This window comes from Staphylococcus lutrae, assembly GCF_002101335.1.
Taxonomy (GTDB): domain Bacteria; phylum Bacillota; class Bacilli; order Staphylococcales; family Staphylococcaceae; genus Staphylococcus; species Staphylococcus lutrae.
In genome coordinates this window covers 1,498,044-1,555,714 of sequence record NZ_CP020773.1, presented here as the reverse complement: position 1 = coordinate 1,555,714, position 57,671 = coordinate 1,498,044, and the positions used below count along the sequence as shown (strand labels likewise).

The following is a 57,671-nucleotide window of genomic DNA, read 5'->3' as shown; positions in this document are numbered from 1 at the left end:
TTACCACGGGCACCAGAGTCACTCATCATGAAAATTGGGTTTGTTTTATCAAGAGACTTCATCAACTTAGCTTGAATTCTGTCTTTTGCGTTTGTCCAAATTTCAATAACCGCATTGTAGCGCTCTTCTTCCGTCAATAAACCACGGTTGAATTGCTTTTGTACACGTTCAACTAATTTTTCAGATTCGTCTAGAATTTCTTGTTTATCTGGTAGTACCACGATATCCGCAACACCAACCGTAATACCTGCTTTTGAAGAATACTTGAATCCTAAATCTTTCATTAAGTCAAGCATCATCGACGTATCTGTAATGCTAAAGCGATTAAATACTTCAGCAATGATATTACCTAAGAACTTTTTGTTGAATGGTGGCACAAGCTCAGTATTTTCAAAATACGCAGCTAAGCCTCCTTCACCAAGTTCAGATGCATCGACAAAATATTTATCTGGTGTGCTCTTCTCTAAGTTAGTTGCTGTCGGTTCATTGATATACGAGAATGAATCCGGAATAATTTCATTAAAGATGACTTTACCAACAGATGTTGTTAAAATTTTACGGTTTTGTTCTTCTGTAAATGTTGGGTTGTTGAAAGATGAAGCTTGAACACCGATACGCGTGTGCAAGTGAACATGTCCATTCGCATAGGCTTTGATCACTTCATTTGTATCATTAAATAGCATACCTGTATTTACGGCATCTTTACGCTCTAATGTTAAGTAGTAGTTACCCAATACCATATCCTGTGATGGCGTCACGACTGGTTTACCATCTTTAGGGTTCAAAATGTTTTGTGCAGCTAGCATTAACATACGTGCTTCTGCTTGTGCTTCTTTTGATAAAGGTACGTGAACCGCCATTTGGTCACCGTCAAAGTCCGCGTTATAAGCCGTTGTTACAAGTGGATGTAATCGGATAGCACGCCCTTCCACTAGCGTAGGTTCAAATGCTTGGATACCTAATCTGTGAAGCGTTGGCGCACGGTTTAACAATACAGGATGTTCAATGATTACATCTTCCAGTACATCCCATACTTCGTCATCCATGCGTTCAATTTTAGTTTTCGCATTTTTGATATTTGTTGCGATTTCACGTTGAACCAATTCTTTCATCACAAATGGTTTAAACAATTCTAATGCCATTTCTTTAGGTAAACCACATTGATACATTTTCAAGTTTGGTCCTACAGCGATAACCGAGCGTCCAGAATAGTCTACACGTTTACCTAATAAGTTTTGACGGAAACGCCCTTGTTTCCCTTTCAACATATGTGACAATGATTTGAGTGGACGATTACCCGGACCTGTCACCGGACGACCTCTACGGCCATTATCAATCAATGCATCGACGGCTTCTTGCAACATACGTTTTTCGTTTTGCACGATAATACCAGGTGCGCCTAAGTCTAATAAACGTTTTAAACGATTATTACGGTTAATGACACGACGGTACAAATCATTCAAATCACTTGTTGCAAAACGTCCACCATCAAGCTGAACCATTGGACGAATTTCAGGTGGGATAATTGGAAGGACATCAAGAATCATCCAAGCCGGATTATTACCTGAGTTACGGAATGATTCCACCACTTCTAAACGTTTAATCGCACGTGTTAAACGTTGGCCTGTTGCCGACTCTAACTCATCACGCAACATTTTCAACTCTTCATCCAAATTGATTTCTTCTAATAAATCTTTAATCCCTTCAGCACCCATTTTGGCAGTGAATTGACCTGGGAATTTATCATAATAATCACGGAATTCTGCTTCTGAAAGTAACGTTTTCTTTTCTAAACCTGTTGGTCCTGGATCAACCACGACATAAGAAGCAAAGTAAATAACTTCCTCTAATGCACGTGGCGACATGTCTAACAAAAGTCCCATACGACTTGGAATCCCTTTGAAATACCAAATATGTGAAACAGGTGCTGCAAGCTCAATGTGCCCCATACGTTCACGACGTACTTTTGATTTTGTCACTTCTACACCACAACGGTCACAAATCATGCCTTTATAGCGTACACGTTTATACTTTCCACAACTACATTCCCAGTCTTTAGTCGGTCCAAAAATTCTTTCACAGAAAAGACCATCTTTTTCTGGTTTTAACGTACGATAGTTAATTGTTTCTGGCTTTTTAACCTCACCATATGACCAAGAACGAATTTTTTCAGGTGAAGCGAGTCCTATTTTCATGTAATGAAATTTATTTACATCAATCAAGGAGCCTACCTCCTTTAGTTTAAATTAACTGTGCTAGTTGATTGACTTACATTATACTCTTTAAAATGTTGAAGCATCGGATACGAACCGATAGCCAACCCCTCTCGTTAGCCTTCGATTCTTTTCTGAAATGATGTGAGGTGGGGGCCAGGACAAAAACGCCCTCGCCCTTCACTCATACCACCCATCATTCTCGATTATTCAGTCACTTCTTTTTGTGATTCTGGAACACTTGAAGGTTGAATATTAACTTTGCGATCTGGCATATCATCATCATCTAAATCGCGCATTTCAATTTCATTATCTTGTTCATCCATCACTTTAACATCGAGACCTAAACTTTGTAATTCTTTCATCAACACGCGGAATGATTCTGGAACGCTAGGTCTTGAGATGTTCTCACCTTTAACGATGGCTTCATAAGTTTTCACACGACCTACCGTGTCATCTGATTTGTATGTGAGAATCTCTTGTAATGTGTATGCTGCACCATATGCTTCAAGTGCCCATACCTCCATCTCACCAAATCTTTGACCACCAAACTGTGCTTTACCACCGAGTGGTTGTTGTGTCACTAATGAGTACGGTCCAGTTGAACGTGCGTGTAGTTTATCGTCTACCATGTGCGCAAGTTTCAACATGTACATCACACCCACTGAGATACGGTTGTCGAATGGTTCACCAGTACGGCCATCATAAAGTACGGTTTTACCGTCACGTGCCATACCTGCTTCTTCAATTGTTGACCATACATCTTCATCGCTGGCACCATCAAATACTGGTGACGCAACATGGATGCCTAAGTTTTTAGCGGCCATACCTAAATGAAGCTCGAGTACTTGTCCGATATTCATACGTGATGGTACACCAAGTGGGTTCAACATAATATCAATCGGTCGACCATCTGGTAAATATGGCATATCTTCTTCAGGTACAATTTTAGAGATGACACCTTTGTTACCGTGACGACCACACATTTTGTCTCCTACGTGGATTTTACGTTTTTGTACAATGTAAACACGGACTAATTGGTTTACACCTGGTGAAAGTGAATCATCACCGTCTTCACGATTGAACACTTTTACGTCAAGGACAATACCTCCCGCACCATGTGGAACACGTAATGACGTATCACGAACTTCACGTGCTTTTTCACCAAAAATAGCATGTAACAAACGCTCTTCAGCGGTTAATTCTGTTACACCTTTTGGCGTAACTTTACCTACTAAAATGTCACCATCTTTAACTTCTGCACCGACATAAACAATACCGCGATCGTCTAAGTTTTTCAGTGCATTTTCCGATACGTTTGGAATATCACGTGTGATTTCTTCCGGTCCAAGTTTCGTGTCACGCGCTTCAGATTCATACTCTTCAATATGAACAGAAGTGTAGACATCATCTTTGACAAGACGTTCACTCATGATAACGGCATCCTCATAGTTATAACCGTCCCAAGTCATGAATCCGACAACGACGTTACGTCCAAGTGCCATTTCACCCAGTTCCATAGATGGACCATCGGCTAGAATTTCACCTTTTTCTACGATATCACCCTTCGCAATAATCGGGCGTTGGTTGTAACATGTTCCTGAGTTCGAACGTTTGAATTTCGCTAACGGATAACGATCCAATACGCTTTCTACTTCTTCACCATTTTCTTCTACTAAACGACGCACCAAAATTTCACTCGACTGAACATGTTCTACACGTCCACGATGTTTAGAAATCACAGCTGCCCCTGAATCACGTGCCGCAACATGCTCCATTCCTGTTCCAACAAATGGAGATTCTGGGTTGAGCAATGGCACAGCTTGACGTTGCATGTTCGCACCCATTAAGGCACGGTTTGAGTCATCGTTTTCTAAGAACGGAATACATGCTGTCGCCGCAGAAACAACCTGCTTAGGTGAAACGTCCATGTAATCCATTTTTTCTTTGGCCATTGTTGTGTTATTACCCCGGAAACGACACACAATCTCATCGTCTAAGAAACGACCATTTTCATCGAGACGTGCATTCGCCTGAGCGACAACATAACTGTCTTCTTCATCAGCAGTTAAGTAATCGATTTGGTCTGTAATCGTATTTGTCTCAATATCTACTTTTCGGTACGGTGTCTCGATAAAACCAAACTCATTGACACGCGCATAACTTGATAATGAGTTGATCAAACCAATATTCGGACCCTCTGGTGTTTCAATTGGACACATACGCCCGTAGTGGGAGTAATGGACGTCACGCACTTCCATTTGTGCACGTTCACGCGTTAAACCACCTGGCCCTAAGGCAGATAGACGACGCTTATGTGTTAATTCAGCAAGTGGGTTCGCTTGGTCCATGAATTGTGATAATTGAGAACTACCAAAAAACTCTTTAATCGATGCAATGACTGGACGAATATTGATTAATTGTTGTGGTGTAATCGAATCTGTGTCTTGGATTGACATTCTTTCACGCACGACACGCTCCATTCTTGACAAACCAATGCGGAATTGGTTTTGTAACAACTCACCGACTGAGCGTAGACGACGATTACCAAGGTGGTCGATATCGTCTGTGTAACCAATACCATGCAATAAATTAAAGAAGTAAGACATAGACGCAACAATATCTGCCGGTGTAATACATTTCACTTCTGAATCTGGGAACGCATTACCAATCACTGTCGTTGTACGCGCTTCATCATCATTAGGGACATACACTTTAATGGATTGAATTTCCACTGGCTCATCAATAATGCTGTTTTGAAGTTCATAAACTTGTGTATTCGCATTTGTTTCGAGTACATCCATGATTTCGTCTAATTTACGACGATCCAGTACTGTGCCTTCTTCAGCAACAATTTCACCTGTATCCGTATTCACAATCGGTTCTGCTAGTTTCTGGTTGAATAGGCGGTGTTTCAAATGTAGTTTTTTGTTGGCTTTATATCGGCCTACACTTGCTAAATCGTAACGTTTAGGGTCAAAGAAACGAGAGTATAACAAGCTTTTCGCATTTTCTACAGTTGGTGGCTCACCTGGACGTAAGCGCTCGTAAATCTCCAATAACGCTTGTTCCGTATTTTCTGTACTATCTTTTTCCAATGTATTGCGTAAATACTCATTATCACCAATTAATTCGATAATTTCTTGATCTGTTGAGTAGCCTAATGCACGTAATAACACAGTTAATGGTAACTTTCTCGTTCTATCGATACGTACATAAACGACATCTTTCGCATCTGTTTCGTATTCCAACCAAGCACCACGGTTCGGAATAACGGTCGCATCATAGTTCACGCGTCCATTTTTATCTAATTTTTCATTAAAATAAACAGATGGTGAACGCACTAATTGTGATACGATAACACGCTCTGCCCCGTTAATAACGAAAGTACCTGTTTCCGTCATTAATGGGAAGTCTCCCATAAATACTTCTTGGTCTTTCACTTCTCCAGTTTCTTTAATGATCAAACGCACCTTCACGCGCAAAGGTGCTGCGTACGTTGCGTCACGGTTTTTAGATTCTTCTAAATCATATTTTGGTTCACCTAATCTATAATCTACAAACTCTAATGAAAGATTCCCCGTGAAGTCTTCAATTGGAGATATATCACGGAACATTTCTAACAAACCTTCTTTTAAGAACCAATCGTACGATTTCGTTTGAATTTCAATTAAGTTTGGTAACTCTAAAACTTCTGAAATTCTTGCGTAGTTTCTACGTTTACGATGTCTTCCATATTGGACAAATTGACCTGCCAAACAGATTCACCCCTCAAAAATTGTGTGAACACTTTTCAGTTCCCATCATGCAACAAGACAAAAAGAAAACGGTAGCACATGAAACGATGACACCATTTTCTATTCTATAAGTCTTATTTTGAAATGTTACAATGAAACTTTAACCGTAAAAGTACACACTTATTGAACATAATTATTTCATCTTACGACTATATCATAACTCAACGACAAAATCAACATTTAACACTCTTTAAAATGTGATAGCCTTTACTATTTTTGATCGACTCAACATTTCCGAAAACGTCAGACATTTTTTTCTTCGCAGAGGGCATACCTTGTTTCTTTTGTATGACAACATAAAGCATCCCTTGTTTTTCAAGCACATGATATGCATCACTGAGAATTTGATGAACGATTTGTTTACCCGCTCTAATCGGAGGATTTGTCAAGACGTATTGAAAAGTTTCGTCAGCAACTTGTGAGAGACCATCGCTTTCTTTGACCGTCACATTTGTGATTTGATTACGCTTCGCATTTTTCTCCACTAAGCTCAACGCTCGTCGGTTCACATCTACCATGGTCACGCAATCATGTGGTGCCACTTTCGCCAACATCAAACCGATTGGACCATAGCCGCAACCTACATCAAGAATCGTCTTCTTTTGACCTGGGGGATGTGCATTAAGAAATGTTTGAATTAACAAATCCGAGCCAAAATCCACTTGATCACGCGAAAAAACACCGGCGTCTGTAGTAAGATGAAGCTGATGCCGTTGATACTGGTATGTAATTTCTTTTTCATTCGTCCGGGCATCAGGTTGTACATCATAGTAATGACTCATCGGCGTTGCACCTCTTTATCGTTTAATATTCAAAAACCCGCTATTATGTAATAGCGGGTTTTTCACTTATCAATGAATTATTTCAATTCTACTGAAGCGCCAACTTCTTCTAATTGTTCTTTAAGTTTTTCAGCTTCTTCTTTAGGCATTGCTTCTTTGATGATGCTTGGTGCACCGTCAACTAATGCTTTCGCATCTTTTAAGCCTAAGCCAGTTGCTTCTTTAACTGCTTTAACAACTTTGATTTTTGATGATCCAGCTGAAGTTAATTCAACATCAAATTCAGTTTTTTCTGCTGCTGCGTCTCCACCTGCTGCACCTGCTACTGCTACTGGTGCTGCTGCAGTTACACCAAATTCTTCTTCAATTGCTTTTACTAAGTCGTTTAATTCTAAAACTGACATTTCTTTGATTGCTTCAATGATTTGCTCTTGATTAGCCATGTTTATATTCCTCCAATTTTTAATTTTAGTTTTAATTAATCAATTATTCTGCGTTTTCTTCTTTGTTTTCTCCAACAGCTTTAACTGCATAAGCGAAATTGCGAATTGGTGCTTGTAATACAGAAAGAAGCATTGATACAAGACCTTCGTGTGATGGTAATGAACCTACTGTCTTCACATCTTCAGCAGAAATCACATTACCTTCCATGATACCTGTCTTGATTTCTAAAGCTTCGTGTTCTTTAGCGAATCCAGCAATGACTTTTGCTGGCGCAACGACATCTTCAGTCGTAAATGCGACTGCCGTTGGGCCAGTAAAGAATTCATCCAAGCCTTCAATGCCAGCTTGTTCCGCTGCACGGCGTAACATTGTGTTTTTGTACACTTTGTACTGAACATTCGCTTCACGTAATTGCTTACGCAATTCTGTTACTTCTGCGACTGTTAAACCACGGTAGTCTACAACTACTGTAGAAACAGAACTTTTAAGTTGATCTGCGATAACGTCAACTTGTTGTTGTTTCGCTTCAATGATTCTTGACATCTTGACACCTCCATAGATAAGTTTTGGGTGCTTTTATAATTAAGTTACACTTAAATTAAAAAAGCACTTTTTACCCACGGCAAAAAGTGCTTGAAAGATTTAACGTTCAAGTCCATTTTAGCCTCGGTAGGATATAAGTTTAAGTCCTTGCTCAGAACTCCTACTGTCTTAGGTAAAATATTCAACAGAATTTAATATAAAGGTTTTCTCGTAATAAGTCAACCTTTTTATGAAATCATGTACTAAGTGATGAATACGCGCTTCGATCACTCAGTACGGATGAATGTGATTATTTGAAAGTCGCTGTGTCTACTTTGATACCAGGACCCATTGTTGTTGTAACCGCTACAGACTTAAAGTATGTTCCTTTAGCTGAAGCTGGTTTAGCTTTTGCTAACACGTCTTGTAAAGTGTTGAAGTTTTCAACTAATTTTTCTGTTTCAAAAGAAACTTTACCGATAGAAGCGTGAATGATACCTGCTTTTTCAGCACGATATTCTACTTTACCTGCTTTGATTTCTTCAACTGCTTTTTTAACGTCCATTGTTACAGTACCTGTTTTAGGGTTAGGCATTAAACCTTTAGGTCCTAATACGCGACCTAATTTACCTACTTCACCCATCATGTCTGGTGTTGCTACAACAACGTCAAAATCGAACCAACCTTGTTGGATTTTGTTAACGTACTCAGCGTCACCTACATAGTCAGCGCCAGCTGCTTCTGCTTCAGCGATTTTATCACCTTTAGCAAATACTAAAACGCGTTGTGTTTTACCAGTACCATTTGGTAATACAACTGCACCACGGATTTGTTGGTCGTTTTTACGCGTATCGATACCTAAACGGAATGCCACTTCAACTGAAGCGTCAAAGTTAACAACTGATGTTTCTTGAGCTAAACGAATCGCTTCTTCAACACTGTAAAATGCTTGGCGATCAACTTTTTTTAAAGCTTCTTGATACTTTTTACCTTTTTTAGCCATTTTTTGTCCTCCTTTAGTGGTTTTATCGGAATGTCCTCCCACGTTAACCTGCTTAATAGCAAGTTGAGCGCAGATAGCCCTCGCGTTCAATACACGATTCAAATGATTCATATCTCATTAATCAATGGCCTATCTGCGTTCGTTTTCGAAATTTATCGTATCATTTTATTGTTTTTTGAATGTTGACAATTACTCAACAACAATCCCCATACTACGTGCAGTACCTTCGATGATACGCATAGCTGCTTCTTCATCGGCAGCATTTAAGTCAGGCATTTTACTGTTAGCAATTTCACGTACTTGATCTTTAGTTACTGTTGCAACTTTGTTTTTGTTAGGCTCACCAGAACCTTTTTCAACGCCTGCTGCTTTTTTAAGCAATACAGCTGCAGGTGGTGTTTTAGTGATAAATGTAAATGAACGATCTTCATATACATAAATCTCAACTGGAATGATTAAACCTACCTGTTCTTGCGTACGTGCGTTAAATTCCTTTGTGAAAGCCATAATGTTCACACCGGCTTGACCTAATGCAGGACCAACTGGTGGTGCTGGGTTTGCTTTACCTGCTGGAATTTGTAACTTAACTACTTTTTCTACTTTTTTAGCCACGATGTGCACCTCCTTGATATCGTGATGTGGTCACAGGGCTCATTTTTGCCCTCCCACTCTTAAACATTTCGTGACGAAATGTAGCGCTTCGAATGCGCGACCACGTAATTATAACACTCCAGATAACATAATACAACACATTTTTTGTAACATTTTTCCCTGGAGGTTATAACTTCTCTATTTGATCAAACTCTACTTCGACAGGCGTCTCTCTGCCAAACATATCGACCAGTACTGTGAGCTTGAATTTATCTGCTTCAATCTCACTGACTTCACCCACTTGACTTGCAAATGGGCCAGAGGTAATACGGACTTGTTCTCCTAAATCCACTTCAACGTCGATTGTTTTCTCATTCATACCCATCTGCTTCAGAATAAAGCGCACTTCATCTGGCAATAACGGGTTTGGTTTTGAACCTGCACCTGCTGAACCTACAAAACCTGTCACACCTGGTGTGTTTCTTACAACATACCATGATTCGTCTGTCATGATGAGCTCAACGAGTACATAACCCGGAAACGTTTTTTTCATTTGTTTCTTCGCTTTACCATCTTTGACTTGTGTTTCTTCCTCTTCTGGAATCACCACTCTAAAGATTTGCTCCGTCATATTCATCGATTCGACACGTTTTTCCAAATTCTTTTTTACTTTATTTTCGTAACCAGAGTAGGTATGAACTGCATACCAACGTTTTGCACCTATCTCTTCAGACATGCTGACAACTCCCCATTCCTATTTTATCAATTCAATTAACTGTCCAATTCCGATGTCTAAGCCCCAGAAAAACAACAAGAAGAATAATACAGTCATGACAACAATGGTTGTATATTTAACAAGTTCCGATCCTGTTGGCCAACTCGTCTTTTCCATTTCGGATTTTACACCTTGGAAGAAGCTTTCTTTTTTCGGCATTATCAATTTCCCTCCAATTTATTTGGATTCTTTATGAAGTGTATGTGTGTTACATTTTGCACAGAACTTTTTCAATACTAAGCGTTCTGTAATGTTCGTCGATTTCGGTACATGATAATTTCGATTACCACATTTTTCACAATTTAACGGCACTTTTTTCAACGTTTCTCACCTTGCTTCTATAATACCAGTTTACTATACATAAGTTTGCATTCAATTGTCAAACGCCATTATGCGTCTAGTAAACATTTCATTTTTTGTCGAATTCTATAGATCGCGTTGTATACTTTTTTATCTCTAGTGGCTAACGCTTGAGCAATTTCCGCCGGTTTCCACTCTTGTATCAATCCTTCTAAAACACGCATTTCAAAAGCGCTTAATTGTTCTGATACTTGTTGTAGTAACGCTTCAATTTCATATCTATCATATCGTTGTTGCTGTTCCAACTGATTTTGATAGCGAAAGGCGTATCCTTGAACATAATCTTCAAATATTCGCTGATGCGTCAGTTTCCTACGACGATAATCGACTTTGCGACGATAAATGGTACGATTGATATAATGCTCGAATGGAATTCCTAGATAAAAGTGCTCACTCTGTAACTTCTGATAAATCGCAATCATCACGTCTTGAATTAAGTCTTCACAATCTGCCTGCGCCACACTGAAATCACCAAAGCTTTTTCGCGCTAACTGCTCAATGTACATCATTAACTGTGCCATGGCTTCCGGTTGTTGCTGTTGAGCGCGTTGAACCGTCTCAGCAAAAATCGTCTGTTGTTCGAGAGATAATGTCATACTGATTTCCTCACCTTCGACAAATTATCTCTAATCATATCTGTCAAAGGGGGAAATCAACAACATACTAAAAGACTAGTCTTGAGACTCACCACGTCTAAGTTTTTCAAATTCAGAGAGCAATTCTTCTGACAGTTGAATGCGTGTACGGGGCTTGTTTTCGTCAAAGCGATGTATCGACTTTACGACGGCATCTTTGTTTTCTTTTAAATGACGCCACATTTCTCGCGATGATAAACGATATGCACCTGTTCCGAATATCGCATGTTGCTCACTCATATCACTCGTTACTACGGTAATATGCGTCGTATGTTTATTGTAAATGTTATAAACATAGCGCTCTATAAAGCTGTCCGCCGTTTCATTTTCTTTCGTGAAGATGACTTTTACGCCGTGATACACATATTCTGTTTGAGGTGTACCACGATCATACGCATCGAACACACATACAATTTCACCCTTTGTCACGGCGCTGTAATTCGAAATTTCTATTAACAGTTTTTCTCGCGCCTCTTCCAAACTTTCTTTAGCAAGGCGACTGAGTTCTGGAGACTGACCTATCATGTTATATCCATCTATTATGACATAGTAGTCTTTCATATTTATTTGTCACCACCAATAGGGTGTCGTTTGCGAAATACTTCATACATCATCAAACTTGCAGCGACCGAAGCATTGAGACTGTTCACATGGCCGACCATCGGAATTTTAATGTAAAAGTCACATTTTTCTTTTACACGACGACTCATGCCTTGTCCTTCACTCCCAATCACGATGGCTAAAGGCATGTCTGCTTGCATCTCACGATAGTCTGTCGCATGATTCGCCTCAGTGCCCGCGACCCAATACCCTTTATCTTTGAGCACATCTATCGTTTGAGATAAGTTCGTCACGCGAATGACAGGCACGTGTTGAATCGCACCTGTTGACGCTTTTGCAACGGTTTGCGTCAATGCCACCGAGCGCCGTTTCGGAATGATAATGCCATCCACCCCCGTCGCGTCTGCCGTTCTCAAAATCGAACCTAAGTTATGTGGGTCTTCTAAACCATCTAGAATTAACACCGTTGATAAATGTTCCTGTTGTGCTTGTCGTATTAAAAAATGCTCTAAATCTTCATACTCATATGGTGCAACATATGCAGCTACCCCTTGATGTGGCGCACTTGAAATTTGATCTAATTTAGATTTTGGCACCTCTTGGACAACGAGTTTTGATGATTTCGCAAGTTTTAAAATATCTTCAATTTGCTGTTTCTTCATGCTATCTTGGATTAAAATTTTATTGATGCTGTGACCTGATATGACTGCTTCTCTCACTGCATGGCGACCCACAATAATTTCCGAGTCCATGGATTTCAACGCCTTTCTTCCACATATTCAACAATGGTTTTTAATAATGCTTCCAATCGTTCTGTTTGTTGATTTAGATATAAAAAACCGAGTACTGCTTCTAAACCCGAACTTTTCCGATACGTTTGGACATCTGTATTCTTCGCTTTCGTATAACTTTTGGCGTTGCGTCCACGCTTCACAATCATGTACTCTTCATCAGTAAACCAATCATTCTCTACTAAACGCATTAACGTTTCCGCCTGGCTTTTAGCAGAGACAAATCGTTTCGCCTCTTGATGGAGCCGATTCGGTTTGCTTTGAAGTTTTAAGATGATGTACGTTCGTACGTATTGGTCGAGTACCGCATCGCCGACATAGGCTAATGATAGTGGGTTGAGCAACGTAATATTGACCCTTTTATCCACGTTTATATCTCACACCTTGTGGCGTATCTTCTAATATAATGTTTTGTGCTTTCAACTGTGCTCTAATTTCATCTGCACGTGCATAATCTTTCGCTTTTCGCGCTTCATTTCGTGCCTCAATCAATTTTTCAATCTCTTCATCAAGTAGCATATCCCCTTGATTCGAAGTCAATGGCACCCCTAAAATGTCACTAAATGTCTCAAATACAGCTTTAAAACGCTGAATGACTTGTGTCGACGTATGGTCTTCTAACAAATACTTGTTCGCAAGCTTAACTAAATCGTACCACGCGGTAATCGCATTCGCTGTATTAAAATCATCATCCATGACTGTTTCAAACTGCGCTAAAATCTGCTCGATTTGCGTTAATATTGCCCCATCATCAGTTAAATTCGTCGCTACCGCTTCACGTGCATTCAAAGCGTCGTAGCTGTTACGAATACGCGCCAAGCCACTTTTAGCCGCTTCGACAAGCTCTAAATTATAATTGATTGGACTTCTGTAATGCACACTAATCATAAAAAAGCGTAAAACATCAGGATCGACTTCTTTGATAATATCGTGAACTAAGATAAAGTTCCCTAAAGACTTACTCATCTTTTCATTATCAATATTAATGAAGCCGTTATGCATCCAGTAATTTGCAAACGGTGCGTGATTATGTGCTTCTGATTGTGCAATTTCATTTTCATGATGTGGAAATTGTAAATCACTTCCACCCGCATGAATGTCAATTGTTGGCCCTAATTTTTCAAATGCCATAACTGAACATTCGATATGCCAACCCGGACGCCCTTCACCAAACGGGCTATCCCAACTAATCTCATTCGGCTTTGCTTTTTTCCAAAGCGTAAAGTCGAGCGCATCTTCCTTATTTTCACCTTGTTCAATCCGGGCGCCTACCTTTAAATCATCTAAAGATTGATGACTCAACTTACCGTAATCTTCAAACTTACGTGTTCTAAAGTAAACATCTCCACCACTCTCATAAGCAAAACCTTCATCCACTAGTTTTTGAATAAATTGAATAATTTCATCCATATGATCCATTACCCGTGGATTACATGTGGCTGGTTTTACATTTAATGCGGCAGTATCTTCATGAAACGCTTTGATATAACGGTCTGCAATTTCCGGAACAGTCTCACCCAACTCCTGCGCCCGTTTGATTAATTTGTCATCCACATCTGTAAAATTAGAGACATAGTTCACTTCATAACCTTTATATTCAAAGTAACGACGAACCACATCGTAATTGATTGCTGGGCGTGCATTCCCGATATGAATGTAATTATATACTGTCGGCCCACACACGTACATTTTTACTTTGCCTGGTTCAATTGGTTTAAACTTTTCCTTTTGACGCGTTAATGTATTATATAATGTAATCATCTTTAATCTCTCCATTTTTAGTTTGTTCAAGTTGTCGTTCAAGCTGCTTCAACTGTTCATAAATTGGATCTGGTAAATCGAGATGATCAAACGTTTTCCCAATTCGTTTTCCGTCTTGCTTAACAATCCGACCCGGTATACCCACCACCGTCGAGTAACTCGGCACATCGCTTAACACAACAGAATTCGCACCAATATTCACATTTGAATGCACTTTAATATTACCTAACACCTTAGAGCCCGCTGCAATTAAAACATTGTCCCCAATGTCCGGATGCCGTTTTCCTTTTTCCTTCCCAGTACCGCCCAGTGTCACACCTTGATAGATCGTCACATTATCGCCGATCGTACATGTTTCACCAATCACAACACCCATGCCGTGGTCAATAAATAAACGTCGTCCAATTTTAGCTCCCGGGTGGATTTCAATTCCAGTATAAAAGCGGGAAATTTGTGAAATCACACGTGCAAGTGTGTAACGTTTCTTCTTGTACAAACGGTGCGCAATCAAGTGACTCCACACCGCATGTAAACCTGCATATGTTGTAATGACTTCTAAAGTTGAGCGTGCTGCTGGATCTTGTTCAAATACCATTTTGACATCATCTATCATCCGTCGTATCACAATCATCCCTCCTTTTAATCACATGACATGCGTTTGATTGTTTCAAGCCCAAAGCATTTTGTCACAGCTTTCATACTCAGTAAGACCCTGTGCATGATGATTTAAAAAAACACCTCTAACATATTCAATGTCAGAGGTGCTCATACGCACGGTTCCACTCTTAATTAGTATATCGCCAATGGTTGATTGGACAAATATACTCACTCAATTCATCATTTAATTTTTTATCCTAAAGGTGCATTCAACAAATTTTGCGATGTACTTCCACCCACCGTACACTCTCTGATTACACGCCATTTGCTTACTTGTCCTTTATTCAATTCCACTTTTATAGTAGTCGATTTCTAATATGATATCAAGTTTAAAAACCGTTAATGCGCATTTTATAATAAGCTTTGGATACGGCCGAGGACTTTTTCTTTGCCTAGTACTTCCATCGTATTTGGCAATTCCGGACCGTGCATTTGTCCTGTGACCGCTACACGAATTGGCATGAACAATTGCTTTCCTTTGATCCCTGTCTCTTTTTGGACTTCTTTAATCGTCTTTTTAATTTCAGCCGCTTCAAAGTTTTCAAGTGTCGTCAATTTACTATGGAGGACTTGCATCAATTCTGGCACTTGTTCACCGTTAAGTACTTCTTGTGACGCCTCATCCAATTCTTTCTCATCGCGGAAGAACAACTCAGATAATGGTACAATTTCACCGGCATAGCTCATTTGTTCTTGATAGAGTGCAACCAATTTACGTCCCCAATCCAATTCAGACTCTGATGGTGACTCAGGAAGCAATCCTGCTTTAATCATGTGCGGTAATGTCATTTCAAACACTGTATCCGCATCTTTTTCTTTCATATATTGATTGTTAATCCACGCCAATTTTTGTTTATCGAAAAAGGCAGGCGATTTAGACAAACGTTTTTCAGTAAACATCTTGATCAATTCATCTTTAGAGAAAATTTCTTCTTCCCCTTCTGGAGACCAGCCTAACAAAGCGATAAAATTAAATAACGCTTCTGGTAAGTATCCTAAATCTCTATATTGCTCAATAAATTGTAAAATTTGACCGTCACGCTTGCTGAGCTTTTTGCGTTGCTCATTAACAATTAACGTCATATGTCCAAACTTCGGCGGTGTCCAACCAAACGCCTCATATATCATCAATTGTTTAGGTGTATTAGAAATGTGGTCGTCGCCACGGATAACGTCTGAGATTTCCATATAATGGTCGTCTACTGCCACCGCAAAATTATACGTCGGAATACCGTCTTTTTTTACGATAACCCAATCCCCAAAATTGTCTGATTCAAATGATACAGGCCCCTTGACCATATCATTGAACGTATACGTTTTATCTTGAGGAACACGGAAACGAATAGAAGGTTGTCGTCCTTCAGCCTCAAATTGTTGGCGCTCCGCCTCTGTCAAGTGCGCATGTTTGCCCCCATAACGTGGCATTTCACCACGTGCAATTTGTGCTTGACGTTCTGCTTCTAATTCATCTTCCGTCATATAACATTTGTAAGCTTTGTCTTCAGCTAATAACTGTTCAATTAATGGGCGATAAATGTCTCCACGCTCTGATTGACGATAAGGACCATAACCTTTATCTTGATCTACAGATTCATCCCAATCTAGACCTAACCATTTCAAATTCTCGAATTGTGATGATTCCCCATCGGCTAAATTACGTTGTGTATCTGTATCTTCAATACGGATAATAAAATCTCCGTCATAATGTTTGGCGAATAAATAGTTAAACAATGCCGTACGTGCGTTACCAATATGCAGATAACCTGTCGGACTTGGCGCATATCTTACTCTCACTCGGTTACTCATTTCGTTCACTCCTGTTTCGTTTTTCAATTGTTTCATTATAGCATGTCATGTTCATTTATGCATGTGGCGTTCCGATTACACTTTCGCGTTTAAGGAAACAATCGCTTGTGCTGCGATGCCTTCTTGACGCCCAGTGAATCCGAGTTTTTCACTTGTTGTTGCCTTCACATTGACACGTGCGACTTCAACTTCAAACAATTCAGCAATCACTGCGCGCATACGATCAATATGAGGTCTGAATTTCGGCTGTTCTGCAATGATTGTTGCATCAATATTATTGATGACATAGCCTTCGTTTTTCACTTGTATGTATGCTTCAGTCAGCAACTTTTTCGAATCCGCATCTTTAAACTGCGGATCTGTATCTGGAAACAACTTACCGATATCGCCTAATGCACATGCACCTAGCATCGCATCTGTAATCGCATGTAGCAATACATCCGCATCACTGTGCCCTTTTAATCCATGTGTATGTGGCACTTCAATTCCCCGATAATCAAAGGCCGTGTTGCATCAAATGCGTGCACATCATAGCCTAAGCCCACTCTAAACATCTTCACATCATCTCCTTTTTTCTAATATTGCTTCAGCATAAGTCAAATCTTCTTCTGTTGTTAATTTAATATTATCGTAATCGCCTTCAACCATATAGACGCGCTGTCCATTTGCTTCCAGAAGCGAGGCATCATCAGTCCCCGTAATTTGTTGCTTCCGCGCGTGTTCATAAGCTGCCTTCAACTTACCAAAAGTGGCACCTTGAGGGGTTTGCACCTGCCATAACGTCGTACGATCTAACGTTTCAGCGACGAATTGCTGTGTCACACGTTTAATAGTATCTTTAGTCTGAACCCCTACAATTGCAGCCCCGTATTGTTGAATCGCGGTTGTCACTTCATGAATCGTCTCATGTTTAACAAAAGGGCGCGCACCGTCATGGACTAGGACAACCTCTTCATCCGAAAATGACACACTTTGTATCACACGTGCAATACTGTCTTGGCGTTCACTTCCTCCGATAACTAGAGCCTTTACTTTATCATAAGGTTTAATCAATGTCTGAAGTGATTGTTCATCTCTCGGGTGAATGGCCAGATGAATACTCTCGCAATGGGAATCCGCCTGAAAAACCGCTATCGTATGTTCCAAAATACTGCGTCCCGACACGTCGATAAATAACTTATTATACGAACGTCCCATCCGCTTTCCCGTGCCCGCGGCCGGTATAATCACGTGATAATTTGCCATTTATACTTCCACCTTTTTCGCAAAAATAATTCGCCCTGATGCAGTTTGTAACATACTAATCACTTCGAGTGTAATCGTTTGATTGACATATTGTTTCGCATCATCAACGACAACCATTGTTCCATCATCAAAGTAACCGACACCTTGCCCCGGCGCTTTGCCAACCTTTGTAATCATTAAGTCAAATCGATCTCCTTGATGAACTTCTGGTCGTATTGCATCAGATAAGTCATTCACATTCAACACTTTTATCCCTTGAATGCTACATACTTTGTTCAAATTATAATCTGTCGTAATCACATGCGCTCGGTAGTGTTGTGCTAAACGAACAATAAGGTCATCAATATCATGATGACTACGTTGCGGATGAATGATACGCGTAGGGTGCTTCGATGTGTGCACCGAGTTTAAGATTTCTAAACCGCGGCGCCCTTTATCTCGTTTCACGCTATCCGTCGAATCTGCAACCATTTGAAGCTCATTGATAACCCCTTGAGGAATCAATACTTCTCCATCAATAAAGCCCGCTTCCATAATTTTTAAAATACGCCCATCAATAATGGCGCTCGTATCGATAATTTTAGGCACTGCATTGCGGGCGTTGATTGCCATCGAACGCGCCATATTTTCCGGTAAAAACAACAGCATTTCATCACGCTTCTTGAGTCCAAATTGAAACCCTAAATAACCTAAACTTAACGTGAGTAGGATGGGCACGACTCGGTTAATAAAGTTCGTCCCAATGAATTCTAGGATAAAGGACACCATCACCGATATCAGTAAGCCCATAAACAACCCAATCGTTGCAAAGATAATCTCAATCGCACTGTAACTTAAAATATATTGTTCTATATCTTTGATTGCATAAGCAATACGTGGAATAAACCAGCCAAACAAGATAAACACTGTCATAATACCCATTAACGCAGTCACATAGCTATTTTCCATCACGGGAGGGTGATTGATATGAAAATCAGTAAAAAGTTCAGGAATTAAAACAATACCTAAGACACTACCAATCATAATGTATGATAAAACAACCCATAACTTAATAAAATCCATGTCATTACCCCTCCTTCCAATTATTTTAATGCGTATTTTAACGCTTCATTCACTGAGGTAACGCCTATCACTTCAATCCCTTTCGGAAAATGCCATCCTCCAATATTATTTTTAGGAATAATTGCACGTTTGAAACCTAATTTTGCTGCTTCTTGCACACGTTGTTCTATTCTTGATACACGTCTGACTTCACCTGTAAGTCCTACCTCACCAATAAAGCAATCCAGACCATCTACTGCCTGATCTTTGAAACTAGACGCCGTTGCAACAATGATACTCAAATCCACTGCCGGCTCGGACAACTTCACGCCTCCAGCCACTTTAATATAGGCGTCTTGTTGTTGAAGTAAATAGCCTTCTTTTTTCTCCAATACCGCCATCAATAGGCTAAGGCGATTATGGTCGATCCCCGTCGCCATACGTCTCGGATTATTAAACGTTGTCGGTGTCACTAATGCTTGCACTTCAATAAGTAACGGGCGTGTCCCTTCCATTGTCGCAACAATCGTAGAACCCGCAACATTAGTTGATCGTTCTTCTAAAAACATTTCTGAGGGATTCATTACACTTTTCAATCCCGATTGTTTCATTTCAAAGATCCCCATCTCATTCGTCGAGCCGAAGCGGTTTTTAACTGCTCTTAAAATACGATATGCGTGATGCTCATCTCCTTCAAAATACAGTACCGTATCCACCATGTGCTCGAGTAAACGCGGCCCCGCAATCTGGCCTTCTTTTGTCACATGCCCTACAATAAACGTCGCAATGTTCATTTGTTTAGCAATATGCATCAGACTTTGCGTGCTTTCACGGACTTGCGAAACAGATCCCGGTGCAGAACTAATTTCCGGATGATAGATGGTTTGAATGGAGTCCACAACAATCAAATCCGGTTCTAACTGCTTCACCGCTTCATGAATAACCACCAAATCCGTCTCAGCAAAAACATTCAATTGGCTTGCATCTTCATCCAATCGATCTGCTCTTATTTTAGTTTGATTGAGTGATTCTTCCCCTGTGACATACAGTACTTTTTTCTCTTGTGATAACGCCGCACACATTTGTAGTAATAAAGTTGACTTTCCGATACCTGGATCCCCACCAATGAGGACGAGAGAACCTTCTACGATGCCACCACCGAGCACACGATTCAATTCACCGCTATTCGTTTGAATCCGTGGTGCGAGTTCTTGCTTGATGTCATGCAATTTTTGTATCTTTGCTGTTGATGCTTTCTCTGAGCGTACCCCATGTTTCGGACTGGTTGTCTTTTGTTCAAAAGATTCTTCCATTGAATTCCATGCCCCACAGTTCGGACATTTTCCCATCCATTTCGGTGATTGATAACCACAAGCGGTACATTCAAATATCGTTTTCTTTTTTGCCACCCCGACACCTCCATCTCTTCATATAACATATCTATTTTATACTCGAAAGCGGTTCATGACAAATGTTGTTGTTTATCCTACACGTCATCCTGCAATCATGATTTAAAGAACGCTTTGCTCGTCGCTTGAAATGGTGTCCAGTTGCGTGAAAAATGCCTAAAAGTTAAAGCACGTCATTAATATGATTAATGATACCATTTATGATGCGATCATTTAATGTACATCTGGTGCAACCCCGGCAAACCTTTAGGTCGCATTTTTATGATCTTGCAAAGTCATTTTATCTTTTGTAGATGAATGATCCTCATAATTAAAAACGAAAAGCGGACGAGCCTTATGGATGATTACACATCCTATTCGTCCGATTGATCATCACGGCAAAAACCCGAGACCTTCCCGTATAGAGGACGGGTATCTCGGGTTTTATGATTGGCTGAGTTGTTTTAATCTCAGATTCTTTCTTTTTTCACATGTTATGCTTCTGTGACTGCTTTATCTTCATCTGCTTCACGTTCATGAATGTCATACTGGAATGATTCACCATCATAATCTACAGTGACATTTTTACCTTCCAATTCTTTACCTTCTAAAATCAACTCACTCAAGTTATCTTCCACGGTTTTTTGGATGGCACGAATCAATGGACGCGCACCATATTCTGGATCATAGCCTTCTTCAGCAATTTTATCTTTTGCGGCTTCTGTCACATTGATATTAATATTTTGTTCAGACAAGCGTTGTGTTAACTTACCGACCATCATCGTAACAATTTCTTTCAATTCTTCTTTATTTAATTTATGGAAGACAATCGTATCATCAACACGGTTTAAAAATTCAGGACGGAACGCATTTTTCAATTCTTTCATCATCGTTTTGCGAATTGTTTCGTAATCTTGTCCTTCCGAACTACCACCGAATCCGGCAAAGCGTTGATCTTGGAGTTCTTGTGCACCGACGTTAGATGTCATAATAATCACTGTATTTCTAAAGTCTACTCGACGTCCTTTCGTATCTGTTAAATGTCCATCATCGAGTACTTGTAATAGAATGTTAAAGACATCTGGATGTGCTTTTTCAATCTCATCAAATAAAATGACAGAGTACGGTTTACGGCGAACTTTTTCAGTTAATTGCCCACCATCATCGTGACCCACATATCCTGGAGGGGCACCGACGAGTCGACTGACCGCATGTTTCTCCATGAATTCACTCATATCCACACGTATCATTGCGTCTTCTTCTCCAAACATCGCTTCTGCTAAAGCGCGCGCAAGCTCTGTTTTACCGACCCCTGTAGGTCCTAAGAAGATAAAGCTACCAATTGGACGTTTTGGATCTTTTAATCCCGCACGTGCACGACGAACTGCTTTAGAAACCGCAATGACAGCATCATTTTGACCAATGACACGTTCGTGCAATGTCTCTTCTAATTTGAGCAGGCGATCCGACTCTGTTTCATTCAAGCGTGTCAACGGAATTCCAGTCCAACCGGCAATGACTTCTGCAATATCTTCAGCGACTAACGTTGTATGCTCGCCACCTTGATTGTTTTTCCATTCGTTTTTAGCTTCTTCATATTGTTTCTCAAGTTTCGTTTGTTTATCTCTTAAGTTTGCGGCATTTTCAAACTCTTGAGCATGGACTGCCGCATCTTTTTCTTTCTTCACTTGTTCGATTTGCTGTTCAATTTCTTTTAAATTCGTTGGTGTTGTATGACTTTTCAAACGTACTTTTGAACTCGCTTCATCGATTAAGTCAATCGCTTTATCCGGTAAGAAGCGGTCTTGTACATAACGCTGGCTGAGCTTAGCTGCAGCAACAATGGCTTCATCTGAAATATTGATTCTATGATGCGCCTCATAACGATCGCGCAATCCTTTCAAAATTTCAATCGTATCCGCTACGCTCGGCTCAGCAACTTGTACAGGTTGGAAACGACGCTCAAGGGCTGCGTCTTTTTCAATGTGTTTCCGATACTCATCTAACGTTGTGGCACCAATACATTGCAATTCACCACGTGCCAATGCAGGTTTTAAAATATTAGACGCATCAATCGCACCTTCCGCACCACCAGCACCAATAAGGGTATGCAATTCGTCAATGAACAAAATCACATTTCCAGCTTGATGAATTTCTTCCATCACTTTTTTCAAACGCTCTTCAAATTCACCGCGATATTTTGTCCCTGCAACAACTGTTCCCATATCTAATGACATTACACGTTTCCCTTTAAGTGTTTCAGGTACTTCATTGTTAACAATCGCTTGGGCAAGCCCTTCTGCAATGGCTGTTTTCCCTACACCCGGTTCACCAATCAATACAGGGTTGTTTTTCGTACGACGACTCAACACTTCAATCACACGTGTAATCTCCGCATTACGTCCTACGACAGGATCTAATGTGCCATCTTTAGCAATGACCGTTAAATCACGGGCTAATCCATCTAAAGTCGGTGTGTTATTCGCTTTCGCACCTTGCGTATTTTTATTAGACATTTCAGGACTGCCTAAAGCTTTGACTACTTGCGCGCGTGCTTTAGTAATATTAAGGTCTAAGTTCGCGAATACACGGGCAGCCACACCTTCATTTTCACGGATCAATCCAAGTAAAATGTGTTCTGTCCCTACAAAATTGTGTTGTAACTTACGTGCTTCATCCATAGACAATTCGATTACTTTTTTCGCACGTGGCGTATAGTGTAGCGCCCCCATTTGCTGTTGACCGTGTCCAATTAATTTTTCGACTTCTTCAATGACTTTCTCTTCAGTAATGTTAAAACTTTCCAATACTTTCGCAGCAATGCCTTCAGGTTCTTTCATTAAACCGAGTAGTAAATGTTCCGTCCCAATATTGGAATGGTTCAAGCGAATTGCTTCTTCTTGTGCATGCGCTAACACACGTTGCGCACGTTCAGTTAATCTTCCAAATAACATATGCCAACCTCCTAATTATATATAAGTTCTTAAAATCTCTGCGCGTTTGGCTTCTATTGATTGCTCATCCGTCTCATCTATTAAAAATGGTGACTGTATCGCGACCATTAATTCATTAAATCGAAAATTCTCCATATCTAATATTCCTAAATCTACGCCTAACTTAATATCACTTAAGCGATATGATGCTTCTTCCACTGAAATGAGGCGACCATACTTTAATATACCCAATGAACGATAAATTCTATTCAATGTTTCCATATGATTATGCGCATTGAGTCGTTCGCGCAATGCGAGCTCTTCATGAATGATTTGATTGACTAATTCCGTCAATGCATCAATAATTTCTTGCTCACTTTTTCCTAAAGTCATTTGATTCGAAACTTGATAAATGTGACCATAAACTTGTGAGCCCTCACCGTAAATCCCACGAATCGTAAAGCCGAAACGGTTGATCGTCTGCGCAATGCGATTCATTCGCTTCATAATGGATAACCCCGGCAAATGCAACATCACGCTCGCACGCATCCCTGTTCCTACATTTGTTGGACACGTCGTTAAGTAACCGAGTTGTTCATCATAACTCACTTGCACTGCCTGATCTAACGTATCATCAATTTCTGACGCTTTTTGATACAATTCGTTTAAAGACAAATCATTACCCATCGCTTGGATTCGAATATGATCTTCTTCATTCACCATGACACTAATCGACTCATCCTCACTCAGCAACACCGCAGCAGCCGGTTGTTTCGTTAGCTCCGGACTAATTAGATGTTTCGCCACGAGCTTATACTTGCTCAATTGATCGAGTTCATCTAAGCGCAATACCTTCAAATCCGTCAACACATCTTGTACTTCGTTAATCACGCGATGTCCCTCTTCTTCAGATGAAAACATCAGTGGATGCACATAGTTTTCAAGATTGCGCGCTAAGCGAATACGTGAAGACATAATCACAGGTTGTGCATTGACCTTTTTCATCCAATGGCTCATGTATTGATCCAAGTTATTCACCATCTTGTCGGGACACCTCACTTTGTCGCTCAAGCGCTTGAATCTCATCACGCACGACAGCCGCTTCTTCAAATGCTTGTTGCGCCACTAACTGATCAAGGCGCGCACGTTTGGCTTCGAGCTGCTTTTTGATTGCACGTTGATGTTGCGCTGATTTCGGACATTTACCCGCATGTTCGATATGCCCACCTTGTACGCGTCTTACGATATCATAGACATCTTCTTTAAACGTCTGATAACATTGATGACATCCGAACTTGCCGACATGTGCAATATCTTTTAACGTCATTTGGCAATTCGGGCAACGTTTTTGTTCTCGATAAACCACTTGATCGACACTCAGCCCATGTTTTGCTGCCAAATGTTGTAAAATTTGTTGAATCACAAAAGTGCCTTCAACATCATCGCCTTCATGCCACTGTGCATCGGATGACTCGTCACCCGTTTGATCATACATACGAACGTTCAAATGTTCATGTTGGTCTTTGTGTTGCTTCTCAAGTACTCGTTTATCGATTTTCATCGCACATCACCCTTCTAGTAATAATTAATGACAGGAAGTAACCGTTTTAAAATATTGGCTCGGATGATATCTCTTGAAGCTACATCCATTTTCAACGTTTCTCTATCCACTACTGCTGCAATCATCTTGGCTTCTCTCTCCGTGACTAAACCATTGTCTAACAAACCATCAATAATATATAAAGCTTGTTGTTGCGAAAGGGCAGGGCCAATCAAGCCGATTAATCGTTTAATATAATTGTTTTGGTCTTTCGTCTCCACTTTAGTAATTCGAATGTAGCCACCGCCACCACGTTTGCTTTCTATTTCATAACCATGTTCATTCGTAAAGCGTGTTTTGATGACGTAATTCAACTGAGAAGGCACACAATCAAATCGCTGTGCAATGTGTGCACGTTGAATTTCCACAACATCGTCTTGCGCTTCTTCAAACAATTGCTTGATGTATTGTTCTATGATGTCAGACATATTATGCATGGTATCACCCCTTTTGACCATCTTTGACTATATTATAGAGCTGACTTTGACCTTTTTCAACCAATTTGATTTTAAATTCCCAAAATAGTTATGTTACTGCTTACATTTTTGTTGTATGATAGTCTTAGTGAAAATTTATTAGAAAAACAGAGGTGGAACTCACATGCATATTTTAATTGGGGTCATCGGGATTGTTGTTTTCTTAGCCCTCGCACTCGTTGCAAGTTCAGACAAAAAGAACGTGCGTTGGCATTACATCGGACTGATGCTTGTTATTCAGTTGATTTTAGCCTTTTTCCTACTCAAAACAGATATTGGTATTAAAATTGTCGGTGGTATCGCAAAAGGCTTTGAATATTTACTGAAACAAGCGGCAGTCGGTGTCAATTTCGTCTTCGGTGGATTACTGAATGACGGAGCGATGTCATTCTTCTTAAGTGTATTATTACCGATTGTATTCATTTCAGCACTCATCGGTATTTTACAATACACGAAGATTTTACCATTGATCATTAACGTTCTAGGCTTTTTAATCTCAAAAATTAATGGTATGGGTCGCTTAGAGTCGTACAATGCGGTTGCAGCTGCAATTTTAGGGCAATCTGAAGTGTTTATTTCGTTAAAAAAACAATTGCCTTATATTACAAAACAACGCTTGTATACATTAACTGCATCTGCAATGTCAACTGTATCAGCCTCCATCATTGGCGCTTACTTCACACTTATTGATCCTAAGTATGTTGTTACAGCCGTTGTATTGAACTTATTTGGCGGCTTCATCATCGCGTCGATTATCAATCCTTATAAAGTCAATGAGGAAGATGATAAGCTTCTGATTGATACAGAAAAGAAACAGCAGTCTTTCTTTGAAATGTTAGGTGAGTATATTTTAGATGGTTTTAAAGTCGCAGTGATTGTAGGGGCGATGTTGATTGGTTATATCGCTTTAATTTCATTGTTAAATGGGCTCATTGGGGGAATCATCAGCCTCGTTTCTGGTGGTACATTGGATTGGAACTTCCAAACATTAATTGGTTTTATCTTTGCGCCATTAGCGTTTTTAACAGGGATTCCTTGGAACGATGCCGTGGATGCTGGATCGATTATGGCGACAAAGTTATTGTCCAATGAATTCGTAGCCATGACTGAACTGGGTAAAGTCCATGGCTTAACAGAGCGTTCTTTAGGTGTTGTCTCTGTATTCTTAGTTTCATTTGCAAACTTTAGCTCAATCGGCATCATCTCAGGTGCAATTAAATCATTACATGATGAAAAGGGAGATATCGTCGCACGTTTCGGCTTGAAATTATTGTTTGGTGCAACACTCGTATCATTCATTTCTGCGACAATTGCAGGATTTTTCTTGTAATTCATGATATTCATATTAGAAAAGGCACAACATTCACGTAAGCAATGAATGCTGTGCCTTTTTTTATCATCTTCTCATCCATTTATAACAAGTGCTGCATATAGCGACTCACCGGTTCTGGCAATACACCCCAATCCATATCTGTAGTAAAAGCTTGTTCCGCATATCTCATAAATGAGAATCCAACATAAATATCAATCGGGTCAAATAACATGATATCGGCTAAGCGATGATTTGAAATCAAGGGGGTCATCTCTAACTTGTCCTGATACAAATGAATGAAACGCTTTAAGCTCACCATAATTTCATCCATTTCGTAATTCATCGGTGCATCCCAAACCAATTGATTTAACCACCGCATATTAATCAATTGTCGATCTCTTCTAATATAATTCATTCCCATCAGATTTCTAGAAAGAAAATGCGCTGACCCCGTTAATGTGATGACCGGTATATTTAAGCTTTCCAAACATTTTCTGAACTGAATTTGTTCTTTCGGACTTAAATTCGCCTCTGGATAAGTGTAAATAAGCAAGGTTCTATGATTTGAAATTTGTTCCATTTCTTCAACAATGAGTGGCAGCATCCTTTCTAGCCGATTAATCAATCTATAATAATCAACATGATCATCAAACTTGAACTGTAGATGCTTTGAAAATGCTTTGTAATCAAAAGGTTTAGGTTTAATGGGCAACCCATGATCAACGAATTGAACTAAATCTTCAAGTAATACATTCATCGTATGCAAGTAGCTTTCTATTTCATAATTTTCTTTGAGTTGTCGAACAATTTTTTTGTTCAATAAACTGGTTTGAGCAAGTTCAAATTCTTTTTCAATAAATTCATGATTAACCAACCAACATTGATAGCGTTGAGAGGGAATGACCTCTCCATCTGCCTTGTCAATTATCGTGACATACGCTTTATTAGATGCCCGTTTTTGAAAATAGCCATAAATGGTTTGTAAAATATCTTCTTCTCTTGTATCAAACTCATTATATATAGATGTATAGTTTTCAATGTTCAATTCAATAGAATGAAGCCCTTCGCTTTTTAATTCCCACACTATTTTCTCCATTTCAAATAACCTCTAAAATAATATTGTTCGATTTTCCCCTAAAATCACACTATTTTTATCTTCTTCTCCAAGTAAAATTTGCATTTTTTCATATTGCTTCTCTGTAATCATTAATGCACGGACATGGCCTTCTCTTGGTAAAAACTGTTTAATCTGATTGACACTTAGTGTCGCTGCATCACGATTGATGACACTTTTGACATAGATTGAATATTGCATCATTAGAAATCCATTTTCGAGTAGCCGTTTCCTAAACTTACTATATATCCTTCTTTGTTGCTTCGTTTCAACAGGTAGGTCAAACATTAAGATGACTCGCATAAATCTATAACTCATAAAAAGCGTATTTAGCAAGATTTGGAAACATTAATAAGGATGTTTGTCCTTCTCGAAAATAATCAATGACAGATTGAATCATCAATTCAATAGCTCTTATGACCGTTTGCATCTTCCCATCAATCTCAACCCTTGCATGTAAAAGATTCACTAACTTGACACGATATTCTTTCGTCATAAACGATTCAGGCGGATATTTCATTAAGTACAAATCAACTAATGGTCGAAAAGGTTCAATCAAATCAGAGGCAAGATTAAAATGATTACGCCCACCGATATGATGTATGCCTAATGAAGGGATTAAACCTTTTGCAACTAAGGTTCTTCCTATCGCAGCATTTAAAATAGCATAACCATAGTTTAAGACTGCATTTTCAAGCAAATCCTCATTATCTCGGTTGAAATTCGTAAAAAAACTATTAAAATAATATTTTGCTGCTTGCCCTTCAATATTGTTTTTATCAAAAATTTGTACAGAGCGATACAATTCATACATCTTTTCAATTCTTTCATTATCAATTTGACAATGTTTCATGCATTCTATTTGATTGTTGATTTTTTTCTTCACAATCCATTTCCATAATTCTTCTTTTCTCGCATGATCCCAAGAAAGTTGTGCACGGGTTTGGTTATACTGCCTATAATGGCCAGACACAGGCTGCATCACACATTCTGGTAAATGTTTTTGATTACAAAAGATAACAAGGATATTATAATCTGAGAGCTCAACTAATAAACGTGCCGTAATTGAAACAGTTAAATCTTCTATCACGATTGCAAAAATATCATTTAAAGGAATTTTATATTCGTCATCTCCTTTTACAATTTTAAGACTGTTTAGGTTAAGGGAAAGTCGATTCACCTCTGCTACATATACAATTCTCCATGCCATTAGTCTTCATCCTTATTAAAAATGAATTGTGGCTTTTTGCCAGGTTGTGCCTTATACAAATTTCCTAAAATATCTGTCGTATATTTTTCAATGGATTGCGTCTTAGGACTAATGGTTTTAACAATCCTTGGTGTCGTCGTAATACTATTGAGCTCACAGTATTCTTTATATCTGATATCCACCATATCCAATTCAACTAAGTTTTTATCTCCATTATTGATTCCGATAACACGATAAAGTTCTCCATCAAATTCAATGAGGTCATTATAATAAAACGATCCTATAAATTGAGCGTTTTGATTGATGCCTTTTTCCTGTTTAAGCGCCTCATACTTTTCTGTTGGGATATAATAATATTTTTCTTTCTTTTGTACATCTAAATAAGTAATAGGAACCATTTTATATCCTTTATCTGTATGGTATATATCAAAGCGAAACGACTTCAACGACAGTTTAACTAACTTTCGATTCGAATCCTCGTAATCACCCGTTACATCTAAATGCTTTCCAACTTTTTTTCCGATATACTTCAAACTTTTAACAGGTGGGCCATCTCCTTTTTTGGCATATTTTGTGATATACCCTTGTTCTTCATAATAACGCGCTAATGGATTTTTCTCTTCTGCATATTGTTTCATTGCGAGTTCAAATTTCTTAAATGTTTCCGGGTCATGTTGAAACATTAAAAACTTTTCTGGTTGTTTATCAAACAAGCGTTTAACATCTTTATTGTCTTTACTATATATATCTTTTAATGTTTGAACGACGTACAAATCTTCATTCACTTCGCGTGTCGAATAAAGGGTGTCATTCACTAATTGTCGATTAGGTTTCTGATCGACGCGATGAGAGAACTTAAAGTCTTTAAAGTTTTTAATAGCAAACGCTTTTTTCGTATTTTCAAACAAGTCTTGATAATTATCTTCACTCTGCACTTTGACAGTATCAGATTCCACTTCACGTCCAGGTTCATTCAGTATCGCTTCGATTTTATTTAAAGTTTGATTTTTAAATAGAAAATCAGCATTTGCAATAATCAAAGCATCCTCAGCATGATGTTTATATCCTTTGTTTCGATCTTTATCAAACTTCCACACTTTTCTTAAATAATGCGTAAATCCACCATTAATCGTTTTCACCTTTACAGGTAATTCATGCGTTTTAAAATATGCTTTTAACAATGAAGCTAACTCACGTGTCGCATATCTTGTATCCACTAAGTTTCTATTGATAAAGTCTTTTTGAACATCAAATTTATTAATATCTCTTTCTTCTAATAAATAATTTCTTTTCTTTTTAGAGATTCGATCTTTAGCCTTACTCAAGTTTAAAATATGTTGTTTGAATTCCGGATAAGTCATCGAAGCCTCTCTCGAATTCAAATATTGGTATGGCGTTTGGTTCCCTTTTTTGGCGTTTTCTTCAGCCAATACTAAAACTTTATTCTGCATAGAATTATCAAACGAGACGGAACGCGGAATGATATGATCCACTTCGTATAAATAAGGTTGCTTGAGCAATTGTTCTAAAGGAATGTCTTTAAGCGAATATAAACATTTCCCTTCTTGTTGTTGATGAAGCGTAATTTTCTCTACTAAACGCTTGGCATTCGGTTGACCATACTGCGCGACTAATGTATTGATTTCATGTCGCGCCTTTTCATTCTTTTTCTGTAATTGATTTAAAAACTTTCGTTTATCCGCACTATTTTTTTCTCTTGCTAACTCTATAATAATATCATCAGGCAAGCCATACTTTTGGATAATTGCGTTGATAACCTTGATGGATTGTGTAAATGCACGTTTAACAACAGGAGATAAAATAAATTCATCGACAAGTTGCGTTGGAATTTGATGACATTGAGACAAATCTAGTTTTTGAGGTTTGAGGTTGAGCTTCACAAACAATTCCATTTGATTTAATGACGTTTGCCATAAATCAGGAATTAACAAATTCATACACTTTAACGATAATCGATGTGTGCCGGCATAACCCGTTAACGCACTCAGTTTCTCTTTTTCTGCTTCTGAAAACACTTCTGGAAATGTATTCAATGCCGCTTTCATACTCTCTGCATCTTGATACATCGTTAAAACGACAGCAATACGATCAAGTAAATCGATATCTTCAAGCTTCGTTGGATCACTGAACACCGACTTTAAATCATGATACAACTTAAACGATGTGAACAGCGGCTTTTCTGATTTATTGATTCGATAACCTTTGATATCGCTTTCATTGACACCGATTTCTTTAGCAATTTGTTTTAATGTCGGCACCTTTTTTTGCTTAAACACATTCTCTATGATGTGATATTTTTCAGCATAAGTTAATTTTGAATTGTCATCTCGTGTAATCACTAAGTTATTCAAATCATTCAACGCATTGAATAAATCTGCAGTGTAAGCGTACTTCACACTTCTCAATTCTTCTGGGAAATATGTACAATACCCCATCAACATTTCGTACCATTTCTTAATATCTCCATCCCATCCATACGGGCTCCCTTCACCCGGACCTTCATAATAAGTACGTCGACTTTCAAGTAACGCTATGTATTGCTCAACGAATGAATTGTCAATATTGTGAAAATTTTGTTGTTGTTGGAGTAATGCACGTACCTCTTTAACAATATCTTCCGTTTTAAATCTATTTTTCTCTCCTCGAACTTGATGCGCGTTCGCTAATCTGTCTAATTGAAGTTCACATACAAATTGACCTTTTAATGCTTTCTCATTTTTCTTTAACTGCGCTGTTGTAGATAAAGTACTATCCGTTTCTTCATCATCACCTACAATATTGATGTTGTGAATACCTCTTCTTTTAGCGATATGTAACAATGCAATTACCAATTCATCTTTAGTCAATGGTGAACGCAAACCTCTCACTCTAATCTCATAAGGATTCGTACTTTTAGGAAGTACGTCGCCTTCTAACAATCCAGCATTTTTAAGCAATTGTTTGATTCGATTTAAGCGATGAATTCGTCTTCTTTTTAAACGACGCGCCCCTCTTTTGCTTCTTCGTCCTTCATTATTTTCAACATTGGCCTCTGGAAATAAACGGACACCTGCATCGATAACCTCTCTTGTGACACGATCAATGATGCCATAACCAACAGAAGTAATACCGATATCCAGACCCAATATATAACTATTACGCATACATGTCCCTCCCATTTCATCCAAACCTACTCCGCTCACATTTGATATAGAAAAATCCCACTAATAGATTAGCGGGATAAACACGACATATTGTCTTGTTTTAGTAGGTTCTGTCATTTTAGGTATAAGTACACTTCAGTACTCACAATTATATTGTACCACATATTAAGTGTATGGCAAGCCTTTTTTGAACATTGTTTCACACATCAGAAACAACATAGTTCAAAAACCGATTTTGATAATTAAGGAAGCCCCTCAACGTATCACTCACGGTTCAAATCGTCATTATATTAAAACCATTCATGTATCATTTATACCTAAAATAAAAGAGTACTAAAACTTTAAAGTTTTTTTATCGAGTTTTGATTATTGTATCACTTATACCTAAAATAACAGAGTACTAAAACAAATTAATTTAGGCTCGCCAACATCACTATGTATCACTTATACCTAAAATAACAGAGTACTAAAACAGAGACGAAAGCCCCTCAGGTGCGTGGAGTGTATCACTTATACCTAAAATAACAGAGTACTAAAACGCCAGTTGTCGAAAGTATTCTCTAACTCCTGTATCACTTATACCTAAAATAACAGAGTACTAAAACATTAAGTATAGCACAGTGCATACACTTTGTGTATCACTTATACCTAAAATAACAGAGTACTAAAACAACTAAGCTGCGGATTGATAAAACTTTTTTGTATCACTTATACCTAAAATAACAGAGTACTAAAACTCGGTTTTATCTTTCCGAATGATAACGAATGTATCACTTATACCTAAAATAACAGAGTACTAAAACTAAACAATTAAAAGAAGATGCACAAGCTGAGTATCACTTATACCTAAAATAACAGAGTACTAAAACCTCTAGATACATTATACTATATTCCATTCACATTGCCACTCATTTTTAAAAGTGCACAATAAATTATAGGTTGTAATCAAAAAAACATGCCTCCGTACTGAATCACTAATGTTGAAGTGGCGTGATTCCTTACATCATCGGCATGTTTTATCTTTATGCGTGTGTCATGACGTGCTCAATAAAATATTGTGTGATACGATAATCATCTGTTAATTCAGGGTGGAAAGAGACACCTAAATAACGGCCTTGTTGTACAGCGATGATTTTTCCATCAATTTCTCCAAGTATTTCAACTGCAGATTCAACCGATTGGATATGAGGGGCACGAATAAATACACCTTCAATAGGTTGGTCTATACCTTTGATATCGAGTTCAGCTTCAAAACTATCCACTTGACGACCGAATGAATTTCGCTCTACGGTGATATCTAGTTTTTGAAGATAACCTTCTTCTCCAACAATATCTTTCGCAAGGACAATGAGACCTGCACATGTTCCAAACATCGGGAGTGATGATTCACGTAATGCCGCTTTAAAGCCGTATAGGTTCATTAAACGGCGCAAAGTCGTCGATTCTCCTCCTGGAATAATCAATCCATCAATTTCTTCGAGTTGTTCTACTTTTTTTACAGGAATTCCTTCATGACCTGCCAATTCAATATGACGAAGATGTTCACGAACTGCACCTTGTAATGCTAAAACACCAATTTTCATCTTACCAACCACGCTCTTGCATGCGTTCTTCTAATGACAATTTCTGGATATCTAATCCTTTCATTGCCGTACCTAATTTTTTCGCTAATTCACCGATCAATTTGTAATCTTGATAATGTGTTGTCGCTTGAACAATTGCTTTTGCAAACATTTCAGGGTCTTCTGATTTGAAAATTCCTGACCCAACGAAAACGCCGTCAGCACCTAATTCCATCATTAAAGCCGCATCTTGTGGTGTTGCCACGCCTCCAGCCGCAAAGTTTACAACTGGTAGTCGGCCATGTGCTTTAATATCTTTTAAAATCTCATAAGGTGCACCTAGGTTTTTCGCTTCAGTCATTAATTCATCATCACTCATGACTGTGATGCGCTTCACTTCTTGATTGACTTGGCGCATATGACGTACCGCTTCAACGATATTTCCTGTTCCTGGCTCACCTTTCGTCCGTAACATTGCAGCACCTTCGCCAATACGACGCGCGGCTTCACCTAGATTACGACAGCCACATACAAACGGAACTGTATAATCGCTTTTCTTCAAATGGAACACTTCATCTGCAGGCGTAAGGACTTCTGATTCGTCAATGTAGTCCACGCCCATCGCTTCTAATACTCTTGCTTCTGTAATATGACCAATACGACATTTTGCCATAACTGGAATAGAGACCGCGTTCATCACTTCTTCTACAATTGAAGGGTTACATGCACGCGCCACACCTCCAGCCGCACGAATATCTGATGGTACACGCTCAAGCGCCATGACAGCGACTGCCCCTGCTTCTTCTGCAATTTTGGCTTGTTCTGCGTTGACGACATCCATGATGACGCCACCTTTTTGCATTTCTGCCATACCTCGTTTAACACGTTCTGAACCGATTTGTTTTGACATAGGTGTTTTCACTCCCTTTTATTATTTACACATGTAGCTTATACTATTATCTGAACCGCTTAAAGTGTCAGAATTACAAAAACTAACCTGGTCAGATTGGAGATGCCTATGGAAATGTTAATGTTTCATATTGATAAATCACTCGCCCAACCTATTTATCTTCAGTTATATGAAAATATTAAACAAAGTATTATTAAAGGACAGATGCATGAAGGTGAAAAACTCCCCTCTAAACGGCAACTGAGCCAATATTTATCAGTCAGTCAAACGACCGTTGAAAGTGCATACGCACAACTGGTGGATGAAGGCTATATCTATAGTCGTGCTAAATCTGGATTTTTCGTCAGTGATATCGACACGCTTCCTTTTACGCAATCGGTAGAGTTGGAAAGTCTTTCCCAAGTTCACCCTCCTTTTCCAAATTTAACTTACGCGTTTAAATTAGGGACCATTGATCAACATCATTTCCCTTTCGAGCAATTTCGGAAGTATGCGAAAGAAGCATTTGAAGAATTACAATTTCACCTGATTGAACCGGGTCATAAACAGGGGGATCTTGCATTAAGAACGCAAATTAGTCATTATTTATTTCACAGTCGTGGGGTACAGTCAACGCCTGAACAAGTCATCGTTGCTTCATCTACTGAACAATTATTATCAATGATTACAGACTTATTGCCCGACACGAAAAAGTTTATTTTAGAAGACCCGATTTATCCTCAAGTCCATCAAGTGCTCAAACGTAAGCATATTCCTTATCACTTCATTCCAGTCGAAAAAGAGGGCATTGTCATTGAAGATACGTCACATCAATCCCATCATATCGTGTACATTACACCCAGTCATCAATTCCCAACAGGTGTGACCATGCATTTAAAAAACCGGATGCGCCTTTTAAAATGGGCGACTGCACAGCCCCACCGTTTTATCATTGAGGATGATTATGATTCAGAATTCCGCTATGAAGGTAAGCCCATTCCTGCACTTCAAAGCTTAGATCAAGCGGGTCGTGTCATTTATGTAAGCACCTTTTCAAAATCGATTTCACCAACGATTCGAATTGCTTATGCGGTGTTACCCAAACCACTGTTATCACTCTATCAACGCACCACTCATATCGAAGGGGGGACCGTTCCCCGCCATACGCAATATATGGTGGCACGATTTATGGAGACCAATCAGTTTGAAAGGCATTTAAATCGAATGCGTAAAATTTACCGTCAAAAACGGGATATCATTCTCACACAACTGATGCGCTATCCACATGTTTTTGACGTTTCCGGTGAAAAAACGGGGATGCACTTTATCATTACGATAAAAAATGGTTGGAGTGAAAAAACTTGTTTGGAGCGCCTGACACACTTTGAAATAGATATGAAACCACTTTCTCATTATCTTTATCACAACAAGCAAGTCCAACCCCCTCGATTTGTGCTAGGATTTGGAGGCATTCCGATATGTGAACTTGATCAACACATTGCCCAACTGATTCGTTGCTTTACTTCAAATGATTTCCAATAAAAAGCACGCGGGAGACATAACCAGTCGTACACCGCGTGCTCCTATTTGATATGTTTCAATCTTTTAATAAATGTGGATTTCTTCTGTTTTGATAATCATACAGCTCAATTTGTTGAAGTTGCATTAAAAAACGTCGTAGTTGCGCATAACGTGGCATTTCAGGAAGCATCACAATCGCCTCTTGACGTTGCCCCTTCTCAAATAGTTTAGCAATATTTTCAAATGTCACTAAATATTGCCCCATCTCTTCCTCACTGATCATCGGCCGTTGCTGATCATACATCGCTTGTAATAATTTAAAACTCATTTGTTCGAGTATAAACATAGCAGGATAAAAGTATTGTGTCCGCTTTTGATTGGATAATAATTCACCATATGCGAAACGATACATCGCTTCCATATTTTCAATACGTATTTTCAACTTCAGGCGATCTCGTTGGATAAACATCTCATTATCGTATGGGGTATTGGAAAAAATCGTATGAAAAATTTGCGCTTCCATACGTGTCACTTGGGCCATCATCTCTGGCAAATATTTAGAAGCCAGACGTCTGCCAATCAAGAGAATACCTATGACTGCAATTAAGATTCCGACCGTTGTATCCAATAAACGTGGAATTGCAATATCTAAAGTTAATTGCCCTTGTGCCAAACCTGCGAGTAATACCACTTGACTGGTAATCGCAATCATCGCAAGTGTATAATTCGCACCGATTAAAGTTTCAGTGACCATCCCACTGAAACAAAGTGCAAGGATAATCATGGCGGTATGTGGCTCTAATAATAAAAAGCCAATGACTATCACAATGCCCACGCATGTACCAATCCATCTTGCCCCTGCACGCTCAATACTTGCAACGGTTGTTCCACCGAGTAAAACCGTATGCGCACTCAATGGAATCCAATACGCACGCTCAAAATTAAATAACAAGGCAACTAAAATCGCAACCCCCATGATTAAAGTATATTTAGCTGCAGAAATAAAATTCATAGACTCTGGTGTTAAGTGGTAACGTAATCGATTCCAATATTGTGGCGATTGCATACGTACATGCTTTTCAACTTGTTCTTGAGGGCTATCCAACACTTCATCTATCTTAAAAATCAGCTCCACCAATGTGTCAAATTCAGGCGAGACCGATATCGCTTTCTTCCATGTCGTCTTTTGTTGCGTTTGATCTGTCACACGTATGACGACATCTGTCATCATTTCCGGAATAATGGCAGGTATTGGGCGATGACCTTTCGCATTTAACTCCAGTAATTCAGAATAAACCCCTTCAGCTGCATGGTGAAGCAACGTTAAACGCTGCACAGCTAAAGTTTTCTTCTTCATCAGTGCCCGCGAGGCTTTCAACGTCTCTGATGTTGCAATTAACGTTTGTACAGTCGTTTTAGTTAATGCATTAAATTTCACTTGATCATTAAAATGCTGTACCATTTGCTGCAATTGTCGAAACTCATTAGAAACTGCGTCAAATTCAGGTGTTTCTTTGCTTAAAATAGACGCAATCAATACAAACAAAATAGCAAGTATTCCCCCTATACCCACTATCGCACCACGTATTAAAAAGGAAGAAGGCTCTATTGGCATGACACTAGATAAACTAAAACCAATGATAAAAAATGTGGATGCAGGTCCAACAATATCAAGGGTATTAAAAACATAATATGGAATGACTGCAACAAACAATAGGAAAATACCAAAAAGTAAAGGAATCCCTGCCGTTAAAGTACCAATCATCATCGTAACGACCAGTCCCATTGCTGCAAATACGACCGAACGAATACGTGAGGTAAAAGGCCCTTTAAAGACATAAATATTGGCAAACGTTCCAATCGTCGCTAATAGCGCACTTGAAAAGTCATTAAAAATCCAACCATAAAGTAAAGGAATCAACATCAAAAGACCTTGGCGAAATCCACGTTGCAAATCAATTTTATGTATATCAAGATAGACCACTTTCTTCAAATAACGAAACAAGCGCATTCACCTCCAATTCAAATGATCACTTGCCTCAACATATCTATTTTTATCATTATTGTGAAAATCTCGCAATAAACAAGTCTCATAAAGAGAAGATAACGGCACATTTCATTGTATAGGAGTGAGAGACAGATTGAAAGAAGGCTCTTTGTCAACGTCGGTTGGTGAAGAAATATCGTACTAAGTGGCAATTTTTTGTTGCTTAGTACGTTTTTTATATTCACTTACGTATAACCTTGAAATAATTAAAATCCTATTTCTAAAGTTATAAAAATTTCTATAACCATAAGAGACACGCTTAATAAGCTTTATTTTATTGTTAATACCTTCAATTGGACCATTGGTCAAATGAGGATTTTGAATCGTATTTGAAATATAAGGTATATATTTTATGAGTGTGTTAATAACACGTTTGAGTCCATTTGAAATATTTAAACTCTTCGAACGTTGTAATGCTTCCTCTAATTGTTCAATGTTATTTGATCTTAGGGTTTCTAGAATATGATGTCCTGCTTCATACGTTAATTGGAATTCTTCATCAAAAGTTAACAAGAATTGTACTAAACTATACTGACTATGCCATGTATTAAAAAGTCTGAACGAGTGATAATGGACTCTGTCTAATTCAATTGGAGATTTTAATAAAAGCTTCCAATACCGTTTTAATTTATTGTACTTGGGTTTTTCTTTAGTCTTAAAACTATTCATTGTTTTAACGCGACTGTGATTGATTTCACGGTTAACCGCTTGAACAATATGAAAACGGTCTAAGATAATATCTGCATTGGGAAATAATGATTGAATTAGCGACATGTATGGTGGATACATATCAATAGAAACACTTTTAACTCCTTCACGCTGCTTTCTTGAGAATCTTAAAAAGTATTCTTCCAACTTGAACTTACGTCGATCTGGCAAGATATCAATAATATCATGCGTGATACTATCACAGTATATAAAGCTCATAGAGCTGTCGACATCATTAGTTGACTTAAATTCATCAAAGGATAAATGTTGGGGCAATATATCACTAGGTTGTGTTTTTACTGCTTCCCCTAGGTCTTTCAAATACCGATGAACAGTTGAAGGTGAAACTAAAACACTATTCGCTATATCTTTTTCAGATATGACAGTGGCGAGCTTTCTCGTCACCATTAGTTTTACGTCATTAGAAATTGTACAACGCGGTTCTATATATGGTGTTTTAGCCGTAAAAGTTTGACCACAAGCTTTACAATAGAAGCGTTGCTTTTTTAACACAAGATAACTAGGCCTTTCAAGAATAAGCCCCATATACACTCTTGTACTGCGAAAGCCATTTTTAATAACTGTGTGTTGCTCATTCTTGATACCACAACACTCACAACCTTTAGGTTGATAAGTTAAAACCCCTTTATAAAACAATGATTGAACGTTCTTGAAGGTTTGAATACCTAAACATTCAGTGATTTTTAAATTTGATACTTTTATTCCAATCATTTCTGATATATCATTATACATAGGCACGAATATCTCTCCTTAATTTGTTGGTTTTGTCACTTACAATTATAGAGATATTTGTGCTATTTTTGTATTTAAAACAAAAATAACGGCCAGTGAAAAACTCACCAACCGTTAAAAGTATAGAACCTGAAAAACTCACCAACCGTTAAAAGTATAGAACCTGAAAGAAAAACAGAATGAATGCGAAGAGCTCTTAATAGAGAGGCATGCCAAAAGTTTCAAAAAGAAAAAGCTTCAAAGCAATAGAATACCATTGCTTTGAAGCTTTCGATAACCTGGCACCGTCCTACTCTCGCGGAACGTAAGTCCGACTACCATCGGCGCTAAAGAGCTTAACTTCTGTGTTCGGCATGGGAACAGGTGTGACCTCTTTGCCATTGGCACCAGATTCATCATATTGAATGTGTATACATTCAAAACTAGATAGTAAGTATCGTATTTATCAATAAAACCTAATGAACATCATTTTGATTAAGTCTTCGATCGATTAGTATTCGTCAGCTCCACGTATCGCTACGCTTCCACATCGAACCTATTCACCTCATCATCTTTGAGGGATCTTATAACCGAAGTTGGGAAATCTCATCTCGAGGGGGGCTTCATGCTTAGATGCTTTCAGCACTTATCCCGTCCATACATAGCTACCCAGCGATGCCGTTGGCACGACAACTGGTACACCAGAGGTATGTCCATCCCGGTCCTCTCGTACTAAGGACAGCGCCTCTCAAATTTCCTACGCCCACGACGGATAGGGACCGAACTGTCTCACGACGTTCTGAACCCAGCTCGCGTACCGCTTTAATGGGCGAACAGCCCAACCCTTGGGACCGACTACAGCCCCAGGATGCGATGAGCCGACATCGAGGTGCCAAACCTCCCCGTCGATGTGAACTCTTGGGGGAGATAAGCCTGTTATCCCCGGGGTAGCTTTTATCCGTTGAGCGATGGCCCTTCCATGCGGAACCACCGGATCACTAAGTCCGTCTTTCGACCCTGCTCGACTTGTAGGTCTCGCAGTCAAGCTCCCTTATGCCTTTACACTCTATGAATGATTTCCAACCATTCTGAGGGAACCTTTGAGCGCCTCCGTTACTCTTTAGGAGGCGACCGCCCCAGTCAAACTGCCCGCCTGACACTGTCTCCCAGCACGATAAGTGCTGCGGGTTAGAAATCCAATACAATGAGGGTAGTATCCCACCAACGCCTCCACGTAAGCTAGCGCTCACGTCTCTCAGGCTCCTACCTATCCTGTACAAACTGTACCGAATTTCAATATCAGGCTACAGTAAAGCTCCACGGGGTCTTTCCGTCCTGTCGCGGGTAACCGGCATCTTCACCGGTACTATGATTTCACCGAGTCTCTCGTTGAGACAGTGCCCAAATCGTTACGCCTTTCGTGCGGGTCGGAACTTACCCGACAAGGAATTTCGCTACCTTAGGACCGTTATAGTTACGGCCGCCGTTTACTGGGGCTTCGATTCGTAGCTTCGCAGATGCTAACCACTCCTCTTAACCTTCCAGCACCGGGCAGGCGTCAGCCCCTATACGTCACCTTACGGTTTAGCAGAGACCTGTGTTTTTGATAAACAGTCGCTTGGGCCTATTCACTGCGGCTCTTCAGAGCGTGAACCCCAAAGAGCACCCCTTCTCCCGAAGTTACGGGGTCATTTTGCCGAGTTCCTTAACGAGAGTTCGCTCGCTCACCTTAGAATTCTCATCTTGACTACCTGTGTCGGTTTGCGGTACGGGCACCCTGATTCTAGCTAGAGGCTTTTCTTGGCAGTGTGAAATCAACGACTCGAGGAACAAGTTCCTCTCCCCATCACAGCTCAATCTTAAGAGTGCCGGATTTGCCTAACACTCAATCTCACTGCTTAGACGTGCACTCCAACAGCACGCTTCGCCTATCCTACTGCGTCCCCCCATCGCTTAAAGCGAATCATGGTGGTACAGGAATATCAACCTGTTATCCATCGCCTACGCCTTTCGGCCTCAGCTTAGGACCCGACTAACCCAGAGCGGACGAGCCTTCCTCTGGAAACCTTAGTCAATCGGTGGACGGGATTCTCACCCGTCTTTCGCTACTCACACCGGCATTCTCACTTCTAAGCGCTCCACATGTCCTTGCGATCATGCTTCGACGCCCTTAGAACGCTCTCCTACCATTGTCCAAAGGACAATCCACAGCTTCGGTAATATGTTTAGCCCCGGTACATTTTCGGCGCAGTGTCACTCGACTAGTGAGCTATTACGCACTCTTTAAATGATGGCTGCTTCTAAGCCAACATCCTAGTTGTCTGGGCAACGCCACATCCTTTTCCACTTAACATATATTTTGGGACCTTAGCTGGTGGTCTGGGCTGTTTCCCTTTCGAACATGGACCTTATCACCCACGTTCTGACTCCCAAGTTAAATTATTTGGCATTCGGAGTTTGTCTGAATTCGGTAACCCGAGAGGGGCCCCTCGTCCAAACAGTGCTCTACCTCCAATAATCATCACTTGAGGCTAGCCCTAAAGCTATTTCGGAGAGAACCAGCTATCTCCAAGTTCGATTGGAATTTCTCCGCTACCCTCAGTTCATCCGCTCACTTTTCAACGTAAGTCGGTTCGGTCCTCCATTCAGTGTTACCTGAACTTCAACCTGACCAAGGGTAGATCACCTGGTTTCGGGTCTACGACCAAATACTCATTCGCCCTATTCAGACTCGCTTTCGCTACGGCTCCACATTTTCTGCTTAACCTTGCATCAGATCGTAACTCGCCGGTTCATTCTACAAAAGGCACGCCATCACCCATTAACGGGCTCTGACTACTTGTAAGCACACGGTTTCAAGTTCTCTTTCACTCCCCTTCCGGGGTACTTTTCACCTTTCCCTCACGGTACTGGTTCACTATCGGTCACTAGAGAGTATTTAGCCTTAGGAGATGGTCCTCCCAGATTCCGACGGAATTTCACGTGCTCCGTCGTACTCAGGATCCACTCAAGAGAGAATTCGTTTTCGACTACAGGATTATTACCTTCTCTGATTAACCTTTCCAGGTTATTCGTCTAACAAATTCTTTTGTAACTCCGTATAGAGTGTCCTACAACCCCAACAAGCAAGCTTGTTGGTTTGGGCTCTTCCCGTTTCGCTCGCCGCTACTCAGGGAATCGATTTTTCTTTCTCTTCCTCCGGGTACTAAGATGTTTCAGTTCTCCGGGTCTGCCTTCTTGCATGCTATGTATTCACATGCAGATAACACGACATAACTCGTGCTGGGTTTCCCCATTCGGAAATCTCTGGATCAACGCTTACTTACAGCTCCCCAAAGCATATCGTCGTTAGTAACGTCCTTCATCGGCTTCTAGTGCCAAGGCATCCACCGTGCGCCCTTAATAACTTAATCTGTTATTAATTATGTGAGTCGTTTTTCAACGACTAGCGATTCATTTTTTGTTTCAAGCTTTTAAACGCTTGTCACTCGGTTTTGCTTGGTAAAATCAATACTTACTTATCTAGTTTTCAATGTACAATTTCAAATGGTGGGCCTAAGTGGACTCGAACCACCGACCTCACGCTTATCAGGCGTGCGCTCTAACCGGCTGAGCTATAGGCCCATTTGAATTTTGAATCCTCAAATGGATGAGCATTCAAAACTGAATACAATATGTCACGTTAATCCGCTATCACCTGCTGGTGATATTCCGTAATTATCCTTAGAAAGGAGGTGATCCAGCCGCACCTTCCGATACGGCTACCTTGTTACGACTTCACCCCAATCATTTGTCCCACCTTCGACGGCTAGCTCCAAAATGGTTACTCCACCGGCTTCGGGTGTTACAAACTCTCGTGGTGTGACGGGCGGTGTGTACAAGACCCGGGAACGTATTCACCGTAGCATGCTGATCTACGATTACTAGCGATTCCAGCTTCATGTAGTCGAGTTGCAGACTACAATCCGAACTGAGAACAACTTTATGGGATTTGCTTGACCTCGCGGTTTCGCTGCCCTTTGTATTGTCCATTGTAGCACGTGTGTAGCCCAAATCATAAGGGGCATGATGATTTGACGTCATCCCCACCTTCCTCCGGTTTGTCACCGGCAGTCAACTTAGAGTGCCCAACTGAATGATGGCAACTAAGTTCAAGGGTTGCGCTCGTTGCGGGACTTAACCCAACATCTCACGACACGAGCTGACGACAACCATGCACCACCTGTCACTTTGTCCTCCGAAGAGGAAAACTCTATCTCTAGAGCGGTCAAAGGATGTCAAGATTTGGTAAGGTTCTTCGCGTTGCTTCGAATTAAACCACATGCTCCACCGCTTGTGCGGGTCCCCGTCAATTCCTTTGAGTTTCAGTCTTGCGACCGTACTCCCCAGGCGGAGTGCTTAATGCGTTAGCTGCAGCACTAAGGGGCGGAAACCCCCTAACACTTAGCACTCATCGTTTACAGCGTGGACTACCAGGGTATCTAATCCTGTTTGATCCCCACGCTTTCGCACATCAGCGTCAGTTGCAGACCAGAAAGCCGCCTTCGCCACTGGTGTTCCTCCATATCTCTGCGCATTTCACCGCTACACATGGAATTCCACTTTCCTCTTCTGCACTCAAGTTTTCCAGTTTCCAATGACCCTCCACGGTTGAGCCGTGGGCTTTCACATCAGACTTAAAAAACCGCCTACGCGCGCTTTACGCCCAATAATTCCGGATAACGCTTGCCACCTACGTATTACCGCGGCTGCTGGCACGTAGTTAGCCGTGGCTTTCTGGTTAGGTACCGTCAAGATGTGCATAGTGACTTACACATGTGTTCTTCCCTAACAACAGAGCTTTACGATCCGAAGACCTTCATCACTCACGCGGCGTTGCTCCGTCAGGCTTTCGCCCATTGCGGAAGATTCCCTACTGCTGCCTCCCGTAGGAGTCTGGACCGTGTCTCAGTTCCAGTGTGGCCGATCACCCTCTCAGGTCGGCTACGTATCGTCGCCTTGGTGAGCCGTTACCTCACCAACTAGCTAATACGGCGCGGGTCCATCTATAAGTGACAGCAAAACCGTCTTTCACTGTTGAACCATGCGGTTCAACATATTATCCGGCATTAGCCCCGGTTTCCCGGAGTTATTCCAGTCTTATAGGTAGGTTACCCACGTGTTACTCACCCGTCCGCCGCTAACGTCAAAGGAGCAAGCTCCTCATCTGTTCGCTCGACTTGCATGTATTAGGCACGCCGCCAGCGTTCATCCTGAGCCAGGATCAAACTCTCCATAAAAGAAGTAAGCTTGATATAGCTCGTTGATTGTTTAAGTCAATCATTCTTGAAAGTACTGTTGAAGTACTCAAAATTATCGGAATTAACGTTGACATATTGTCATTCAGTTTTCAATGTTCATGTTATTTCTTTTTGACTCGACAAGAATTAATTATACATAATCATCGCATCTGAGTCAACAACTTTTATCATTTTTCTTTAATTTTTCCAAGAAAAAATGACCAACAGGTCATATTAAAAGTTTTGCTTGGCAACGTCCTACTCTCGCGGAACGTAAGTCCAACTACCATCGGCGCTAAAGAGCTTAACTTCTGTGTTCGGCATGGGAACAGGTGTAGCCTCTTTGCCATAGTCACCAAACAATGGTATATGAATGTATATACATTCAAAACTAGATAGTAAGTATCGTATTTATCAATAAAACCTAATGAACATCATTTTGATTAAGTCTTCGATCGATTAGTATTCGTCAGCTCCACGTATCGCTACGCTTCCACATCGAACCTATTCACCTCATCATCTTTGAGGGATCTTATAACCGAAGTTGGGAAATCTCATCTCGAGGGGGCTTCATGCTTAGATGCTTTCAGCACTTATCCCGTCCATACATAGCTACCCAGCGATGCCGTTGGCACGACAACTGGTACACCAGAGGTATGTCCATCCCGGTCCTCTCGTACTAAGGACAGCGCCTCTCAAATTTCCTACGCCCACGACGGATAGGGACCGAACTGTCTCACGACGTTCTGAACCCAGCTCGCGTACCGCTTTAATGGGCGAACAGCCCAACCCTTGGGACCGACTACAGCCCCAGGATGCGATGAGCCGACATCGAGGTGCCAAACCTCCCCGTCGATGTGAACTCTTGGGGAGATAAGCCTGTTATCCCCGGGGTAGCTTTTATCCGTTGAGCGATGGCCCTTCCATGCGGAACCACCGGATCACTAAGTCCGTCTTTCGACCCTGCTCGACTTGTAGGTCTCGCAGTCAAGCTCCCTTATGCCTTTACACTCTATGAATGATTTCCAACCATTCTGAGGGAACCTTTGAGCGCCTCCGTTACTCTTTAGGAGGCGACCGCCCCAGTCAAACTGCCCGCCTGACACTGTCTCCCAGCACGATAAGTGCTGCGGGTTAGAAATCCAATACAATGAGGGTAGTATCCCACCAACGCCTCCACGTAAGCTAGCGCTCACGTCTCTCAGGCTCCTACCTATCCTGTACAAACTGTACCGAATTTCAATATCAGGCTACAGTAAAGCTCCACGGGGTCTTTCCGTCCTGTCGCGGGTAACCGGCATCTTCACCGGTACTATGATTTCACCGAGTCTCTCGTTGAGACAGTGCCCAAATCGTTACGCCTTTCGTGCGGGTCGGAACTTACCCGACAAGGAATTTCGCTACCTTAGGACCGTTATAGTTACGGCCGCCGTTTACTGGGGCTTCGATTCGTAGCTTCGCAGATGCTAACCACTCCTCTTAACCTTCCAGCACCGGGCAGGCGTCAGCCCCTATACGTCACCTTACGGTTTAGCAGAGACCTGTGTTTTTGATAAACAGTCGCTTGGGCCTATTCACTGCGGCTCTTCAGAGCGTGAACCCCAAAGAGCACCCCTTCTCCCGAAGTTACGGGGTCATTTTGCCGAGTTCCTTAACGAGAGTTCGCTCGCTCACCTTAGAATTCTCATCTTGACTACCTGTGTCGGTTTGCGGTACGGGCACCCTGATTCTAGCTAGAGGCTTTTCTTGGCAGTGTGAAATCAACGACTCGAGGAACAAGTTCCTCTCCCCATCACAGCTCAATCTTAAGAGTGCCGGATTTGCCTAACACTCAATCTCACTGCTTAGACGTGCACTCCAACAGCACGCTTCGCCTATCCTACTGCGTCCCCCATCGCTTAAAGCGAATCATGGTGGTACAGGAATATCAACCTGTTATCCATCGCCTACGCCTTTCGGCCTCAGCTTAGGACCCGACTAACCCAGAGCGGACGAGCCTTCCTCTGGAAACCTTAGTCAATCGGTGGACGGGATTCTCACCCGTCTTTCGCTACTCACACCGGCATTCTCACTTCTAAGCGCTCCACATGTCCTTGCGATCATGCTTCGACGCCCTTAGAACGCTCTCCTACCATTGTCCAAAGGACAATCCACAGCTTCGGTAATATGTTTAGCCCCGGTACATTTTCGGCGCAGTGTCACTCGACTAGTGAGCTATTACGCACTCTTTAAATGATGGCTGCTTCTAAGCCAACATCCTAGTTGTCTGGGCAACGCCACATCCTTTTCCACTTAACATATATTTTGGGACCTTAGCTGGTGGTCTGGGCTGTTTCCCTTTCGAACATGGACCTTATCACCCACGTTCTGACTCCCAAGTTAAATTATTTGGCATTCGGAGTTTGTCTGAATTCGGTAACCCGAGAGGGGCCCCTCGTCCAAACAGTGCTCTACCTCCAATAATCATCACTTGAGGCTAGCCCTAAAGCTATTTCGGAGAGAACCAGCTATCTCCAAGTTCGATTGGAATTTCTCCGCTACCCTCAGTTCATCCGCTCACTTTTCAACGTAAGTCGGTTCGGTCCTCCATTCAGTGTTACCTGAACTTCAACCTGACCAAGGGTAGATCACCTGGTTTCGGGTCTACGACCAAATACTCATTCGCCCTATTCAGACTCGCTTTCGCTACGGCTCCACATTTTCTGCTTAACCTTGCATCAGATCGTAACTCGCCGGTTCATTCTACAAAAGGCACGCCATCACCCATTAACGGGCTCTGACTACTTGTAAGCACACGGTTTCAAGTTCTCTTTCACTCCCCTTCCGGGGTACTTTTCACCTTTCCCTCACGGTACTGGTTCACTATCGGTCACTAGAGAGTATTTAGCCTTAGGAGATGGTCCTCCCAGATTCCGACGGAATTTCACGTGCTCCGTCGTACTCAGGATCCACTCAAGAGAGAATTCGTTTTCGACTACAGGATTATTACCTTCTCTGATTAACCTTTCCAGGTTATTCGTCTAACAAATTCTTTTGTAACTCCGTATAGAGTGTCCTACAACCCCAACAAGCAAGCTTGTTGGTTTGGGCTCTTCCCGTTTCGCTCGCCGCTACTCAGGGAATCGATTTTTCTTTCTCTTCCTCCGGGTACTAAGATGTTTCAGTTCTCCGGGTCTGCCTTCTTGCATGCTATGTATTCACATGCAGATAACACGACATAACTCGTGCTGGGTTTCCCCATTCGGAAATCTCTGGATCAACGCTTACTTACAGCTCCCCAAAGCATATCGTCGTTAGTAACGTCCTTCATCGGCTTCTAGTGCCAAGGCATCCACCGTGCGCCCTTAATAACTTAATCTGTTATTAATTATGTGAGTCGTTTTTCAACGACTAGCGATTCATTTTTTGTTTCAAGCTTTTAAACGCTTGTCACTCGGTTTTGCTTGGTAAAATCAATACTTACTTATCTAGTTTTCAATGTACAAATCATTCTGAATCCTCAAATGGATGAGCATTCAAAACTGAATACAATATGTCACGTTAATCCGCTATCACCTGTTGGTGATATTCCGTAATTATCCTTAGAAAGGAGGTGATCCAGCCGCACCTTCCGATACGGCTACCTTGTTACGACTTCACCCCAATCATTTGTCCCACCTTCGACGGCTAGCTCCAAAATGGTTACTCCACCGGCTTCGGGTGTTACAAACTCTCGTGGTGTGACGGGCGGTGTGTACAAGACCCGGGAACGTATTCACCGTAGCATGCTGATCTACGATTACTAGCGATTCCAGCTTCATGTAGTCGAGTTGCAGACTACAATCCGAACTGAGAACAACTTTATGGGATTTGCTTGACCTCGCGGTTTCGCTGCCCTTTGTATTGTCCATTGTAGCACGTGTGTAGCCCAAATCATAAGGGGCATGATGATTTGACGTCATCCCCACCTTCCTCCGGTTTGTCACCGGCAGTCAACTTAGAGTGCCCAACTGAATGATGGCAACTAAGTTCAAGGGTTGCGCTCGTTGCGGGACTTAACCCAACATCTCACGACACGAGCTGACGACAACCATGCACCACCTGTCACTTTGTCCTCCGAAGAGGAAAAATCTATCTCTAGAGCGGTCAAAGGATGTCAAGATTTGGTAAGGTTCTTCGCGTTGCTTCGAATTAAACCACATGCTCCACCGCTTGTGCGGGTCCCCGTCAATTCCTTTGAGTTTCAGTCTTGCGACCGTACTCCCCAGGCGGAGTGCTTAATGCGTTAGCTGCAGCACTAAGGGGCGGAAACCCCCTAACACTTAGCACTCATCGTTTACGGCGTGGACTACCAGGGTATCTAATCCTGTTTGATCCCCACGCTTTCGCACATCAGCGTCAGTTACAGACCAGAAAGCCGCCTTCGCCACTGGTGTTCCTCCATATCTCTGCGCATTTCACCGCTACACATGGAATTCCACTTTCCTCTTCTGCACTCAAGTTTTCCAGTTTCCAATGACCCTCCACGGTTGAGCCGTGGGCTTTCACATCAGACTTAAAAAACCGCCTACGCGCGCTTTACGCCCAATAATTCCGGATAACGCTTGCCACCTACGTATTACCGCGGCTGCTGGCACGTAGTTAGCCGTGGCTTTCTGGTTAGGTACCGTCAAGATGTGCATAGTGACTTACACATGTGTTCTTCCCTAACAACAGAGCTTTACGATCCGAAGACCTTCATCACTCACGCGGCGTTGCTCCGTCAGGCTTTCGCCCATTGCGGAAGATTCCCTACTGCTGCCTCCCGTAGGAGTCTGGACCGTGTCTCAGTTCCAGTGTGGCCGATCACCCTCTCAGGTCGGCTACGTATCGTCGCCTTGGTGAGCCGTTACCTCACCAACTAGCTAATACGGCGCGGGTCCATCTATAAGTGACAGCAAAACCGTCTTTCACTGTTGAACCATGCGGTTCAACATATTATCCGGCATTAGCCCCGGTTTCCCGGAGTTATTCCAGTCTTATAGGTAGGTTACCCACGTGTTACTCACCCGTCCGCCGCTAACGTCAAAGGAGCAAGCTCCTCATCTGTTCGCTCGACTTGCATGTATTAGGCACGCCGCCAGCGTTCATCCTGAGCCAGGATCAAACTCTCCATAAAAGAAGTAAGCTTGATATAGCTCATTGATTGTTTAAGTCAATCACTCTCGAAAGTACTGTTGAAGTACTCAAAATTATCGGAATTAACGTTGACATATTGTCATTCAGTTTTCAATGTTCATATTAAAAAATAATGGTGGAGACTAGCGGGATCGAACCGCTGACCTCCTGCGTGCAAAGCAGGCGCTCTCCCAGCTGAGCTAAGCCCCCATATTTTTAGAAAAGTCGGGAAGACAGGATTTGAACCTGCGACCCCTTGGTCCCAAACCAAGTGCTCTACCAAGCTGAGCTACTTCCCGTTATTTAAATTAAATGGCGCGCCCGATAGGAGTCGAACCCATAACCTTTTGATCCGTAGTCAAACGCTCTATCCAATTGAGCTACGGGCGCTGAAACGTATTGATGCCGAGGACCGGAATCGAACCGGTACGGTGATCTCTCACCGCAGGATTTTAAGTCCTGTGCGTCTGCCAGTTCCGCCACCCCGGCAAAATAATGGAGCAGAAGACGGGATTCGAACCCGCGACCCCGACCTTGGCAAGGTCGTATTCTACCGCTGAACTACTTCTGCTCAATCATATTCAAATGATGAGCCATAGAGGATTCGAACCTCTGACCCTCTGATTAAAAGTCAGATGCTCTACCAACTGAGCTAATGGCTCATTAAATGGTGCCGGCCAGAGGACTTGAACCCCCAACCTACTGATTACAAGTCAGTTGCTCTACCAATTGAGCTAGGCCGGCATGGTGGAGAATGACGGGTTCGAACCGCCGACCCTCTGCTTGTAAGGCAGATGCTCTCCCAGCTGAGCTAATTCTCCATTATAATATGCCTGGCAACGTCCTACTCTCGCGGAACGTAAGTCCAACTACCATCAGCGCTAAAGAGCTTAACTTCTGTGTTCGGCATGGGAACAGGTGTGACCTCTTTGCCATAGTCACCAGACAAATTGTTTTTTAATTTTTATTCAACTCTTGTTGAGTACCTTTTTATAATACCCGCTTTGTGAAAACTTTTCAATAGTTAATTTTACACTTTGTTTAAGTTTTTTACAAGTACTTTAAATTTGTTTGCCACTTAATTTGACGACTTTTATATAATACTCAATTCTATCAACAAAGTCAACTGATTTTTTAGTGTTTTTTATATTTATTTATTATCCTCTGTTCAAAGCTTCATATTGTTATTCTTCGACTGCATCAACAACCTCTTATCTTCGTGTTGGAATTGGAAAATCAACCTCATGCATCGCTCCGATGATTTCTTGAATCAAACGTCTGTAGAAATCAGAACAATAAAAATTGTCTCTTTCATGTACCGTCATACTCAAGCGGAACACTGATTGAATAACACGCATGCGATACCGATATTCGTCTACAAATTTCGTTAAGCATCTGCAAAATGCGTGTGCTACTTCTTTCAATCCCCTTTCAAAATCTCATCCGAGTCGTTAATACTTTTCGTCGTTATTTAATAAACGTAAACCCTACATCATGCGTACGGTTTACGTTTATTAAAATTATCATTCATTCATGCGTGAATCATATGTTTCTATCATTAGAACGCGACAATTTATTTTTGACGCATATACGGGAATAATAAGACATCACGAATAGAAGGTGAGTTCGTTAATAGCATCACTAAACGGTCGACACCAATACCGAGTCCACCAGTTGGAGGCATCCCATATTCCAATGCTTCAATGAAATCTTCATCCATTTCATGTGCCTCGTCATTGCCTTGTTCTTTTTCAATTAATTGTGCTTCAAAACGTGCACGTTGATCAATTGGGTCATTCAACTCTGTAAATGCATTCGCATGTTCACGACCCACAATAAATAACTCAAATCGATCTGTAAAACGTGGATCTTCAGGATTTTTCTTAGCTAACGGAGAAATTTCAATGGGATGACCATAGATAAATGTCGGTTGAATTAATGTTTCTTCGACTTTTTGTTCAAAGAATTCATTTAAAACATGACCATACTTCATGTTGCCATCGACCTCAATACCGTGTGCTTTTGCCAATTCATGCGCTTCTTCGTCAGACTTCACTTCATAAAAATCGACCCCTGTGACTTCTTTAACAGCATCGACCATATGCAATCTGCGCCATTGCGGCTCTAAATCAATGGTTGCATCACCATATTGAACTGTCGTTGTGCCTAGGACACGACGCGCAATATGTGCAACAAGCGCTTCTGTTAACGCCATGATATCTTTGTAATCCGCATAAGCTTCATACAATTCAATCATCGTAAACTCTGGATTATGTCGCGTCGATACACCTTCATTACGGAAGACACGTCCAATTTCATAAACTTTCTCCAAGCCCCCGACGATGAGTCGTTTCAGATGCAATTCGATCGCAATACGCATATAGAGTGTGGCATCTAAAGCATTGTGATGTGTGACGAACGGACGTGCCGCTGCGCCACCTGCAATTTGGTGCATCATTGGCGTTTCAACTTCTAAAAAGCCTTTTTCGTTCAGATATGTGCGCATCTCTTGAAGAATGCGACTACGATTGATAAATGTTTGTGTACTTTCTTCGTTCGTAATTAAGTCAAGGTAGCGTTGGCGGTAGCGTTGCTCAATATCCTGTAAGCCATGATGCTTATCCGGTAACGGGCGCAATGCTTTAGAAAGAAGTTTGAATGCCTTTGCTTTAACGGATAACTCGCCTGTATTTGTCTTAAACATAACCCCTTCGACGCCGACAATATCGCCTAAATCGGCACTTGACCAAATATTAAAAGCGTCATCACCGACTTGATCTTTGCGGACGTAAATTTGGATTTGACCTGATAAATCTTTAATGTGTGCAAATCCCGCTTTACCTTTACCACGTTTTGTCATAATACGACCTGCAATCACCGTATGACTTTCCGCTTCTTTATCAGCAAGTTCTTCTTTTGTGTATGCGTCCCATTCAGCTTTTAAAGCTTCTGCATTCCCCGTACGTACAAATTTTTCACCAAATGGGTCAATGCCTAAATCTCTCAACTCTTGTAATTTTTGTCGACGGACCAGCATTTGGTCATTCATTTCTTCAGTCATCCTTAACTCTCCTTTTCATTTCCTATACTTCTAGTTTTTGCTTTTCCATTCGTTCATCACGAAATTGCGTTAAAATTTCAGTCATTTCCGCTAAAGTTTCTGCCTGATTTAACGCTTTACGTGCTGTGCCATTTCCTCTGACACCTTTCAAGTACCAAGACGCATGTTTTCTCATTTCCATGACGCCGACTTTCTCGCCTTTTAAATCAACAAGGCGATTCAAATGTAGTAATGCAATTTCAATTTTTTCATCAATCTGTAGTTCGTCTATCAGTTCACCAGTTTCTAAATAATGAACCGTACGATAAATCATCCATGGATTACCTAATGCCTCGCGTCCAATCATGACCGCATCGACCCCTGTTTCTCGCAGCATCTTTTCAGCAAGTTCAGGGCTCGTTACATCACCGTTACCAATGACTGGAATATTCACAGCTTCCTTCACTTGACGAATGATATCCCAATCCGCCTTACCTTCATACATTTGTACACGTGTCCGGCCATGTAGCGAAATCGCCGCAGCACCTGCACGTTCAGCTGCTTTTGCATTTTCAACTGCAAAAATGTGATTTTCATCCCAACCAATGCGCATCTTGCATGTGACAGGCTTACTCACACGTTCTGTCACAGCTGATACCATTTCATAGATCTTGTTCGGATCGAGTAACCAGCGGGCACCCGCTTCACATTTAATAATTTTTGAAACCGGACACCCCATGTTAATATCAATAATGTCCGCTGTTGTATTTTTATCGACGTATTCAGCTGCTTCAACCAACGTCTCTTTTTCTCCTCCGAAAATTTGCAGTGATAACGGGCGCTCATTTTCATCTATATAAAGCATTTTCATTGTTTTCGGGTTGTTGAATAGAATCGCTTTGTCACTCACCATTTCAGCACATACGAGCCCTGCACCGAACTCTTTAACGGTGAGTCGAAACGCAGAGTTACATACCCCTGCCATCGGTGCAAGGACGACTCTGTTTTCAATTTCAACGTCTCCAATTTTCCACATTTCAAAATTCCTCCAATGTTTTCAAAGTCAGTCACTTTGTTTCATCATAATGTTTCTTTATATTTCACTACTGTATCATCATGTGGGACGAGTTGTTGAATGGTTTGGCCTGAATGCGGTTCAATGACGTTTGTAGCGATGTCATTCAATGGAATCATGACAAAAGCACGTTCAGTCATGCGTGGATGTGGAACGATTAAATCTTCGTCTTCAATCATTGCATCACCGTACAACAAAATATCGATATCCATCGTACGCGGGCCCCATCGCTCTTTGCGTACGCGATGTAATTCGGCCTCCGTTTTCAAGGCGACTTCAAGTAATGCATGAGCGGGCAGTTCTGTTTGAATGTGTACACATAAATTCAAAAAATCAGGTTGTTCTGTATAGCCCACCGGTTTGGTTTCGTAAACGGGAGACACTGAGACAACATGAATTGCATCGTGCGCGTCTAATAACGCAACGGCTTGTTTCAACTGTGCTTCACGATCACCGATATTACTTCCTAAACCTAAATATGCATCAATCATGATGACTCACCCTCACAATCTCTACACCGACCCCTTCATAATGACCAGGAATAGGCGGATTTTTTTTTGTGATTCTCACTTTCGTTTCCATTACACGATTATAGTGTGAATTTATACGTATTGCAATACGTTCCGCGAGATGTTCCAACAATTGAACTGCTGCATCGTGCATGATTGCTTTGATATCTTCATAAACTTCACCATAATGTACGGTATCCTCTACACGATCTGATTTCCCAGCTTCACGTAAATCGACTTTCATTTCAACATCAACCGTAAAAATTTGTCCAATTTCATTTTCAGCAGCAAGTGCACCGTGATAAGCGTAAAATTCGAGTCCTTGTAAAAATATTTTATCTTTCATCTTCGTATCCTTTCAATGCATCCATTGCTCGCGCGAGACGTGCATTCATTAAGACATTATGGACACGCACGCCATGTACGCCTTTCATAATGCCGTATGCAGTTGTGGCTGCGGTAGCTTCATCGCGCTCATCAATTTTATTATCTCCACCGAGCAACCATTTGATGAAACGCTTACGACTTGTTGCCAATAGGACTTTATACCCTGTTGCCACCAATTCATCCAATCGAGACATCGCTTCTTGTTCTTCTTCACGAGTTTTAGCAAATCCGATGCCGGGATCTAACCAAATTCGTGATTGTGCAACCCCAGCCCGTATTGCTTTAGTTGCTTGCTTTAACAATAATACAAGCATCTCATCCATGACGGGCATATCCCGCGTACCGTCACCGTTATGCATTAAAATCAATTCCGCATCGTAACGTGCAACGACTTCAAATATGCGTGGATCATAGAGACCTGCCCACTGATCATTAATCATTCTCGCCCCTGCTTCAAGTGCCGCTTCTGCCACTTCACTGCGAAAAGTATCTACAGAAATCGTGACATTTAAATGTTGAAGCGCTCTGACCACCGGAATAACCCGTGCCAACTCTTCTTCTACTGTTACTTCTTCATGACCAGGGCGTGTTGACACACCCCCGACATCAATAATATGTGCACCTTGTTCAACCATTTGTGTCGCATGCGCAACTGCTTTCGTCACTTCATTAAATTGGCCGCCGTCTGAAAATGAATCAGGTGTGACATTTAAAATACCCATAATTTGTGTTTGTGGCATGTATCGTCTTCCTTTCCATTTCATTTCCCCTACACATCCACTATAGAATAGCTATATTATAACAAATTTCATTCAATAAGGTATTAAGAGGACACATATTGAGTGATTTGCCCTATGACGCATTTGAGAATACGAGACACATGGATTAAAATACGTTTCAACTCAAAAGACATATGGCGAGCAGCTCTAGACCGTAGACGAACGCGCTCGCCTCAAATGTATCGGCGTTGGCTTAAATCTCTCTATAAATTGAAAAAGCCGGACTGCGAAATTCCTTTCACAATCCTGCTTTTTCTCAATCTTTATCACATTTACTCGAAGTTGTACAATGGCGTTGATAAGTAACGCTCACCATTACTTGGCAAGACTGTTACAACCGTCTTACCTTTACCTAATTCTTTTGCTTTTTGAATCGCAGCATAAATTGCAGCACCTGAAGAAATACCACCGAGAATCCCTTCTTCTTTTGCTACACGACGTGATGTTTCCATCGCAACCTCGTTACCGACTTTAATGATTTCATCATAAATCTCTGTGTTCAATGTACCCGGAATAAATCCAGCACCTAAACCTTGCAATTTATGCGGTCCTGGTTCACCACCACTAAGTACCGGCGAATCTTCTGGCTCAATCGCTACAATTTGAATCTCTGGATACTTTTCTTTCAAGACTTTACCTGCACCAGAAAGCGTCCCCCCTGTACCAACACCTGCTAAAAAGGCATCGATGGTACGGCCTTTGAATTGTTCGACGAGTTCTGGACCTGTCGTCAATTCATGCACGCGTGGATTGGCAGGGTTTTCGAATTGTTGTGGCTCAAAATAACCGTATTTCTCTTTGAGTTCTTTTGCTTTTTTAATGGCACCTTTCATCGCTTCTGCTCCAGGTGTGAGCACTAATTCCGCACCATACGCTTTTAATAAGTTGCGACGTTCCATACTCATTGTTTCAGGCATAGTGAATACCGCTTTGTAGCCTTTCGCCGCACATACAAACGCAAGCCCAATTCCTGTGTTACCTGATGTAGGCTCAACAATCGTATCGCCCGGCTTGATTTTTCCATCTTTTTCAGCTTGTTCAATCATCGCCAATGCAATACGATCTTTAACTGAACCTCCTGGATTTTGATATTCCAATTTCACATAGATATCTGCTGCATCTTCACCTGCTTGGTGACGTAACTTGACTACGGGGGTTTGACCAATTATTTCAGTAATGTTCTCTACGGGTTTTCTGACCATCATCATCAGCCTCACTTTTCATATATTTTGATAACACATAGTTTTTGTATCGGATATCTTAAGTGTACCACTATTTATATGTCAACAAAAGTAAATCACTAATCTTAATCCTATATTTTTGTTTCTTAATATCAACAAAAACATCATAAATCGTCATGACCGCCCCATACACGCAATCCTTTTAAGATGTCGTTTCAGTCAGCAAGGATTGAAGCGCCTCTTCAGAAAAATGATAACGTGAGCGACAGAAATGACATTCCGCTTCTGCACCGTGATCTTTTGCGATCATATCTTCAATCTCTGCTTCCCCTAAACCTTTGATTGCATTTAAAAACTTGTCATAGCTACATTGACATTCAAATGCGACGGGCATCGTTTCTAAAACTGTCACGTTCTCTTCGCCTAAAATCGTTTGCAACATTTCTTCTGGCGTCAGTCCTTCTGCAATTAAAGTAGATACTGGTTTCATCGACTTAATTGCCGCTTCCAAACGATCAATCGTTTCTTCTTTAGCCCCTGGCATCACTTGAATCACAAATCCTCCAGCCGCTTTAATTGAGTTGTCCGGATTCACTAAAACCCCCACCCCTACTGATGAAGGCACTTGTTCGCTGTTGGCAAAAT

Annotated in this window: 41 protein-coding genes, 9 tRNA genes, 7 rRNA genes, 1 pseudogene, 1 CRISPR repeat array and 1 other annotated feature (2 of these 60 cut by a window edge); of the genes and pseudogenes, 2 read left to right on the top strand and 56 right to left on the bottom strand. The window is 40.9% G+C overall.

Translation table 11 applies throughout. The annotated features are described in order from the left end of the window. The 25 genes and pseudogenes from rpoC to B5P37_RS07025 all read right to left on the bottom strand — a co-directional run. On the bottom strand, window positions 1-2,195 hold the 5' portion of the coding sequence (gene rpoC, locus B5P37_RS07145) for a DNA-directed RNA polymerase subunit beta' (RefSeq protein ID WP_240622368.1). Its footprint begins 1,399 nt before the window's first position; only the first 2,195 of its 3,594 coding nucleotides appear in the window; its start codon is at window positions 2,193-2,195; its stop codon lies beyond the left edge, outside the window. Window positions 2,196-2,419: 224 nt separating this feature from the next. Beyond that, window positions 2,420-5,971 (bottom strand): DNA-directed RNA polymerase subunit beta, encoded by a 3,552-nt coding sequence (rpoB, locus tag B5P37_RS07140; RefSeq protein ID WP_085237566.1) that lies wholly within the window; start codon window positions 5,969-5,971, stop codon window positions 2,420-2,422. A gap of 212 nt (window positions 5,972-6,183) precedes the next feature. Further along, window positions 6,184-6,792 carry a class I SAM-dependent methyltransferase gene (locus B5P37_RS07135; RefSeq protein ID WP_085237565.1) on the bottom strand — a complete coding sequence of 203 codons (609 nt, stop codon included), beginning with the start codon at window positions 6,790-6,792 and terminating at the stop codon, window positions 6,184-6,186. A gap of 77 nt (window positions 6,793-6,869) precedes the next feature. Continuing rightward, entirely contained in the window at window positions 6,870-7,235 is a 366-nt protein-coding gene (rplL, locus tag B5P37_RS07130) for a 50S ribosomal protein L7/L12 (protein WP_085237564.1), read from the bottom strand. Between the two features lie 43 nt (window positions 7,236-7,278). After that, window positions 7,279-7,779 carry a 50S ribosomal protein L10 gene (gene rplJ, locus B5P37_RS07125; protein WP_085237563.1) on the bottom strand — a complete coding sequence of 167 codons (501 nt, stop codon included), beginning with the start codon at window positions 7,777-7,779 and terminating at the stop codon, window positions 7,279-7,281. Window positions 7,780-7,827: 48 nt separating this feature from the next. After that, window positions 7,828-7,970, bottom strand: a sequence feature (ribosomal protein L10 leader region). A gap of 98 nt (window positions 7,971-8,068) precedes the next feature. Beyond that, window positions 8,069-8,761, bottom strand: a complete 693-nt coding sequence (gene rplA, locus B5P37_RS07120) for a 50S ribosomal protein L1 (RefSeq protein ID WP_085237562.1) — start codon at window positions 8,759-8,761, stop codon at window positions 8,069-8,071. Between the two features lie 189 nt (window positions 8,762-8,950). Further along, window positions 8,951-9,373 carry a 50S ribosomal protein L11 gene (gene rplK, locus B5P37_RS07115; protein ID WP_085237561.1) on the bottom strand — a complete coding sequence of 141 codons (423 nt, stop codon included), beginning with the start codon at window positions 9,371-9,373 and terminating at the stop codon, window positions 8,951-8,953. Window positions 9,374-9,539: 166 nt separating this feature from the next. Beyond that, window positions 9,540-10,088, bottom strand: a complete 549-nt coding sequence (nusG, locus tag B5P37_RS07110) for a transcription termination/antitermination protein NusG (protein WP_085237560.1) — start codon at window positions 10,086-10,088, stop codon at window positions 9,540-9,542. A gap of 18 nt (window positions 10,089-10,106) precedes the next feature. Further along, window positions 10,107-10,286, bottom strand: coding sequence for a preprotein translocase subunit SecE (secE, locus tag B5P37_RS07105; RefSeq protein ID WP_085237559.1), 180 nt, complete (start codon window positions 10,284-10,286; stop codon window positions 10,107-10,109). Window positions 10,287-10,304: 18 nt separating this feature from the next. After that, window positions 10,305-10,448 (bottom strand): 50S ribosomal protein L33, encoded by a 144-nt coding sequence (gene rpmG / locus B5P37_RS07100; protein ID WP_085237558.1) that lies wholly within the window; start codon window positions 10,446-10,448, stop codon window positions 10,305-10,307. Between the two features lie 68 nt (window positions 10,449-10,516). Further along, complete coding sequence (locus B5P37_RS07095) at window positions 10,517-11,083, bottom strand: sigma-70 family RNA polymerase sigma factor (protein WP_085237557.1); 567 nt, start codon at window positions 11,081-11,083, stop codon at window positions 10,517-10,519. Between the two features lie 75 nt (window positions 11,084-11,158). Further along, window positions 11,159-11,683 carry an NYN domain-containing protein gene (locus B5P37_RS07090; protein WP_085237556.1) on the bottom strand — a complete coding sequence of 175 codons (525 nt, stop codon included), beginning with the start codon at window positions 11,681-11,683 and terminating at the stop codon, window positions 11,159-11,161. 2 nt (window positions 11,684-11,685) lie between these two features. Further along, window positions 11,686-12,435 carry a 23S rRNA (guanosine(2251)-2'-O)-methyltransferase RlmB gene (gene rlmB, locus B5P37_RS07085; protein ID WP_085237555.1) on the bottom strand — a complete coding sequence of 250 codons (750 nt, stop codon included), beginning with the start codon at window positions 12,433-12,435 and terminating at the stop codon, window positions 11,686-11,688. Between the two features lie 5 nt (window positions 12,436-12,440). Beyond that, a complete protein-coding gene (locus B5P37_RS07080; RefSeq protein WP_085237554.1) occupies window positions 12,441-12,842 on the bottom strand; it encodes a Mini-ribonuclease 3 in 402 nt (133 codons plus the stop codon). Continuing rightward, window positions 12,835-14,235, bottom strand: coding sequence for a cysteine--tRNA ligase (gene cysS / locus B5P37_RS07075; protein ID WP_085237553.1), 1,401 nt, complete (start codon window positions 14,233-14,235; stop codon window positions 12,835-12,837). Before cysS ends, B5P37_RS07080 begins: the two co-directional genes overlap by 8 nt. Further along, complete coding sequence (gene cysE / locus B5P37_RS07070; RefSeq protein ID WP_169710794.1) at window positions 14,219-14,866, bottom strand: serine O-acetyltransferase; 648 nt, start codon at window positions 14,864-14,866, stop codon at window positions 14,219-14,221. Before cysE ends, cysS begins: the two co-directional genes overlap by 17 nt. A gap of 377 nt (window positions 14,867-15,243) precedes the next feature. Continuing rightward, the gene (gene gltX / locus B5P37_RS07065) at window positions 15,244-16,698 is read right to left on the bottom strand and encodes a glutamate--tRNA ligase (RefSeq protein WP_085237551.1); all 1,455 of its coding nucleotides are present in this window, start codon (window positions 16,696-16,698) and stop codon (window positions 15,244-15,246) included. Window positions 16,699-16,773: 75 nt separating this feature from the next. Continuing rightward, a pseudogene (gene ispF, locus B5P37_RS07060) lies at window positions 16,774-17,252 on the bottom strand (2-C-methyl-D-erythritol 2,4-cyclodiphosphate synthase). Window positions 17,253-17,259: 7 nt separating this feature from the next. After that, on the bottom strand, window positions 17,260-17,943 hold the full coding sequence (ispD, locus tag B5P37_RS07055) for a 2-C-methyl-D-erythritol 4-phosphate cytidylyltransferase (RefSeq protein WP_085237550.1): 684 nt from the start codon (window positions 17,941-17,943) through the stop codon (window positions 17,260-17,262). After that, window positions 17,944-19,005: a PIN/TRAM domain-containing protein gene (locus B5P37_RS07050; protein WP_085237549.1), complete on the bottom strand. Its 1,062-nt coding sequence runs from the start codon at window positions 19,003-19,005 to the stop codon at window positions 17,944-17,946. It abuts the gene before it with no gap. Between the two features lie 20 nt (window positions 19,006-19,025). After that, window positions 19,026-20,393, bottom strand: a complete 1,368-nt coding sequence (gene radA / locus B5P37_RS07045) for a DNA repair protein RadA (RefSeq protein WP_085237548.1) — start codon at window positions 20,391-20,393, stop codon at window positions 19,026-19,028. Between the two features lie 473 nt (window positions 20,394-20,866). Beyond that, the gene (locus B5P37_RS07040; RefSeq protein ID WP_085237547.1) at window positions 20,867-23,326 is read right to left on the bottom strand and encodes an ATP-dependent Clp protease ATP-binding subunit; all 2,460 of its coding nucleotides are present in this window, start codon (window positions 23,324-23,326) and stop codon (window positions 20,867-20,869) included. A 15-nt stretch (window positions 23,327-23,341) separates the two neighbouring features. Further along, window positions 23,342-24,346 (bottom strand): protein arginine kinase, encoded by a 1,005-nt coding sequence (locus B5P37_RS07035; RefSeq protein WP_085237546.1) that lies wholly within the window; start codon window positions 24,344-24,346, stop codon window positions 23,342-23,344. Further along, complete coding sequence (locus B5P37_RS07030; RefSeq protein WP_085237545.1) at window positions 24,336-24,866, bottom strand: UvrB/UvrC motif-containing protein; 531 nt, start codon at window positions 24,864-24,866, stop codon at window positions 24,336-24,338. The genes B5P37_RS07035 and B5P37_RS07030 overlap by 11 nt, the downstream gene beginning before the upstream one ends. 14 nt (window positions 24,867-24,880) lie before the next feature. Further along, on the bottom strand, window positions 24,881-25,342 hold the full coding sequence (locus B5P37_RS07025; RefSeq protein ID WP_085237544.1) for a CtsR family transcriptional regulator: 462 nt from the start codon (window positions 25,340-25,342) through the stop codon (window positions 24,881-24,883). Between the two features lie 163 nt (window positions 25,343-25,505). Between B5P37_RS07025 and B5P37_RS07020 the strand changes: the two genes are divergently transcribed. Next, entirely contained in the window at window positions 25,506-26,711 is a 1,206-nt protein-coding gene (locus B5P37_RS07020) for a NupC/NupG family nucleoside CNT transporter (protein ID WP_085237543.1), read from the top strand. Window positions 26,712-26,793: 82 nt separating this feature from the next. On the opposite strand, the gene B5P37_RS07015 is transcribed toward B5P37_RS07020, so the two are convergent. The 6 genes from B5P37_RS07015 to pdxS form a co-directional block, all read right to left on the bottom strand. Next, on the bottom strand, window positions 26,794-27,789 hold the full coding sequence (locus B5P37_RS07015; protein WP_085237542.1) for a hypothetical protein: 996 nt from the start codon (window positions 27,787-27,789) through the stop codon (window positions 26,794-26,796). A gap of 12 nt (window positions 27,790-27,801) precedes the next feature. Then, complete coding sequence (gene cas2 / locus B5P37_RS07010; RefSeq protein WP_085237541.1) at window positions 27,802-28,110, bottom strand: CRISPR-associated endonuclease Cas2; 309 nt, start codon at window positions 28,108-28,110, stop codon at window positions 27,802-27,804. A gap of 4 nt (window positions 28,111-28,114) precedes the next feature. Continuing rightward, window positions 28,115-29,017 (bottom strand): type II CRISPR-associated endonuclease Cas1, encoded by a 903-nt coding sequence (gene cas1 / locus B5P37_RS07005; protein ID WP_085237540.1) that lies wholly within the window; start codon window positions 29,015-29,017, stop codon window positions 28,115-28,117. Beyond that, entirely contained in the window at window positions 29,017-32,181 is a 3,165-nt protein-coding gene (cas9, locus tag B5P37_RS07000) for a type II CRISPR RNA-guided endonuclease Cas9 (RefSeq protein WP_085237539.1), read from the bottom strand. Before cas9 ends, cas1 begins: the two co-directional genes overlap by 1 nt. Before the next feature lie 303 nt (window positions 32,182-32,484). Next, window positions 32,485-33,050: a CRISPR direct-repeat array (repeat unit 37 nt; unit sequence TGTATCACTTATACCTAAAATAACAGAGTACTAAAAC). 153 nt (window positions 33,051-33,203) lie between these two features. Then, window positions 33,204-33,764 (bottom strand): pyridoxal 5'-phosphate synthase glutaminase subunit PdxT, encoded by a 561-nt coding sequence (gene pdxT, locus B5P37_RS06995; protein ID WP_085237538.1) that lies wholly within the window; start codon window positions 33,762-33,764, stop codon window positions 33,204-33,206. A gap of 1 nt (window position 33,765) precedes the next feature. Beyond that, window positions 33,766-34,653, bottom strand: a complete 888-nt coding sequence (pdxS, locus tag B5P37_RS06990) for a pyridoxal 5'-phosphate synthase lyase subunit PdxS (RefSeq protein ID WP_085237537.1) — start codon at window positions 34,651-34,653, stop codon at window positions 33,766-33,768. Window positions 34,654-34,761: 108 nt separating this feature from the next. Here pdxS and pdxR point away from each other — a divergent pair, with 108 nt between their 5' ends. Continuing rightward, window positions 34,762-36,174, top strand: coding sequence for a MocR-like pyridoxine biosynthesis transcription factor PdxR (gene pdxR / locus B5P37_RS06985; protein WP_085237536.1), 1,413 nt, complete (start codon window positions 34,762-34,764; stop codon window positions 36,172-36,174). A 55-nt stretch (window positions 36,175-36,229) separates the two neighbouring features. Here pdxR and B5P37_RS06980 read toward each other — a convergent pair whose 3' ends face one another. From B5P37_RS06980 to hslO, 25 genes are all read right to left on the bottom strand, one after another. Beyond that, window positions 36,230-38,158, bottom strand: a complete 1,929-nt coding sequence (locus B5P37_RS06980) for an FUSC family protein (RefSeq protein ID WP_240622366.1) — start codon at window positions 38,156-38,158, stop codon at window positions 36,230-36,232. A 183-nt stretch (window positions 38,159-38,341) separates the two neighbouring features. Continuing rightward, entirely contained in the window at window positions 38,342-39,661 is a 1,320-nt protein-coding gene (locus B5P37_RS06975; protein ID WP_085238400.1) for an ISL3 family transposase, read from the bottom strand. Window positions 39,662-39,937: 276 nt separating this feature from the next. Then, window positions 39,938-40,052: ribosomal RNA gene (rrf, locus tag B5P37_RS06970) — 5S ribosomal RNA — on the bottom strand. Window positions 40,053-40,131: 79 nt separating this feature from the next. Next, window positions 40,132-43,053 (bottom strand): 23S ribosomal RNA (locus B5P37_RS06965). A gap of 134 nt (window positions 43,054-43,187) precedes the next feature. Then, window positions 43,188-43,264: transfer RNA gene (locus tag B5P37_RS06960), tRNA-Ile, on the bottom strand. A gap of 103 nt (window positions 43,265-43,367) precedes the next feature. After that, a 16S ribosomal RNA gene (locus B5P37_RS06955) occupies window positions 43,368-44,919 on the bottom strand. Window positions 44,920-45,164: 245 nt separating this feature from the next. Further along, a 5S ribosomal RNA gene (rrf, locus tag B5P37_RS06950) occupies window positions 45,165-45,279 on the bottom strand. 79 nt (window positions 45,280-45,358) lie between these two features. Further along, window positions 45,359-48,277: ribosomal RNA gene (locus B5P37_RS06945) — 23S ribosomal RNA — on the bottom strand. A gap of 227 nt (window positions 48,278-48,504) precedes the next feature. Further along, window positions 48,505-50,056: ribosomal RNA gene (locus B5P37_RS06940) — 16S ribosomal RNA — on the bottom strand. 133 nt (window positions 50,057-50,189) lie between these two features. Continuing rightward, a tRNA-Ala gene (locus tag B5P37_RS06935) sits at window positions 50,190-50,265 on the bottom strand. 15 nt (window positions 50,266-50,280) lie between these two features. Then, a tRNA-Pro gene (locus B5P37_RS06930) sits at window positions 50,281-50,354 on the bottom strand. Between the two features lie 14 nt (window positions 50,355-50,368). Continuing rightward, a tRNA-Arg gene (locus tag B5P37_RS06925) sits at window positions 50,369-50,445 on the bottom strand. Window positions 50,446-50,458: 13 nt separating this feature from the next. Next, window positions 50,459-50,544 (bottom strand) — tRNA-Leu (locus B5P37_RS06920). A gap of 7 nt (window positions 50,545-50,551) precedes the next feature. Next, window positions 50,552-50,626, bottom strand: a tRNA-Gly gene (locus B5P37_RS06915). 18 nt (window positions 50,627-50,644) lie between these two features. Further along, window positions 50,645-50,717, bottom strand: a tRNA-Lys gene (locus B5P37_RS06910). A 6-nt stretch (window positions 50,718-50,723) separates the two neighbouring features. After that, window positions 50,724-50,799 (bottom strand) — tRNA-Thr (locus B5P37_RS06905). Window position 50,800: 1 nt separating this feature from the next. After that, window positions 50,801-50,876: transfer RNA gene (locus B5P37_RS06900), tRNA-Val, on the bottom strand. Window positions 50,877-50,886: 10 nt separating this feature from the next. Further along, a 5S ribosomal RNA gene (gene rrf, locus B5P37_RS06895) occupies window positions 50,887-51,001 on the bottom strand. Together the 16S, 23S and 5S rRNA genes with 9 tRNA genes alongside form the textbook arrangement of a ribosomal RNA operon. A gap of 627 nt (window positions 51,002-51,628) precedes the next feature. Beyond that, window positions 51,629-53,116, bottom strand: a complete 1,488-nt coding sequence (lysS, locus tag B5P37_RS06890) for a lysine--tRNA ligase (protein ID WP_085237534.1) — start codon at window positions 53,114-53,116, stop codon at window positions 51,629-51,631. 22 nt (window positions 53,117-53,138) lie between these two features. Beyond that, entirely contained in the window at window positions 53,139-54,131 is a 993-nt protein-coding gene (gene dusB / locus B5P37_RS06885; RefSeq protein ID WP_085237533.1) for a tRNA dihydrouridine synthase DusB, read from the bottom strand. Window positions 54,132-54,175: 44 nt separating this feature from the next. Further along, the gene (folK, locus tag B5P37_RS06880; RefSeq protein WP_085237532.1) at window positions 54,176-54,661 is read right to left on the bottom strand and encodes a 2-amino-4-hydroxy-6-hydroxymethyldihydropteridine diphosphokinase; all 486 of its coding nucleotides are present in this window, start codon (window positions 54,659-54,661) and stop codon (window positions 54,176-54,178) included. Further along, a complete protein-coding gene (folB, locus tag B5P37_RS06875; RefSeq protein ID WP_085237531.1) occupies window positions 54,654-55,025 on the bottom strand; it encodes a dihydroneopterin aldolase in 372 nt (123 codons plus the stop codon). Before folB ends, folK begins: the two co-directional genes overlap by 8 nt. Beyond that, window positions 55,015-55,806 carry a dihydropteroate synthase gene (folP, locus tag B5P37_RS06870; protein ID WP_085237530.1) on the bottom strand — a complete coding sequence of 264 codons (792 nt, stop codon included), beginning with the start codon at window positions 55,804-55,806 and terminating at the stop codon, window positions 55,015-55,017. Before folP ends, folB begins: the two co-directional genes overlap by 11 nt. Before the next feature lie 311 nt (window positions 55,807-56,117). Continuing rightward, the gene (gene cysK / locus B5P37_RS06865; RefSeq protein ID WP_085238438.1) at window positions 56,118-57,047 is read right to left on the bottom strand and encodes a cysteine synthase A; all 930 of its coding nucleotides are present in this window, start codon (window positions 57,045-57,047) and stop codon (window positions 56,118-56,120) included. A gap of 181 nt (window positions 57,048-57,228) precedes the next feature. Further along, window positions 57,229-57,671, bottom strand: partial view of an Hsp33 family molecular chaperone HslO gene (gene hslO, locus B5P37_RS06860; protein ID WP_085237529.1) — the 3' portion only. Its footprint extends 442 nt past the window's final position; 443 of the gene's 885 nt are visible here — the last part of the coding sequence; its start codon lies beyond the right edge, outside the window — the gene reads right to left on this strand; the stop codon is at window positions 57,229-57,231.

Excerpts from the sequence above, each read along its gene's own strand:
- rplA (WP_085237562.1), bottom strand. The coding sequence starts at position 8,761 with ATGGCTAAAAAAGGTAAAAAGTATCAAGAAGCTTTAAAAAAAGTTGAT.
- rplJ (WP_085237563.1), bottom strand. The coding sequence starts at position 7,779 with ATGTCAAGAATCATTGAAGCGAAACAACAACAAGTTGACGTTATCGCA.
- cas9 (WP_085237539.1), bottom strand. The coding sequence starts at position 32,181 with ATGCGTAATAGTTATATATTGGGTCTGGATATCGGTATTACTTCTGTT.
- ispD (WP_085237550.1), bottom strand. The coding sequence starts at position 17,943 with ATGGCAAATTATCACGTGATTATACCGGCCGCGGGCACGGGAAAGCGG.
- folB (WP_085237531.1), bottom strand. The coding sequence starts at position 55,025 with ATGAAAGATAAAATATTTTTACAAGGACTCGAATTTTACGCTTATCAC.
- folP (WP_085237530.1), bottom strand. The coding sequence starts at position 55,806 with ATGCCACAAACACAAATTATGGGTATTTTAAATGTCACACCTGATTCA.
- B5P37_RS07090 (WP_085237556.1), bottom strand. The coding sequence starts at position 11,683 with ATGAAAGACTACTATGTCATAATAGATGGATATAACATGATAGGTCAG.
- B5P37_RS07135 (WP_085237565.1), bottom strand. The coding sequence starts at position 6,792 with ATGAGTCATTACTATGATGTACAACCTGATGCCCGGACGAATGAAAAA.
- B5P37_RS07040 (WP_085237547.1), bottom strand. The coding sequence starts at position 23,326 with ATGTTATTTGGAAGATTAACTGAACGTGCGCAACGTGTGTTAGCGCAT.
- pdxT (WP_085237538.1), bottom strand. The coding sequence starts at position 33,764 with ATGAAAATTGGTGTTTTAGCATTACAAGGTGCAGTTCGTGAACATCTT.
- B5P37_RS07050 (WP_085237549.1), bottom strand. The coding sequence starts at position 19,005 with ATGGATTTTATTAAGTTATGGGTTGTTTTATCATACATTATGATTGGT.
- rlmB (WP_085237555.1), bottom strand. The coding sequence starts at position 12,435 with ATGGACTCGGAAATTATTGTGGGTCGCCATGCAGTGAGAGAAGCAGTC.
- cas1 (WP_085237540.1), bottom strand. The coding sequence starts at position 29,017 with ATGGCATGGAGAATTGTATATGTAGCAGAGGTGAATCGACTTTCCCTT.
- cysE (WP_169710794.1), bottom strand. The coding sequence starts at position 14,866 with ATGATTGTGATACGACGGATGATAGATGATGTCAAAATGGTATTTGAA.
- B5P37_RS07025 (WP_085237544.1), bottom strand. The coding sequence starts at position 25,342 with ATGCATAATATGTCTGACATCATAGAACAATACATCAAGCAATTGTTT.
- gltX (WP_085237551.1), bottom strand. The coding sequence starts at position 16,698 with ATGAGTAACCGAGTGAGAGTAAGATATGCGCCAAGTCCGACAGGTTAT.
- B5P37_RS07030 (WP_085237545.1), bottom strand. The coding sequence starts at position 24,866 with ATGAAAATCGATAAACGAGTACTTGAGAAGCAACACAAAGACCAACAT.
- pdxR (WP_085237536.1), top strand. The coding sequence starts at position 34,762 with ATGGAAATGTTAATGTTTCATATTGATAAATCACTCGCCCAACCTATT.
- B5P37_RS06975 (WP_085238400.1), bottom strand. The coding sequence starts at position 39,661 with ATGTATAATGATATATCAGAAATGATTGGAATAAAAGTATCAAATTTA.
- lysS (WP_085237534.1), bottom strand. The coding sequence starts at position 53,116 with ATGACTGAAGAAATGAATGACCAAATGCTGGTCCGTCGACAAAAATTA.
- rplL (WP_085237564.1), bottom strand. The coding sequence starts at position 7,235 with ATGGCTAATCAAGAGCAAATCATTGAAGCAATCAAAGAAATGTCAGTT.
- pdxS (WP_085237537.1), bottom strand. The coding sequence starts at position 34,653 with ATGTCAAAACAAATCGGTTCAGAACGTGTTAAACGAGGTATGGCAGAA.
- B5P37_RS07015 (WP_085237542.1), bottom strand. The coding sequence starts at position 27,789 with ATGGAGAAAATAGTGTGGGAATTAAAAAGCGAAGGGCTTCATTCTATT.
- cysS (WP_085237553.1), bottom strand. The coding sequence starts at position 14,235 with ATGATTACATTATATAATACATTAACGCGTCAAAAGGAAAAGTTTAAA.
- nusG (WP_085237560.1), bottom strand. The coding sequence starts at position 10,088 with ATGTCTGAAGAGATAGGTGCAAAACGTTGGTATGCAGTTCATACCTAC.
- B5P37_RS07035 (WP_085237546.1), bottom strand. The coding sequence starts at position 24,346 with ATGGTGAATAACTTGGATCAATACATGAGCCATTGGATGAAAAAGGTC.
- cas2 (WP_085237541.1), bottom strand. The coding sequence starts at position 28,110 with ATGCGAGTCATCTTAATGTTTGACCTACCTGTTGAAACGAAGCAACAA.
- folK (WP_085237532.1), bottom strand. The coding sequence starts at position 54,661 with ATGATTGATGCATATTTAGGTTTAGGAAGTAATATCGGTGATCGTGAA.
- dusB (WP_085237533.1), bottom strand. The coding sequence starts at position 54,131 with ATGTGGAAAATTGGAGACGTTGAAATTGAAAACAGAGTCGTCCTTGCA.
- cysK (WP_085238438.1), bottom strand. The coding sequence starts at position 57,047 with ATGGTCAGAAAACCCGTAGAGAACATTACTGAAATAATTGGTCAAACC.
- B5P37_RS07020 (WP_085237543.1), top strand. The coding sequence starts at position 25,506 with ATGCATATTTTAATTGGGGTCATCGGGATTGTTGTTTTCTTAGCCCTC.
- secE (WP_085237559.1), bottom strand. The coding sequence starts at position 10,286 with ATGCCGAAAAAAGAAAGCTTCTTCCAAGGTGTAAAATCCGAAATGGAA.
- B5P37_RS07095 (WP_085237557.1), bottom strand. The coding sequence starts at position 11,083 with ATGACATTATCTCTCGAACAACAGACGATTTTTGCTGAGACGGTTCAA.